This window comes from Streptomyces sp. NPDC127100 (genome assembly GCF_042724095.1).
GTDB lineage: Bacteria > Actinomycetota > Actinomycetes > Streptomycetales > Streptomycetaceae > Streptomyces.
Genome location: NZ_JBHXFL010000001.1, coordinates 389,467 through 446,919 on the forward strand (window position 1 = coordinate 389,467; position 57,453 = coordinate 446,919).

52 protein-coding genes and 2 tRNA genes (1 of these 54 only partly in view) are annotated in these 57,453 nt (G+C 69.4%); 27 read left to right on the plus strand and 27 right to left on the minus strand.

Annotated elements, in window-relative coordinates; translation table 11 throughout:
* Positions 1 to 173 precede the first annotated feature (173 nt).
* Positions 174 to 950, minus strand: a complete 777-nt coding sequence (locus ACFWJB_RS01865; RefSeq protein ID WP_385464823.1) for an isoprenyl transferase — start codon at positions 948 to 950, stop codon at positions 174 to 176.
* Between the two features lie 439 nt (positions 951 to 1,389).
* Positions 1,390 to 1,462: transfer RNA gene (locus ACFWJB_RS01870), tRNA-Ala, on the minus strand.
* A 179-nt stretch (positions 1,463 to 1,641) separates the two neighbouring features.
* Here ACFWJB_RS01870 and ACFWJB_RS01875 point away from each other — a divergent pair.
* Both ACFWJB_RS01875 and ACFWJB_RS01880 read left to right on the plus strand, forming a co-directional pair.
* The gene (locus ACFWJB_RS01875; protein ID WP_385464826.1) at positions 1,642 to 2,190 is read left to right on the plus strand and encodes a helix-turn-helix domain-containing protein; all 549 of its coding nucleotides are present in this window, start codon (positions 1,642 to 1,644) and stop codon (positions 2,188 to 2,190) included.
* A gap of 79 nt (positions 2,191 to 2,269) precedes the next feature.
* A complete protein-coding gene (locus tag ACFWJB_RS01880; RefSeq protein ID WP_385464829.1) occupies positions 2,270 to 3,721 on the plus strand; it encodes a protein kinase in 1,452 nt (483 codons plus the stop codon).
* A 16-nt stretch (positions 3,722 to 3,737) separates the two neighbouring features.
* On the opposite strand, the gene ACFWJB_RS01885 is transcribed toward ACFWJB_RS01880, so the two are convergent.
* Positions 3,738 to 5,057 (minus strand): hypothetical protein, encoded by a 1,320-nt coding sequence (locus tag ACFWJB_RS01885; protein WP_386919640.1) that lies wholly within the window; start codon positions 5,055 to 5,057, stop codon positions 3,738 to 3,740.
* Between the two features lie 145 nt (positions 5,058 to 5,202).
* Positions 5,203 to 5,331, minus strand: a complete 129-nt coding sequence (locus tag ACFWJB_RS01890) for a DLW-39 family protein (RefSeq protein ID WP_003999697.1) — start codon at positions 5,329 to 5,331, stop codon at positions 5,203 to 5,205.
* Between the two features lie 338 nt (positions 5,332 to 5,669).
* On the opposite strand from ACFWJB_RS01890, the gene ACFWJB_RS01895 reads away from it, so the two are divergent.
* A complete protein-coding gene (locus ACFWJB_RS01895; RefSeq protein ID WP_386919642.1) occupies positions 5,670 to 6,044 on the plus strand; it encodes a DUF6344 domain-containing protein in 375 nt (124 codons plus the stop codon).
* A 267-nt stretch (positions 6,045 to 6,311) separates the two neighbouring features.
* Positions 6,312 to 7,394 carry an FUSC family protein gene (locus tag ACFWJB_RS01900; RefSeq protein ID WP_386919644.1) on the plus strand — a complete coding sequence of 361 codons (1,083 nt, stop codon included), beginning with the start codon at positions 6,312 to 6,314 and terminating at the stop codon, positions 7,392 to 7,394.
* A 260-nt stretch (positions 7,395 to 7,654) separates the two neighbouring features.
* On the opposite strand, the gene ACFWJB_RS01905 is transcribed toward ACFWJB_RS01900, so the two are convergent.
* The 3 genes from ACFWJB_RS01905 to ACFWJB_RS01915 all read right to left on the minus strand — a co-directional run bounded on the left by ACFWJB_RS01905 (position 7,655) and on the right by ACFWJB_RS01915 (position 10,758).
* Positions 7,655 to 7,939: a hypothetical protein gene (locus tag ACFWJB_RS01905; protein ID WP_386919646.1), complete on the minus strand. Its 285-nt coding sequence runs from the start codon at positions 7,937 to 7,939 to the stop codon at positions 7,655 to 7,657.
* Between the two features lie 1,485 nt (positions 7,940 to 9,424).
* Positions 9,425 to 9,988 carry a GNAT family N-acetyltransferase gene (locus ACFWJB_RS01910; protein ID WP_386919648.1) on the minus strand — a complete coding sequence of 188 codons (564 nt, stop codon included), beginning with the start codon at positions 9,986 to 9,988 and terminating at the stop codon, positions 9,425 to 9,427.
* On the minus strand, positions 9,985 to 10,758 hold the full coding sequence (locus ACFWJB_RS01915; protein WP_386919650.1) for a GntR family transcriptional regulator: 774 nt from the start codon (positions 10,756 to 10,758) through the stop codon (positions 9,985 to 9,987). Before ACFWJB_RS01915 ends, ACFWJB_RS01910 begins: the two co-directional genes overlap by 4 nt.
* Before the next feature lie 158 nt (positions 10,759 to 10,916).
* Between ACFWJB_RS01915 and ACFWJB_RS01920 the strand changes: the two genes are divergently transcribed.
* The 11 genes from ACFWJB_RS01920 to ACFWJB_RS01970 all read left to right on the plus strand — a co-directional run bounded on the left by ACFWJB_RS01920 (position 10,917) and on the right by ACFWJB_RS01970 (position 17,594).
* Complete coding sequence (locus tag ACFWJB_RS01920) at positions 10,917 to 11,243, plus strand: hypothetical protein (protein WP_386919652.1); 327 nt, start codon at positions 10,917 to 10,919, stop codon at positions 11,241 to 11,243.
* Between the two features lie 2 nt (positions 11,244 to 11,245).
* Positions 11,246 to 12,586: an FtsK/SpoIIIE domain-containing protein gene (locus ACFWJB_RS01925; protein WP_386919654.1), complete on the plus strand. Its 1,341-nt coding sequence runs from the start codon at positions 11,246 to 11,248 to the stop codon at positions 12,584 to 12,586.
* A 72-nt stretch (positions 12,587 to 12,658) separates the two neighbouring features.
* Positions 12,659 to 13,321: a DUF2637 domain-containing protein gene (locus tag ACFWJB_RS01930; protein ID WP_386919656.1), complete on the plus strand. Its 663-nt coding sequence runs from the start codon at positions 12,659 to 12,661 to the stop codon at positions 13,319 to 13,321.
* Between the two features lie 19 nt (positions 13,322 to 13,340).
* The gene (locus ACFWJB_RS01935) at positions 13,341 to 13,529 is read left to right on the plus strand and encodes a mobile element transfer protein (protein ID WP_386919658.1); all 189 of its coding nucleotides are present in this window, start codon (positions 13,341 to 13,343) and stop codon (positions 13,527 to 13,529) included.
* A 12-nt stretch (positions 13,530 to 13,541) separates the two neighbouring features.
* Entirely contained in the window at positions 13,542 to 13,697 is a 156-nt protein-coding gene (locus ACFWJB_RS01940) for a hypothetical protein (protein ID WP_386919660.1), read from the plus strand.
* Positions 13,698 to 13,718: 21 nt separating this feature from the next.
* Positions 13,719 to 14,036: a SpdD-like protein gene (locus ACFWJB_RS01945; RefSeq protein WP_386919662.1), complete on the plus strand. Its 318-nt coding sequence runs from the start codon at positions 13,719 to 13,721 to the stop codon at positions 14,034 to 14,036.
* A 3-nt stretch (positions 14,037 to 14,039) separates the two neighbouring features.
* A complete protein-coding gene (locus ACFWJB_RS01950; RefSeq protein WP_386919664.1) occupies positions 14,040 to 14,585 on the plus strand; it encodes a GGDEF domain-containing protein in 546 nt (181 codons plus the stop codon).
* Between the two features lie 94 nt (positions 14,586 to 14,679).
* Positions 14,680 to 14,859, plus strand: coding sequence for a hypothetical protein (locus tag ACFWJB_RS01955; protein ID WP_386919666.1), 180 nt, complete (start codon positions 14,680 to 14,682; stop codon positions 14,857 to 14,859).
* Between the two features lie 4 nt (positions 14,860 to 14,863).
* Complete coding sequence (gene repSA, locus ACFWJB_RS01960) at positions 14,864 to 16,252, plus strand: replication initiator protein RepSA (RefSeq protein WP_386919668.1); 1,389 nt, start codon at positions 14,864 to 14,866, stop codon at positions 16,250 to 16,252.
* Entirely contained in the window at positions 16,249 to 16,437 is a 189-nt protein-coding gene (locus ACFWJB_RS01965; RefSeq protein ID WP_019527440.1) for a helix-turn-helix domain-containing protein, read from the plus strand. Before repSA ends, ACFWJB_RS01965 begins: the two co-directional genes overlap by 4 nt.
* Entirely contained in the window at positions 16,437 to 17,594 is a 1,158-nt protein-coding gene (locus ACFWJB_RS01970) for a tyrosine-type recombinase/integrase (protein WP_386919670.1), read from the plus strand. Before ACFWJB_RS01965 ends, ACFWJB_RS01970 begins: the two co-directional genes overlap by 1 nt.
* Positions 17,595 to 17,649: 55 nt before the next feature.
* Here the strand turns inward: ACFWJB_RS01970 and ACFWJB_RS01975 are convergent.
* The 9 genes from ACFWJB_RS01975 to dnaA form a co-directional block, all read right to left on the minus strand.
* Positions 17,650 to 17,726 (minus strand) — tRNA-Ile (locus ACFWJB_RS01975).
* 99 nt (positions 17,727 to 17,825) lie between these two features.
* Entirely contained in the window at positions 17,826 to 18,545 is a 720-nt protein-coding gene (locus ACFWJB_RS01980; RefSeq protein ID WP_385464841.1) for a DUF3566 domain-containing protein, read from the minus strand.
* Between the two features lie 18 nt (positions 18,546 to 18,563).
* Positions 18,564 to 21,158 (minus strand): DNA gyrase subunit A, encoded by a 2,595-nt coding sequence (gene gyrA / locus ACFWJB_RS01985; RefSeq protein ID WP_385464844.1) that lies wholly within the window; start codon positions 21,156 to 21,158, stop codon positions 18,564 to 18,566.
* A gap of 42 nt (positions 21,159 to 21,200) precedes the next feature.
* Positions 21,201 to 23,261, minus strand: coding sequence for a DNA topoisomerase (ATP-hydrolyzing) subunit B (gyrB, locus tag ACFWJB_RS01990; RefSeq protein ID WP_385464847.1), 2,061 nt, complete (start codon positions 23,259 to 23,261; stop codon positions 21,201 to 21,203).
* 425 nt (positions 23,262 to 23,686) lie between these two features.
* Positions 23,687 to 24,259, minus strand: a complete 573-nt coding sequence (locus ACFWJB_RS01995; RefSeq protein ID WP_385464851.1) for a DUF721 domain-containing protein — start codon at positions 24,257 to 24,259, stop codon at positions 23,687 to 23,689.
* A complete protein-coding gene (recF, locus tag ACFWJB_RS02000; RefSeq protein ID WP_385464854.1) occupies positions 24,256 to 25,377 on the minus strand; it encodes a DNA replication/repair protein RecF in 1,122 nt (373 codons plus the stop codon). The genes ACFWJB_RS01995 and recF overlap by 4 nt, the downstream gene beginning before the upstream one ends.
* 36 nt (positions 25,378 to 25,413) lie before the next feature.
* Positions 25,414 to 26,289, minus strand: a complete 876-nt coding sequence (gene gnd, locus ACFWJB_RS02005; protein WP_385464857.1) for a phosphogluconate dehydrogenase (NAD(+)-dependent, decarboxylating) — start codon at positions 26,287 to 26,289, stop codon at positions 25,414 to 25,416.
* A gap of 188 nt (positions 26,290 to 26,477) precedes the next feature.
* On the minus strand, positions 26,478 to 27,608 hold the full coding sequence (gene dnaN / locus ACFWJB_RS02010) for a DNA polymerase III subunit beta (RefSeq protein ID WP_385464860.1): 1,131 nt from the start codon (positions 27,606 to 27,608) through the stop codon (positions 26,478 to 26,480).
* Between the two features lie 1,100 nt (positions 27,609 to 28,708).
* The gene (gene dnaA, locus ACFWJB_RS02015; RefSeq protein WP_386919674.1) at positions 28,709 to 30,700 is read right to left on the minus strand and encodes a chromosomal replication initiator protein DnaA; all 1,992 of its coding nucleotides are present in this window, start codon (positions 30,698 to 30,700) and stop codon (positions 28,709 to 28,711) included.
* Positions 30,701 to 31,077: 377 nt separating this feature from the next.
* On the opposite strand from dnaA, the gene rpmH reads away from it, so the two are divergent.
* From rpmH to ACFWJB_RS02060, 9 genes are all read left to right on the plus strand, one after another.
* Positions 31,078 to 31,215 (plus strand): 50S ribosomal protein L34, encoded by a 138-nt coding sequence (rpmH, locus tag ACFWJB_RS02020; RefSeq protein WP_003956500.1) that lies wholly within the window; start codon positions 31,078 to 31,080, stop codon positions 31,213 to 31,215.
* 21 nt (positions 31,216 to 31,236) lie between these two features.
* Positions 31,237 to 31,608, plus strand: a complete 372-nt coding sequence (rnpA, locus tag ACFWJB_RS02025; protein WP_318213578.1) for a ribonuclease P protein component — start codon at positions 31,237 to 31,239, stop codon at positions 31,606 to 31,608.
* Positions 31,605 to 31,979, plus strand: a complete 375-nt coding sequence (gene yidD, locus ACFWJB_RS02030; protein ID WP_385464866.1) for a membrane protein insertion efficiency factor YidD — start codon at positions 31,605 to 31,607, stop codon at positions 31,977 to 31,979. The genes rnpA and yidD overlap by 4 nt, the downstream gene beginning before the upstream one ends.
* Positions 31,980 to 31,982: 3 nt before the next feature.
* On the plus strand, positions 31,983 to 33,260 hold the full coding sequence (yidC, locus tag ACFWJB_RS02035) for a membrane protein insertase YidC (protein ID WP_386919677.1): 1,278 nt from the start codon (positions 31,983 to 31,985) through the stop codon (positions 33,258 to 33,260).
* Positions 33,261 to 33,275: 15 nt separating this feature from the next.
* Positions 33,276 to 33,788, plus strand: a complete 513-nt coding sequence (locus ACFWJB_RS02040) for a protein jag (protein WP_385464872.1) — start codon at positions 33,276 to 33,278, stop codon at positions 33,786 to 33,788.
* Positions 33,789 to 33,914: 126 nt separating this feature from the next.
* Positions 33,915 to 34,634 carry a 16S rRNA (guanine(527)-N(7))-methyltransferase RsmG gene (gene rsmG / locus ACFWJB_RS02045; protein ID WP_189230177.1) on the plus strand — a complete coding sequence of 240 codons (720 nt, stop codon included), beginning with the start codon at positions 33,915 to 33,917 and terminating at the stop codon, positions 34,632 to 34,634.
* A gap of 318 nt (positions 34,635 to 34,952) precedes the next feature.
* The gene (locus tag ACFWJB_RS02050) at positions 34,953 to 36,026 is read left to right on the plus strand and encodes a ParA family protein (protein WP_385464879.1); all 1,074 of its coding nucleotides are present in this window, start codon (positions 34,953 to 34,955) and stop codon (positions 36,024 to 36,026) included.
* Entirely contained in the window at positions 36,023 to 37,123 is a 1,101-nt protein-coding gene (locus tag ACFWJB_RS02055) for a ParB/RepB/Spo0J family partition protein (RefSeq protein WP_385464882.1), read from the plus strand. The genes ACFWJB_RS02050 and ACFWJB_RS02055 overlap by 4 nt, the downstream gene beginning before the upstream one ends.
* A gap of 326 nt (positions 37,124 to 37,449) precedes the next feature.
* A complete protein-coding gene (locus ACFWJB_RS02060; protein WP_385464885.1) occupies positions 37,450 to 38,067 on the plus strand; it encodes a GNAT family N-acetyltransferase in 618 nt (205 codons plus the stop codon).
* Positions 38,068 to 38,142: 75 nt separating this feature from the next.
* Here the strand turns inward: ACFWJB_RS02060 and trxA are convergent, their stop codons facing one another.
* The 7 genes from trxA to ACFWJB_RS02095 form a co-directional block, all read right to left on the minus strand.
* A complete protein-coding gene (gene trxA, locus ACFWJB_RS02065; RefSeq protein ID WP_063482508.1) occupies positions 38,143 to 38,475 on the minus strand; it encodes a thioredoxin in 333 nt (110 codons plus the stop codon).
* Positions 38,476 to 38,516: 41 nt separating this feature from the next.
* Positions 38,517 to 39,485 (minus strand): thioredoxin-disulfide reductase, encoded by a 969-nt coding sequence (gene trxB / locus ACFWJB_RS02070; protein ID WP_385459289.1) that lies wholly within the window; start codon positions 39,483 to 39,485, stop codon positions 38,517 to 38,519.
* A gap of 139 nt (positions 39,486 to 39,624) precedes the next feature.
* Complete coding sequence (locus ACFWJB_RS02075; RefSeq protein ID WP_386919681.1) at positions 39,625 to 40,530, minus strand: anti-sigma factor family protein; 906 nt, start codon at positions 40,528 to 40,530, stop codon at positions 39,625 to 39,627.
* Positions 40,527 to 41,252 (minus strand): RNA polymerase sigma factor SigM, encoded by a 726-nt coding sequence (gene sigM, locus ACFWJB_RS02080; protein WP_386919683.1) that lies wholly within the window; start codon positions 41,250 to 41,252, stop codon positions 40,527 to 40,529. Before sigM ends, ACFWJB_RS02075 begins: the two co-directional genes overlap by 4 nt.
* Positions 41,253 to 41,280: 28 nt before the next feature.
* Entirely contained in the window at positions 41,281 to 42,978 is a 1,698-nt protein-coding gene (locus tag ACFWJB_RS02085; RefSeq protein ID WP_386919685.1) for a protein kinase family protein, read from the minus strand.
* A 140-nt stretch (positions 42,979 to 43,118) separates the two neighbouring features.
* Positions 43,119 to 45,518 (minus strand): murein biosynthesis integral membrane protein MurJ, encoded by a 2,400-nt coding sequence (gene murJ / locus ACFWJB_RS02090; protein WP_386919687.1) that lies wholly within the window; start codon positions 45,516 to 45,518, stop codon positions 43,119 to 43,121.
* Between the two features lie 44 nt (positions 45,519 to 45,562).
* Positions 45,563 to 47,971 (minus strand): DUF6049 family protein, encoded by a 2,409-nt coding sequence (locus ACFWJB_RS02095; protein ID WP_386919689.1) that lies wholly within the window; start codon positions 47,969 to 47,971, stop codon positions 45,563 to 45,565.
* A gap of 228 nt (positions 47,972 to 48,199) precedes the next feature.
* Between ACFWJB_RS02095 and ACFWJB_RS02100 the strand changes: the two genes are divergently transcribed.
* Entirely contained in the window at positions 48,200 to 49,645 is a 1,446-nt protein-coding gene (locus ACFWJB_RS02100) for a CCA tRNA nucleotidyltransferase (RefSeq protein WP_385459277.1), read from the plus strand.
* A 105-nt stretch (positions 49,646 to 49,750) separates the two neighbouring features.
* Here the strand turns inward: ACFWJB_RS02100 and ACFWJB_RS02105 are convergent, their stop codons facing one another.
* The 4 genes from ACFWJB_RS02105 to ACFWJB_RS02120 all read right to left on the minus strand — a co-directional run bounded on the left by ACFWJB_RS02105 (position 49,751) and on the right by ACFWJB_RS02120 (position 53,541).
* Positions 49,751 to 50,275 (minus strand): hypothetical protein, encoded by a 525-nt coding sequence (locus tag ACFWJB_RS02105; RefSeq protein ID WP_385459275.1) that lies wholly within the window; start codon positions 50,273 to 50,275, stop codon positions 49,751 to 49,753.
* 121 nt (positions 50,276 to 50,396) lie between these two features.
* Positions 50,397 to 51,659 carry an MFS transporter gene (locus ACFWJB_RS02110; protein WP_386919692.1) on the minus strand — a complete coding sequence of 421 codons (1,263 nt, stop codon included), beginning with the start codon at positions 51,657 to 51,659 and terminating at the stop codon, positions 50,397 to 50,399.
* A 77-nt stretch (positions 51,660 to 51,736) separates the two neighbouring features.
* A complete protein-coding gene (locus ACFWJB_RS02115) occupies positions 51,737 to 52,819 on the minus strand; it encodes an inositol-3-phosphate synthase (protein ID WP_386919694.1) in 1,083 nt (360 codons plus the stop codon).
* A 44-nt stretch (positions 52,820 to 52,863) separates the two neighbouring features.
* A complete protein-coding gene (locus tag ACFWJB_RS02120; protein ID WP_385459269.1) occupies positions 52,864 to 53,541 on the minus strand; it encodes a PadR family transcriptional regulator in 678 nt (225 codons plus the stop codon).
* 352 nt (positions 53,542 to 53,893) lie between these two features.
* Between ACFWJB_RS02120 and ACFWJB_RS02125 the strand changes: the two genes are divergently transcribed.
* Complete coding sequence (locus ACFWJB_RS02125; RefSeq protein ID WP_386919697.1) at positions 53,894 to 56,578, plus strand: transglycosylase domain-containing protein; 2,685 nt, start codon at positions 53,894 to 53,896, stop codon at positions 56,576 to 56,578.
* 121 nt (positions 56,579 to 56,699) lie between these two features.
* Positions 56,700 to 57,453, plus strand: the start of a protein-coding gene (locus ACFWJB_RS02130; RefSeq protein WP_386919699.1) for a glycosyltransferase family 87 protein. The gene runs 755 nt beyond the window's last position; the window shows 754 of its 1,509 coding nt (coding positions 1-754); the start codon lies at positions 56,700 to 56,702; its stop codon lies beyond the right edge, outside the window.

The window sequence follows — 57,453 nt, forward strand, 5'->3', positions numbered from 1 at the left end:
CGGGTTGGTCTGTGGCGGCGGTGGGCGCGGCGGTGCGGTGCTGTGGCGGTGGGTGGGGGGGTTGTTCGATAGGTTGGGGCTGGGGGGGGTGGGGTGGGTCTTCCGGGTCTCCCGCCCCGCGGCGATGTTTCACGTGGAACAGCCCGCCGGTGTCCCGGGGCTCCGTCGTCTCCTCAGCGGCCGTAGCGGCGTTCGCGCAGGGAGTAGGAGCGCAGGGCGCGCAGGAAGTCGATCTCGCGGAAGTCCGGCCAGAAGCACTCGCAGAAGTACACCTCGGCGTAGGCGGACTGCCACAGCAGGAATCCGGACAGCCGCTGCTCTCCGGAGGTGCGGATGATGAGGTCGGACTCGGAGCGCGCCTTGGAGTACAGGTGCTTGGAGATGTGCTCCATGGTGAACGTGTCGATGAACTCGTCGATGTCGCCTCCCGCGGAGGCGTGCTCCGTGAGGGCGGACCGCACGGCGTCGACGATCTCCCGGCGGCCTCCGTAGCCGACGGCGACGTCGACCTTCGTTCCGCCCTTGCGGCCCTGGGTGGCGGCGGTCGCGGTCTTCAGACGGTTCGCGGACTCGGCCGGCAGCAGGTCGAGGGCACCGACGACCTCGACGGGCCAGGGGTTGCCCGGGGCGGCCAGGCGCTCCACGACCTCGGCGATGATGTCGATCAGCGGGTTGAGCTGGTCCTCGGGGCGGTGCAGGTTGTCGTCGGACAACATGAAGAGGGTCACGTGCTCGATCTGCGCGGAGTCGCACCAGCGCAGGAAGTCCAGCACCTTCGCGCCGCCGGCCCGGTAGCCCTCGCGGGGGTCCTCGATGCCCGATTCCTTGGCCCATCGGCGGTTGCCGTCCAGCATGATGCCGATGTGCTGGGGGCGTGGGCGACCCTCCAGCTCTCTGAGCAGCCGCTTCATGTACAGCGCATCGAGAGCGGCTCGTACCTTGGCCCGCATGCTCTACCCCTTTCACCTCGTCGGCAGCGACCGGACGGCTCCGGCGGCGGTGCGCCGCTTGGCACCGCCCCGCAGGGGTGTGGCGCTGGTGCCCTCTGGGGTGACGATATCAAGAGCAGACAGCGCGACTCCGGTGCTGAGCGGTGGCCTCGCGCACACCCGTTCCCACCCGGTGACGGGAGGCCGGTGGCCTCTGTCACACCGTCAACTACCCCCGATCCGCCCGCCGTTGGTGATCGTTTACGCAAGGGGGAAGCAGAGGGACGCAGGCGGGCGCGGTGGGCGAACCCGTCGGCGGGAGCGGTCACCCGGCGCGGGGGCCGCGACCGTCCGCGCTGGACGCCGTCCGCCGGCCCGTTGCGCCACGGTGCGTGACGACAGCGACGCGAAGAGCCCGCCCGGCCTGGTGTTCACGCAGGTCGGACGGGCTCTCGAGGTGTGGAGCCTAGGGGAGTCGAACCCCTGACATCTGCCATGCAAAGACAGCGCTCTACCAACTGAGCTAAGGCCCCGGAGGAGACGTCCGGCCGGAGGATCTTCTTACCGGCGGGCGCCGCAGACAAGAGTACCGGGTCGCCCCCCGTATCTCACAAATGATTGGGGGTCCCGATGAACAACCACGCTCCGTAAGATGCTCGGCGTGGTTCGCTGAAGCGAACTGCGGTTTTTGGGGAAGCGATGGGGAGACGCAATGGACGCCGCACAGCAGGAAGCCACCGCGAGAGCGCGGGAACTGCAGCGGAACTGGTACGGGGAGCCGCTGGGGGCGCTCTTCCGCAGGCTCATCGACGATCTTGGCCTCAACCAGGCTCGTCTGGCGGGGGTGCTGGGGCTGTCCGCGCCGATGCTGTCGCAGCTGATGAGCGGGCAGCGGGCGAAGATCGGTAATCCCGCGGTGGTGCAGCGGGTGCAGCTGCTCCAGGACCTGGCGGGGCAGGTCGCGGACGGCAGTGTGAGCGCGGCCGAGGCCACCGAGCGCATGGACGAGATCAAGAAGTCGCAGGGGGGCTCGGTGCTCAGCAACACCACGCAGACGACGAGCAGTTCGGGAGCGCCCACGGTCAAGCGCGTGGTCCGTGAGATCCAGTCGCTGCTGCGTTCGGTGGCGGCCGCCGGCGACATAATCGACGCCGCGGACGCCCTCTCCCCGTCCCACCCGGAGTTGGCGGAGTTCCTGCGGGTGTACGGCGCCGGCCGCACCTCCGACGCCGTGGCGCACTACCAGTCCCACCAGAACTGACCCCCGGGGTCCGGCCGTCGAAGCGCTCGCCGGCCGGCCTTGCGGGGAGTGGCGCGAGGGGGAGGAGCGGCACACAGCCATGGGTGAGGTCTTCGCCGGCCGGTACGAGCTGGTCGATCCGATCGGCCGTGGAGGGGTGGGTGCCGTCTGGCGTGCCTGGGACCACCGCCGCCGGCGCTATGTGGCCGCCAAGGTGCTGCAGCAGAGGGACGCCCACTCGCTGCTGCGCTTCGTGCGTGAGCAGGCGCTGCGGATCGACCATCCCCATGTGCTCGCCCCGGCCAGCTGGGCCGCCGACGACGACCAGGTCCTGTTCACCATGGACCTGGTCACGGGCGGTTCACTCGTCCATCTGGTCGGGGACTACGGCCCGCTGCCGCCCGGTTTCGTCTGCGTCTTGCTGGACCAGCTCCTGTCGGGCCTGGCGGCGGTGCACGCGGAGGACGTCGTGCACCGGGACGTCAAGCCCGCCAACGTGCTGCTCGAGGCCACCGGCACGGGGCGGCCCCGGCTCCGGCTGTCGGACTTCGGCATCGCGATGCGGCTGGGCGAGCCCCGGCTGACGGAGACCAACCTCGTGGTGGGGACGCCCGGTTACCTCGCGCCGGAGCAGATGATGGGCGCGGAACCGGACTTCGCCGCCGACCTGTTCGCCGTCGGACTGGTCGCCCTGTACCTGCTGGAGGGCGCGAAGCCCGACGCCAGGACGCTCGTGCGGTACTTCGCGGAGCACGGGACGCCGCCGGCTCCGCAGGGCATCCCCGAACCGTTGTGGCAGGTCGTGGCCACGCTGGTGCAGCCGGATCCCGAGGCGAGGTTCCGCACGGCCACGGGGGCGCGCAAGGCGCTGGCCGCGGCCGCTGAGCTGCTGCCGGAGCCGGGGCCCGACGACGAGCTGATCGAGATCTTCGACCAGATAGGGCCGCTGCCGGCGGGCTTCGGCCCCGGGGGCCCGCTCGAGCGGGCCAAGGGACTGGACGACGCACCGACGGATCCGCGGCGGCCCTCCGCACCGGGGCGGGCGGCGGACAGTGCGCCAGGGCCGTCGGCGCCGGCGCCACCGCCCTCACCCGCCTCCGCCCCCACACCGGCTCCCGAACCCGTACGGCCGTCCGTGATGTCGGACACCGGGAGCTTCCCCCTGCCACCCCCGCAGGCCACCGGCACGTCCACCCCCGTGTCCGGCCCCCCTGGGCCGCCCGCCCACGCACCGGCCCCTCCGCCGGTCCATCCGCAGGACCCCGGCTTCCCCGGCCCACGGCACCAGCCCCCGTACGCGTATCCGCACGCCCCAGGGCCCTCCGCACCGCAGCCGTGGCAGGGTGCCGACGTGCCCACCGCCGCGTACACCGCCCAGGCCACCCGGGCCCCGCGGGCACCGCACGCTCCCCCGCCCGCTCCGGCGTCCCCCCAGCACCGCGCGGCGCGGCGTCGCCGCCGGCCCGGTCCCCCGGCCCGCGTGGCGGTTCCGCTGCTGCTGCTCGCGCTGGCCTGTTACGCCGTGGGCTTCTGGGCCCTGACCCGCATCTGAGGCCCGCCGGGCCGCGTCACGTGGCCCGGCGCCGGGCCACCGCCGTCCACACGCCGAGGCCCGCCAGCAGGACGCTGCCGCCGCCGATCCCGCCGACGGCGAGCACCGTCATGGCGGCGTCGTCCTCCCCGGCCGCTCCGCCCGCAGGCGCCGCCTGCCGCTCCAGGGCCGAGAGCTCGAAGAGGCCGTCGGGCACGGACTTCCCCGCGTACTCCGGCCCGGTCTGCGCCGTCCCCCCGAGCCGCAGGCGCAGGACCAGCGGGAACGGCCCCTCTCCGAAGGTGTCGGCCACCTGGGCCGCGAGATGCACCACGAGGTAGTAGTCGCCGGCGAACCGCATCCCGGTGACCCGTTCCCCGGTGGCGTACCGGTTGGCGTACGCCACCGGCGGCGCGGGAGCGAGAGCGGCCGTGACGCCGCGGCCGGTGTACCCCTTGGCGGCGTCGACGACCTCGCCGCGCACGGGGTTGTGCAGGGCCAGACGCAGCGCGCCGGTCGTGTAGCCCGATCCGCTGTCGGTGCCGCCGAGTTCGGCGGCCGCGTACAGCTGCCGGCCCCAGTCGACGGGCACCTTGTAGAAGAGGGTCTGCCCGGGCCGGATGTCGTCGCTCCAGGCCCCCTGGCCGACGGTGGTGGCCTCGGCGAAGCCGCCGCCGCCCCGGCGGTGTGCGGGCTCGCCCGTGAGAGGTCCGGGCGAGGCGGAGTCCCACGCCTCGGGTGCCCGCGTCGCGCCGGTGCGGGCCGGGGGCGGTTCGCTGACGACGGTGAGCTCCAGGTCCCAGGGGTCCGGCGGGGAGTCCTGCGGCCGGGACCGCTCGACGGTGACGTAGTAGGTCCCGGCGTCCTGGCATCGCTTCCCGCCGGCGGAGACCGCGCGTACGCCCCAGGCCGTGACCGGGCGGGGGCTGCGGGCGGCGCCGAAACTCGCGCTGTCGGACGAGCAGGTGCCCCCGTCGGCGTCCTCCACGGACAGCCGGACGCCGTCGACGGCGGTGAGCTCGTCGCCCTCGCCCGGGACGGCGGTGGCGGAGACGTACGTGTCCGAGGCCCCGTCGAGCTCGACGCGGTAGTGGAGCGTGCCGGTCCGCGGCAGGGGGCCCCGGTACGTCCTGCCGGGTTCGAGGGAGGGGGCGTTCGCCGCGCCGCTCGCGCCCTCGATCCACTGGGCGTCCCGGGCGAACGCGTAGCCGCCCGGCGGGTCGGCCGCCAGGGCCGCCCCGCCCGGCAGGACGGAGACGGTGGCCAGCACCACGGTCACGGCGGCCAGACGCACCGGCACCGGCGGGCGGCCACGTCCTGACCGGACTCGCCGGCGAGCCGTACACCACCGCACCATCAGTCGCCACCCCTCGCGCTCGCCGTCGCACGGACCGAGGCCCATCCTGCCGCGCGCCCGGTGGTCCCCGCGCCCCCTCCGGACAACACAAAACCCCGACCGTGATGACGGCCGGGGTCTGCTCAGGACCGGATGTCGGTCGGACTCACGAACCCGTGGGCACGGAGTCGGTCGCCTCCGTCCACAGATCCTGCTCGGCGCGATCCGCCTGGATCTGGCGGTACACGAGGAGCCCGCCGATGGCGGCCAGTGCGACCAGGAGAAGCTTCTTCACCGCGCTACCTCGTCTTTCCTTGACGTAGGGGACCTCTGGCGCCCGACTATACACACCGGCCGATACCGATCGGTGATCTGAGTCGGCCCTCAACTGCCCGTCCGCGGAACGCAATAGATACGGACCGAGTCGTTCCGATCGGAGGGTGATCACATCTCCACGGACGGTGACTTTTGCCCGTCCTCCTCCCGCCTCCGCACCTTTTCGTCCCCCTTGCGGCCATCCGGGTGGTGTTCATCTGAACATCGCGGCGCCACGGTCGCGGGTCCACCACTTCGCGGCCCACATACACATCATGAGGAAAGTACGCAAATCGCCCGACCCGAAAGTGAGGGGCCATGGACCGGAACAAGGCCATGAAGCTGTGGACCGCCATCGTCACCGCCTTCCTGGCGCTGTGCACGGCGCTCGGATTCGTCACGACCACCGCCGCGGCGGCCGTACCGCACACCGAGACGCACAGCAACACCGAGACGGCGCCCGAGCCGGCGGAGCCGGCGGCGGCGGCAGTCTGGTCCTGGTCCCGGGCAGGCGCCCTGCCCCCCACGATGAAACAGCGCATCCACGCCGAGGCCCACGGCAAGGCCCCCAGCTGCCGGCACCGTCCCCTCACCGACGCCGCTTCGACCGTCACGACCCTGCCGGCCGCCGCCGCCCCGTGCGACACCGCCACCTCACCGGCCGAGCAGCACACCGTCCCGCTGCAGCGCTGAGCGGCCCGGCGCACCGCGCCCCCGCCATCCGACCCTGACGTCACGGCGTATTGCGTACAGCACCGCACGCGAGAAACGGCCCGGCAGCTCCGACGGAGCAGCCGGGCCGTCGCCGTACGCCGGAACCTTCCCGGCGCACGGCGGGTCGCGCCCCGGTGACCTCGACAGAACCAGAGAATCCTCCACCAACGGGACATTTCGAGGACGGGGGCAGTCGTGGCCACGGAGAGCGGACGCGCAGGAGAGCCCGTTGGCCGGGGAAGGGTCATGACCTGGCTGTCGAAGGTGTTCGAGCTCAACCCTGCCGGGCTGAACTGGCCGCGAGCGGTGGCGTTCCTGGACGCCGCCCTGGTGCCGATGTTCGTCTTCTGGGCGATCGGGCACGAGGTCTACCTGCTCAGCGCGCTGTTCGGCCTGCTGTTCGCGGCTCTGGCCGACCCCGGAGGCGGCTACGGCCACCGCGCGCTCCATGTCGCCGTCTTCGCGCTGGCCGGCGCCGGGGTGACCGCGCTGGCCTTCGGCATCGGCTCGGACGCCTGGGGCCGGCTGGTCCTCGTGTCCTTCGTGGTCACGCTGGCGGCCGGACTGACGGCCGCGTTCGGGGTGCGCAGATTCGTCGATGCCCTGCTTCTCAACATCTGGTTCATCGTCGGCGTCGGTTTCGAGGCCGGCATCCACGATGAGGCTCGCATCACCAGTTACGTCTGGGCTCAGGTGCTCTCCTGGACCGGAGGAGCGGCCCTGTGGATCACGGCGGCGTTCCTCGGGTGGCTCATCCGGGGGCGTAGGGACCGGGACCAGCCCTTCTCGGAGCTGCCGGGCGACACGTCCAGGAGGAAGCTGACCGGCCCGCTGGTGCTGTTCGCGCTGATCCGCGCCGTGGTCATCGCCGGAACCGTCGCGCTGGCGTTCGGACTGGACCTGTCGTACGGCTACTGGATCCCGATCGCTGCCATGATCGCGTTGAAACCGAGCCTGGAGCAGGCCGCGCTGGCCGGCGCGCAGCGCCTCATCGGCGCCCTGATCGGCGCCGGCACGGCCGCGTTGCTGCTGTGGGTGCCCGCGAGTGAACACGGACTCAGACTGTTCGCGGTGCGTCGCGGACTCGAAGTGGTGGCTCTCGTCCTCCTCATGCACGGAGCCGGGATCCGCTTCTGGAACTACGCCCTCTACAGTGCGGCCATCGCCGCCGGCGTACTCATCCTGGTGGACCTGGCACAGCCCTCCGACGAATCGGCCGAGGGCTACCGGGTGCTGTGGACACTGTGCGGCGTGGGAATCAGCCTGATCGTCATGCTGCTCGCGGGACTGCTCACCAAGCGCACCGGAACACCACCACGATCAGCCTGAGACCGCGCCACGGCCCAGCTGCGGAGATGCAGCAAGACCCCCGGACCAGTGGTCCGGGGGTCTTTACGCTGGTGGGGCTAACAGGATTTGAACCTGTGGCCTCATCCTTATCAGGTCGATCGCGGGACCAGTCTCGCCGAGGAAGCCCTCTGAAGTGGGCTGGTGCCCTGACCGCAGGTGCCCGTCCTAAGTCGGATTCGGTCGTCGCTGTTGGTGTCAGACGTTGATGTCAGACATCGGTGGGCACCTTGACATGGAGGTCAGGCCGTACCGCGCAAAGCACCCGCCGTCCTTCCTGGCCGGTCTCGGCTCATGAGCTGCAAAGCCACACCTTCGACGGCTCGGACGATGATCAGCACGATCACCGTTACGACCAGCCAGGTCGCTTGGCGCAGGACACCAGTAAGAGTGTCACCGTTGATCACACAGCCTGCGATCAAGGCGCCAAGAACTACTAGATTGCGAGCGCGAGTGCCCTGTGGAACAGTCCACGGGGTAAGCGCACCGAGAACGGTGTTGCGTACGTCGAGGGCCAATCCGGCCATGTGCCGTCTCCTTGGTCTCTCCTGGGGCACCCGTCTCTCGCCAAAGATGCTCGGGTGCCTCAGCTCTTATGTGATCCGCCGCGAGGCAGGGTCCGTCCCTCCAACGCGATCTCTGCGGACACACGCGCCGGCCAACTGCACCGCTCAGGAACGCGGTTACGCCGATCGGCCTGTTGATAGTGGCACGGTCGTCACCGCGCACCAATCTGGTTATCCACAGGCACTGCGCACAACTCTCCGTCTTCTGGGGACACTTGACGCTGCGCTGTGGACGACCCACGGGATGAGCCTGTGTGTAACCATCTGCCGTTGGGCTCAGTAGGGGGATGACCAGCGATTTCTTCCATCCCCATCCTGTGAGGAAGAAAAAGTTGGCAGCCTCACCAAGATCGCCTCATCCAATCGACGCGCTACATCACATCCCACCCACCAGTAAGCTGCAAAGTTGCATTGCATCCCTTACTTGTGGACGGGAAGGAGGCTACGGCTCAAGCAGGTGCCGGGAGCGATTCATGTACCAGTCATGAGAAACCCCCGAGTCCACGCGGGCATGAGCCTTCGCTGCCGCCACCAGATGGCTCCCACGATGGTGACGATGAGCAACCATCGGCCGTTGTCAGTGGCCTGTGGAACAGTGCTTGGAGTGCCGCTGCTGCTGTTTGGCAACGGCACACTGAGGGTCGGAACGGACACGGACTCTCCTGACTCTCTGGGGCGCACCCGCCTCTCGCCAGATGCCGAGGTGCGCCCCACGTCTTGCCTGGGCTCCTCGTTTCTACGGCACGCCACTGACAAATAAGAGAGCCAAGTCCGTTTTCGACGGCCTCAACTGACATCAGCCCAGACGATGTTTCACGTGAAACATCGCCGCCACTTGCGGCGCTCCCAGCCTCCTGACGTGGGCAAACAGCTCCTTGCCCCGGATCCCCATCTCAGCAGCTCAGGGATTGCCCACGACCCGGTCGTACGTGACGCCGATGTTCTCCGTGTCGAACTCGCTCTCATCCAGGACGCCCATCGTCACTTCGTCCGCTCCACCTACGCCACTAACTACCCCAGCTCCCATCCCGTCCGCCGTCGACCCACACACCGTGGAGCGGGCGTGGTCCATGGCGTCCAGGTGGAGCGCGCCACTGTACGAACGACCTGGACGCCATGGGCCGCGTCTGCTCGGCTTCGCCTGGGTCGACGGTGGACGGGATGGGAGCTCCCCGCGCACGCCCCAACGGACCCGCGGTCAGCGACGGCGGCCCTCTCCATCCCGGTGCCGGCCGATCCCCCGCCGGAGGCATCGTCTTGACCGCAGGCCGCGCCCCGCGGTGCTCGACTCATGGCCGCCGGCCCTATCCATATGTGGGCGCGCGTCGGCGCAGCGCGGGCGGAGCGGGCCGAAGGCAGGAGCGTCGCCCGGAGCGGAGCCGGGAAGCGCGCCCGGCGGAGCGGAGCGCAGCCGGGGCTTGATGAGGTAGAGAAACCTGTAACAGCTCAGGTCCGCAGCGGTTCAGGGATCGGCGTTTCGTCGGTGAGGCCGTGTTCGGCAAGCCGGGTAGGGCGTTGGGCAAGCCAGCCAGAGACTCGCGGTCCACCGTTTACGGCGTTGCCTTCGAGGACGGTCCGCACGTGCTGGAACCCTTCGTCCAGGTAGTACCGCTGCAGGCGCTCGTTGGTGGTCCACGCGTCGAGTCGTAGCCACTTTGCGCCAGCGCGGTACGCGCGATCACCAGCCCAGTCGAGAAGCCTGCTTCCAAGCTCGCGTCCGGCATACTCCCGCGAGACCGTCAGCTTGTTGACGAACATCGAAGGTTCCTCAAGCTCCTCGGCGCTCCACAACCCCTCCTCCGCCTCGGACGTGAGCGTGATGGTGCCGGCGGTACGCCCCCCATCCCTCAGCATGAAGACTGTCCCGGCCTCGATGGTCGCCAAGAGGCGATCAGCCGGGTAGGGCCTGCTCCACTGGTCGCTGCCAAGCTTGCTGATCCACTCCGCAGCCTCCATTCGGAAGTTGAGCAGCTGGTCAAGGTCGATGGAGGTAGCGCTGGTGATTCTCACTTGACGTCGTTCTCATTCCGGGCGGACAGGTCGCCGATCTCGTAGTTCATTCGGTTGAGGTCGCCGCGGAAAGTTGTCACCGTGCATCGGATGGGGCGCTCGGTCGTGTAGCCGGTACGTGTCCATAGCAGCACAGGGACGCCAGGGCCGATCTCCAAGAGACGGGCTTCCTCCGGAGTCGGCATCCGGGTAGAGATCTCGTCCGCGTAGCCCACCTGCTCGATGCCTCGGCCTGCCAGATAGCGGGTGGTGCCCTCGTCGATGTCGCCTGGTTCAGCGAGACGGGGTGCCTCCTGGATCAGCCAATCTGGGTAGTGCGTCGCCTGCGTCGACCACGGCACGTCATCCACGAAGCGGTGGCAGAACCGCAGTACGGAACGGGACCCAGCCTCTACCTTCAGACGCTCGGCAATGTAGTCAGGCGTGGGCGTCATTTCTACCCGGAACGTCTGGTGCGGTCGGCGGCCGGCGTTCGTCACGTCGGTTGAGTAGGCGTCGCCGTTCTGCGGGAAGGTCAGATTCTCGAAGCGTGAGGCGTTCAGCTCGAAGACCTCGTGCTTCCGGACCTCGTAGCCCAGCCCTTGGCTAGAGGTGATGAGTCCCTGGCTGACCAGCAAGCTCAGCCCTGACCGGACGGTGTTCCGGGAAGCTTCGAACCGGGTGGCCAGTTCCGCCTCGGACGGTAGCCGGTCCCCAGGGGCGTACGTGCCGTTGTCGATCTCACGACGCAGCGCGTCGGCCACCTGCTGGTACTTCGGCTGCTTGCTCATGCTCCCATCATGACGCACTCGCTCAACTTGTTGGTACATGTTCGCGCGAAGTGCTTGACGCCTCACTTTCAGTGGGTCAATCTCTAGGCATCAGCTTGTACCAACAAGTTGAGCAAGAGGTCCAAGGGGCCTAACTCTGACCTGCTCTGGAGTGAGCTATGCCGTCGTTCAAGATCGACCTTCAGACCGCTGTGGTGTTCGTGGCCACGGCCCCGGAGCCGAAGGTGAAGAACTTCCACACCGGCGAGCGAGCCCTGAACCAGGAGGGTCTGCCCATGTCGGTCGTGGGGCTGCTGGTTTCGGACGAGGGGGAGGGCAACCTCCTCAAGGTCTCGATCCCGGAGACCGGTCTCCCGGAGGGCCTGGCGCCGGGCATGCCGGTGCGGGTCGTGGGCCTGAAGGCCAAGGACTGGGAGAACGTGATCAAGGGCGAGAAGCGTTCGGGTATCGCGTTCAGCGCGGTCGCGATCACCCCGGCGGCTTGATCATGGCTGACCTGACGGTGTGGCTGGAGGCCACGGGAGCGTTAGCGGGCGCCGGCGGTGTCGGCTTCGCGAAGGCGCGGGCCCCGCGGGTGTACTGGTCGCTGGTGGGCATGCCGCTCGCCTGGGGCCGGTTCGCTCTCTCGTACCGGTCGACCATGGACGTGTGTGGGCTGACGGTTCAGCCGTCTGGCCTGCGGGCGTTCATGACCCGCAACGTCGCTCGTCGCGAGGTGCAGCCGGTACCGCCGAGGATCCGCCGGGTTCGGCCCACGTCGACCGGGCTGCGGGTCACGCTGCGGCTTCCGGCCGGCCTGGAACCCGCCGACGTGATCGCCTCCTCCGAGCGGCTGCGGCACGCCTGGGGTGTGCACTCCGTGACCGTGGTGGAGACCAAGCCCGGGTTCGTGGAACTGCGCATGACCGGCTATGACGTGCTGCGCCGGGTGAGGATGCCACGCAAGGCCGCCCCGCACGACCTGGTAGTGCCGGTGGCGCTGAGGGAGGACGGGACCGCGTTCGAGCGGGACTATCGCAAAGCCCCGATGGCGCTGACGCTCGGGGCGAATCACTCGGGCAAGTCGATGTATCAGCGCAACCTGATCAGGGGCCTGGCTCAGTTGCCGGTGGCGCTGGTCGGCATCGACTGCAAGCGCGGGGTCGAGCAGTCCGCGTTCGCCTCTCGGCTGTCGGCGCTGGTCACCAACCCCGACGATGCCGCATCCCTCCTGGCGGTCCTCGTGGCGGAGATGGAAGACCGCTTCGACCTGCTCAGCCTGCACGGCGTCTCCGACGTGTGGGAGCTGCCCGAACCTTTGCGGCCGGTGCCGGTCGTCGTCCTGGTGGACGAGGTGGCGGAACTGTTCCTGATCTCGGCGAAGAAGGACGAGGAACGCCGCGAGCGGATCGTCACCGCCCTGATCCGCCTGGCGCAGATGGCCCGCGCGATCGGGATCTACCTGGAGATCTGCGGGCAGCGGTTCGGCTCCGAGCTGGGCAAGGGCGCCACCATGCTCCGTGCCCAGCTCACCGGCCGCGTCGTGCACCGCGTCAACGACAAGCAGACCGCAGAAATGGGCCTGGCCGACGTGGCCCCGGACGCCGTACCGGCCGCCGGCCTGATCCCGATGGAACGCCCCGGCACCGCGGTCGCCGTCGACTCGACGGGCGGCTGGTCGAAGATCCGCACCCCGCACACGACGCGTGCGGACGTGGTCGACACCTGTCGGGAATTCGCCCACCTGGTCCCGGACTTCCCCGCCCTCGACCCGTTCCGGCCCCTCGTGCCCACCGAGGCGCCGGCGGACGGTCCTTCGCTGGTCAAGCCCCGCCCGGTCACCGACTGACCGCCGGGACCGGGCGGCCGGACCCTGCTCCCCGCCCGTCCCGGCCCAATCCCCCTCGAAGGGAGGTGCCCCATGTCCCGCTCGATCCGCGTCGACGCCGTGCTGGTCCAAGCCGTCATCGCCGGCGCCCTGTCCTTCGCCCACCTGCACGACCTGGCTGAAGCAGCCGGACAGTCCGGCTGGAAAGCCTGGGCCTACCCGGTCTCCGTCGACCTGCTCCTGGTCGCCGCCTGGCGCCGACTGCGCACGGCCCGCCGGGACCGCTCGGCCTGGACCTGGTTCGTCATCGCCCTGTTCGCGTCGCTCGGCGCCAACATCGCGACCGCCGGACTCCTCGACCTGGCCCACGTGCCCGACTGGCTGCGCATCCTCGTCGCCGGATGGCCCGCCCTGGCCTTCCTCGGCGGAACCCTCCTCGTGCACACCCCCACCGACAAACCCGCCCCGGCAGACCCTGTGGACGACGAACCGATCGTGTCGGAAGCCGACGTGAACCGCATCGACACTCCCGTGCCCGTCCCGGATCCTGCTGCGCCCGAGCTGACACCGGCACCGCCACAGCCCGCGCCCACCGCGCCGGCGGTACCGGCCGCGCTGCTGGACCACGCTCGGAAGATCGCCGACGCCCACAAGGCGTCTACCGGCGCCCCGATGCCTGCCGACGTTCTCTCGACCCGGCTCGGCCTGCCCGCTCCGATGACCGACGCCATCGCCGCCCAACTCCAGCTCACCTGACCAGGAAGGAGAACCACCCATGACCGCCTACCGCCGCTTCCGCGACCGCATTCGGATCGGGCCCGTGCAGGTCGGCACCTACTACGACGGCCGCGGCCGGGAGATGCACACCGCCGCCTGCACCGCCCCGCGCTGCGGCTTCTCCGCCGACTACCACAACCGCTCCGCCGCCGAACTCGCCGCCCGCACCCACCGCTGCAAGGCCTGACGGGAGATCGCCATGGACGTACCGCTCTGGCTCGCCCTGCTCGTCGTCGGCTTCCTCGGCGTCAAGCTCATCCGCCCGCCCTGGTGGCTCGTGGCCGTGCTCCTCCTCGGCGGCTACCTCCTCGCCGACAGCCTCCTGTCCCCGGTCATCGGCACCGCCGTCAAGTAACCCGCGAAAGGAGATCCGCCCATGTTCCGCCCCAAGCTCCCGACCATGCCGCAGCCCACGGGCCTGGTCACCCCGCCCACCGTGGTGGAACCGACCAGCATCACGCCGGGCACCCCGGCATCGCCGCCGGCCACCCTCGCCCCGGCCTCGACCCGGCCCACGATCCAGCTCACGCCCGGCACAACGCTCGCCCTCGTCGGCGGCGGCACCGCCGTCGTCCTGGTCGTCGGCGCGGTCCTGGTCTCCATGCTCCTGGCCGTGGCCGTCACCGGGGTCTCCGTCGCCCTGGTCGCCGTCGTCCTGCGCCTGCTCGTCAACGACATGCACAAGGGACGGTGAGCCGTGGAGACCGTGATCGCCGCCGCCTTACCGGCCCTCGGCTGGGCCCTTCACGGCAGTCTCCTCCTGCGCCGTCTGGCCACCGCCCGCCGTGACCCGCTGACCGGCCTGCACACCCGTGCCGGATTCACCACCCGCGCCGAACACCTGCTCGGCAAGCACCCGGCCGCGCTCGTCGCCCTGATCGACCTGGACGACTTCAAGGCCATCAACGACACACACGGCCATGCCGCCGGTGACGCCGTCCTCACTGCGACCGCCCGTCGGCTGCGTGACTGGTGCGGCAGCAACGGCATCGCTGCCCGCCTTGGCGGAGACGAGTTCGCCGCCATCGTCACCGACCCCGTCCGCACCCCCGGAACGACCGCGCTGCAAGCAGCCCTCGGCCGGCCGGTCGCCTTCGACGGCCGCCTTCTGCCGGTCTCCGCCTCGGTCGGCCTCTGCCACCGCGCCGACCTGCCGGTTCCGGCCCTCACCGACGCACTGTCCGCAGCTGACGCCGGGATGTACGCGGCCAAGGGCCACGGAAGGCGCAACGTCCACAACTGAACGGCCCCCGGAGCGGCCTCGGTCGCCAAACTTCCGCCGCTCCGGGCGCCTGCACCCCATCCAGATCCAACGGACCCGAAAGGGAAGGCTCATCATGCCCCAGCACGTCCAGAACACGCGCGTTTGCCGCGACTGCGACGGCTTCGCCACCGCCGCCATCACCACCGGCACCCGGAACGACGACGGCACCCGCGCCACCCTCCGCATCGCCTGCCTGAGCTGCAAGGGCACCGGCCACACCACCCCTGCCGCCCTGAACCGCGTCGGGAGGTGACCACGTGACCGACACCGCCACCATGGCGGGCCTGGACCCGGCCACCCTCGCCGACGTGCTGAGGCTGGCCGGGTCCACCGGCTTCGACCGCATCCAAGACCAGATCCGCCGCACCGGCGGCTGCTCCGACCCCATCCACCTGCGAGGCTCCACCGTCACCCGCGACGCCACCACGGGGCAGGTCCTGCACTCTTACTCGACCGACACCGAACCCGGCGGACGGCTCCGCCTAGCCTGCGGCAACCGCCGGGCCTCCCGCTGTCCGTCCTGTGCCTGGACGTACGCCGGAGACACCTACCACCTGATCCGCGCCGGCCTCGTCGGTGACCCGGCCAAGGGCACCCCGGACACCATTCGGGACCACCCGCGGGTGTTCGCCACCCTCACCGCCCCCTCGTTCGGCCCGGTCCACAACCGGCCCGGCAACCGACCCTGCCGCTGCGGCACCCACCACGGCGAAGATGTCCCCGAGCTGGGCACCCCGATCGACCCCGACAGATACGACTACACGGGCGCGGTGCTGTGGAACAACCACGCCTCCGAGCTGTGGCGCTACTTCACGATCTACCTGCGCCGCGAGATCGCCAAGCGCGCCGGGCTCACGCAGAAGGACGCGAAGGAGCAGTCCCGGGTTTCCTTCGGCAAGGTCGCCGAGTACCAGAAGCGCGGCGCCGTCCACTTCCACGCCGTGATCCGCTTCGACGGACCCGACGGGCCCGACGACCCACCGCCGGCCTGGGCCACCCTCGACCTGCTCACCGACGCCATCCATGCCGCCGCCGCCCGCGTCGCTGTCGACGTACCGCCTGCGGGAGACCAGCCCGCCCGCACTCTGCGCTGGGGCACACAGCTCGACGTACGCCCCATCCGGGCCTTCGGTGACGGCGAGGACATCACCGAACAGGCCGTTGCCTCCTACGTCGCCAAGTACGCCACCAAAGCCGCCGAGACCACTGGCACCGTAGACCGCCGCATCGGCAACAAAGAGGCCCTGGCCCTCCTCGGCGTCGCCGACCACCCGGCCCGGCTCATCGCGGCCTGCCTGGACCTCCACGCGCTCTACCCCGACCGCAAGCTCCGCGACTGGGCCCACATGCTCGGCTTCCGCGGCCACTTCTCCACCAAATCCCGCCGCTACTCCACCACCCTCGGCGCCCTCCGCCAGACCCGCGCCGACTACCGCGCCGCCCAACAACGCGCCGCCCTCGGCCTACCCGACCCCGACGAGGAAGCAACCACGCTCACCCTCGCCCACTGGACCTACGCCGGCCATGGCCACACCCCAGGCGAATCCTGGCTCGCCGCCAACATCCGCCGCGACATCCAGCACAACCGCGAGATTGCCCGCGAGGAACTACCCGCCCTGCTCGACCTGGAAGGAGCCGCAACATGACCACCGCCGCCCCCGAACTCCTGACCGTGCCCGAGGTCATGGCGCGGCTGAAGGTGGGCCGGACCAAGGTCTACGACTTGATCCGCACCCACCGGCTCGTATCGATCAAGGTCGACGGATGCCGCCGCATCCCGGACCACGCGGTGCGTGACTTCATCGCCGGCCAGATCGGGGAGGCTGCCTGATGGCGAAGCGTCGACCCAACGGCGGCGGCACGATCACAAAGCGGTCCGATGGCCGGTACCACGGTGCCGCCTACGTGACCGACACGGACGGCAACCGGGTCCGTAAGTACGTGTACGGCCGGACGTGGGATGAAGCGAACGAGAAGCTGGGCAAGCTTCAGGACCAAGAGCGCAACGGCGTCCCTGTGCCGTCTCGGTCCTGGACACTCGGGGACTGGCTGGCCTACTGGCTGGAGCACATCGTCGCTCCGGAGCGTGAGCACAACACGTACGTGAAGTACGAGTCCAAGGTGCGGCTGTACCTGCTGCCTCATCTCGGCAGGAAACCGCTGGTCAAGCTCACCCCTGCACAGATTCGGGCGTTCATGGCCACGCTGACCCGGGAGAAGGTCGGCGCCTCGGCCCGCTTCGAGGTCCTGCGCGTCCTCCGTAATGCTCTCAACCGGGCCATGCGTGAGGAGCTGGTCACGCGGAACGTCGCGCTGCTGGTCGACATGCCCAAGGTCAGCAAGGACAGGGGCACGGCGTGGAACGCTCGGGAAGCCATCGCATTCCTGCGCTCGGTCCGCGCCCACCGGCTATACGCGGCCTGTGTTCTCGTCCTGGTCCTCGGGCTCCGCCGCAGCGAGGTGCTCGGGCTGCGCTGGCAGGACATCGACTTCGAGGCCGGCCACTTCACCCCGGTCAAGCAGGTCCAGCGCGTCAAGGGCGCCGGCCTGGTCCTCAAGGACCTCAAAACGGAGTCCTCACAGGCCGTGCTCCCGCTCCCCGAGTTCTGTGCCCGCGCCCTGGAAGAACGGCGAGAGCTGCAAGAGCTGGAACGGAAGATCGCCGGTGAGCACTGGTCGCAGGAGCCGGACCATGACTTGATCTTCTCCGCCGACCACGGCGGCATGATCGACCCGGTGGGCTTCTCCCGCACCTTCGATCGGCTCGTCAAGCGGGCCGGCGTCCGCCGCATCACGGTCCGCCTCGCTCGCCACACATGCGGGACCCTGCTCGCGTTCCTGAAGGTGCATCCCAAGGTCGCTCAGGCGATCCTCCGGCATAGCCAGATCAGCATGACCATGGACGTCTACACGCACGTTGTCGGCGACAGTGAGCGGGAAGCGGTGGGCATGCTCGCCGAACTTCTGGAAGATCCACTCATCGGCTGATGTCAGCCGTGGATGTCAAAGACCCCCAGTCGCTATCGACTGGGGGTCTTTACGCTGGTGGGGCTAACAGGATTTGAACCTGTGGCCTCATCCTTATCAGGGATGCGCTCTAACCAACTGAGCTATAGCCCCGCCGCGCTCTGCGGTGTGTGTCCCGCGCGCTGACTCCTGAAGATTAGCGCACGAGGTGGGCAGTCCCAAAATCGGTTGTCGCCGGACCGCCCGCGCGGATCACTCGTCCTCGGCGAGCGTCAGCTCCACGCCGCCGACGAAGCCGGCGGACAGGTTGTAGATGAACGCGCCGAGCGTGGCGAGAGCCGTCGCGAGGACGACGTCGATCACCGCGATGATCGTCGTGAACATCAGCACGTTGGGCAGCGACAGGAAGGACTGCAGGTCGAAGCCGTTGGACTCGTTCGAGCCGGTGGCCTCGGAGATCGTGCCGCCGACCGTCGAGAAGACGCCCATGGCGTCCATGACCATCCACAGCACGGCGGAGGCCACGATCGTGCAGACGCCGAGCGCGATGGAGAGCAGGAAGCTCACCTTCATCACCGACCACGGGTCGGCCTTGGCCACGCGCAGCCGTGCCTTGCGGACGCGGGGCGTGGTGCGTGCACCGGTGCGCGGGCGGCGCGACGCGGCCGCGGACGGGTTGCCGCCCTGGGTCTGGTAGGCCTGCGGCGGGTGGTACGGCCCGCCGGCCTGCTGGGGCTGCCGTTCCCCGGGCAGCGGCGAGGCCGCCTGCCGGGCCTGCGAGCCTCTGGTGTCCGTCACAGTTCCCCCCTGGGATCCATGAGTGTCAGACGCGTGCGAGCCGGTCGCGCCGTCGTCGATCTTGCGCAGCTGAGTCGTGTGCGGATCCGTCGCACGCGCGGCGGAGCCACGGCCGCCGTCCGTCTCCGCACCCCTGGGGGTACTGGCCGATCCGGCGCCCGTGGCTCCGCTCACGATGACTCTCTCCTCGTGCTACTCGGCCGAGGGCGCCTCACCCTCGTCCGTGCCGGTGGTCGCGACACCCTCGGCGGTCTCGTCGACGACGACATCGCCGTCGACCTCCTCCGCCTCGCGTCCCGCCTCGGCGTTGCGCGCGATCCCCACGACGGCATCGCGCTTGCCCAGATTGATCAGTTGGACGCCCATGGTGTCACGGCCCGTCTCCCTGACTCCGCTGACTCGCGTACGAATCACACCGCCCGAGAGTGTGATGGCGAGGATCTCGTCGTTCTCCTCGACCACCAGCGCACCCACGAGCGACCCACGGTCCTCGACGATCTTGGCAGCCTTGATGCCGAGACCGCCGCGGCCCTGGACGCGGTACTCGTCGACGGAGGTCCGCTTCGCGTAACCGCCGTCGGTGGCAGTGAACACGAACGTACCGGCTCGAACAACATTCATCGAGAGCAGCTCGTCCCCTTCGCGGAAACTCATGCCCTTGACGCCCGAGGTGGCACGGCCCATCGGACGCAACGTGTCGTCGGAGGCGGTGAACCGGATCGACTGCGCCTTCTTGCTGACCAGGAGCAGATCGTCCTCGGCCGAGACGAGTTCGGCGCCGATCAGTTCGTCGTCGCTGCCGTCCTCCTGCTGGCGCAGGTTGATGGCGATGACACCACCGGCGCGCGGCGAGTCGTAGTCCTTCAGCGGCGTCTTCTTCACCAGGCCTGCCTTGGTGGCCAGGACCAGGTAGGGCACCGCCTCGTAGTCGCGGATCGCGCGGATCTGGGCGATGGTCTCGTCCGGCTGGAAGGCCAGCAGGTTGGCCACGTGCTGGCCACGCGCGTCGCGGCCGGCGTCCGGCAGCTCGTAGGCCTTGACCCGGTAGACCCGGCCCTTGTTGGTGAAGAACAGCAGCCAGTGGTGGGTGGTGGACACGAAGAAGTGGTTGACGATGTCGTCTTCCTTGAGCTTCGTGCCGCGCACGCCCTTGCCGCCGCGCTTCTGGGCCCGGTAGTCGTCGGTCTTGGTGCGCTTGATGTAGCCGCCGCGGGTGACCGTGACGACGATGTCCTCCTCGGCGATCAGGTCCTCGATGGACATGTCGCCCTCGTACGGGATCAGCTTGGTCTTGCGGTCGTCGCCGTACTTCTCGACGAGCGCGGCCAGCTCCGCACTGACGATCCCCCGCTGGCGGACCGGCGAGGCGAGGATCTCGTTGTACTCGCTGATCTTCGCCTGGAGTTCGTCGTGCTCCTGGACGATCTTCTGCCGCTCCAGGGCGGCCAGTCGCCGCAGCTGCATCTCGAGGATGGCGTTGGCCTGGATCTCGTCGATCTCCAGGAGGTCCATCAGGCCCCCGCGCGCGATCTCGACGGTGTCGCTGCGCCGGATCAGGGCGATGACCTCGTCGATGGCGTCCAGGGCCTTGAGCAGACCGCGCAGGATGTGCGCGCGCTCCTCCGCCTTGCGCAGGCGGAACTTCGTGCGCCGGACGATGACCTCGATCTGGTGGTTCACCCAGTGCCGGATGAACGCGTCCAGGGAGAGGGTGCGCGGCACCCCGTCGACCAGCGCCAGCATGTTGGCGCCGAAGTTCGTCTGGAGGTCGGTGTGCTTGTAGAGGTTGTTCAGCACGACCTTGGCGACCGCGTCCCGCTTGAGCACGATGACCAGGCGCTGGCCGGTGCGGGAGCTCGTCTCGTCGCGGACGTCCGCGATGCCGCCGATCTTGCCGTCCTTCACCAGGTCGGCGATCTTCTGCGCGAGGTTGTCGGGGTTGGTCTGGTACGGCAGCTCCGTGACCACCAGGCACTGGCGGTTCTGGATCTCCTCGACCTCGACGACCGCGCGCATGGTGATCGAGCCGCGCCCGGTGCGGTAGGCCTCCTCGATGCCCTTGCGGCCCACCACCAGGGCGCCGGTCGGGAAGTCGGGGCCCTTGATGCGCTCGATCAGCGCGTCCAGCAGCTCCTCGTGGGAGGCCTCGTAGTTCTCCAGGTACCACTGGGCGCCGGCCGCGACCTCGCGCAGGTTGTGCGGCGGGATGTTGGTCGCCATGCCGACCGCGATACCGGCCGAACCGTTGATCAGCAGGTTCGGGAACCGGGCGGGCAGGACGGTCGGCTCCTGGGAGCGGCCGTCGTAGTTGTCCGTGAAGTCGACGGTCTCCTCGTCGATGTCGCGGACCATCTCCATCGACAGCGGCGCCATCTTGCACTCGGTGTACCGCATGGCCGCCGCCGGGTCGTTGCCCGGCGAGCCGAAGTTGCCGTTGGAGTCGACGAGCGGCATCCGCATCGACCACGGCTGGGCGAGGCGCACCAGGGCGTCGTAGATGGAGCTGTCGCCGTGGGGGTGGTAGTTGCCCATGACGTCGCCGACGACGCGGGCGCACTTGTAGAAGCCGCGCTCGGGGCGGTAGCCGCCGTCGTACATGGCGTACAGCACCCGGCGGTGCACGGGCTTGAGGCCGTCACGGACGTCGGGCAGCGCACGCGAGACGATGACGGACATCGCGTAGTCGAGGTACGAGCGCTGCATCTCCGTCTCGAGCCCGACGGGCTCGACACGCATCGCCAGGGCGTCGCCCTCGGGCGTCGTCACAGGGGTGTTCTCGTCGGTCATTGCTGGTGAAGGTCCTTCCTGGTGCGGTCAGCTGAGACCGACTCAGATGTCGAGGAAGCGGACGTCCTTGGCGTTGCGCTGGATGAACGCGCGCCGGGCCTCGACGTCCTCGCCCATCAGCACCGAGAACAGGTCGTCGGCCTGCGCGGCGTCGTCGAGCGTGACCTGGCCGAGCACGCGGTGCTCCTGGTCCATGGTGGTGATGCGCAGTTCCTCGGCGTTCATCTCACCGAGACCCTTGAAGCGCTGCACGGAGTCCTCGCGGATGCGCTTGCCGGCCTGGCGGCCCATCTCGATCAGCGCGTCGCGCTCGCGGTCCGAGTACGCGTACTCGAAGTCGTCGCGGCCCCACTTGATCTTGTAGAGCGGCGGACGCGACAGGTACACGTGACCGGCCTCGACCAGCGGCCGCATGAAACGGAACAGGAAGGTCAGCAGCAGGGTGTTGATGTGCTGGCCGTCGACGTCGGCGTCCGCCATCAGGATGATCTTGTGATAGCGGAGCTTCTCGATGTCGAAGTCCTCGTGCACGCCCGTGCCGAACGCGGAGATCATCGCCTGGATCTCCTGGTTCTGCAGGATCCGGTCGATGCGCGCCTTCTCCACGTTGAGGATCTTGCCGCGGATCGGGAGGATCGCCTGGTACTGCGGGTTCCGGCCGGACTTGGCCGAACCGCCGGCGGAGTCGCCCTCGACGATGAAGATCTCGCACTTGGTCGGGTCGTTCGACTGGCAGTCGGACAGCTTGCCCGGCAGGGACGCCGACTCGAGCAGGCCCTTGCGGCGGGTCAGGTCACGCGCCTTGCGGGCCGCCACCCGCGCGGTGGCCGCCTGGATGCCCTTGCGGATGATGTCCGCGGCCTCGTTCGGATTGCGGTCGAGCCAGTCGGTCAGGTGCTCGTAGACGACCTTCTGCACGAAGGTCTTCACCTCGGTGTTGCCCAGCTTCGTCTTGGTCTGGCCCTCGAACTGGGGCTCGCTGAGCTTGACCGAGATGATCGCGGTCAGACCCTCGCGGATGTCGTCACCCGTGAGGTTGTCGTCCTTGTCGCGCAGCAGCTTCTTGTCGCGCGCGTACTTGTTGATCAGCGAGGTGAGCGCCGCCCGGAAGCCCTCCTCGTGCGTGCCGCCCTCGTGCGTGTGGATGATGTTGGCGAAGGAGTACACGCCCTCGGTGTAGCCGCCGTTCCACTGCATCGCGACCTCGAGGGACAGGCTCTTGTCCTTGTCCTCGGCCTCGAGGTCGATCACGGTGGGGTGCACCAGCTCTCCCTTGCGGGAGTTGAGGTACTTCACGAAGTCGACGATGCCGCCCTCGTAGTGGTACGAGACGCTCTTGACCTCGTGCTTCTCGTCCTCGCCCGCCTCGTCCGCGCCGGCGGTGGCCTTCGCCGACTCGCGCTCGTCAGTGAGGTTGATCTTCAGGCCCTTGTTGAGGAAGGCCATCTCCTGGAAGCGCCGGGAGAGCGTCTCGAAGGAGTACTCGGTGGTCTCGAAGATGTCGCCGTCGGCCCAGAAGGTGACCGACGTGCCGGTCTCCTCGATGGCCTCGTGCCGGGCCAGCGGTGCCGTGGGGACGCCCAGCTTGTAGTCCTGGGTCCAGCGGTAGCCGTCGGTCCTGACCTCCACGGACACCTTCGTGGAGAGGGCGTTGACGACGGAGACACCCACGCCGTGCAGACCGCCGGAGACCGCGTAACCGCCGCCGCCGAACTTGCCGCCCGCGTGCAGAACGGTCAGCACGACCTCGACGGCGGGCTTGCCCTCGGAGGGGACGATGCCCACCGGGATGCCACGGCCGTTGTCGACGACCCGGACACCGCCGTCGGCGAGGATCGTCACGTCGATGGTGTCCGCGTACCCGGCCAGCGCCTCGTCGACGGAGTTGTCCACGACCTCCTGCACCAGGTGGTGCAGGCCGCGCTCACCGGTCGAGCCGATGTACATACCGGGTCGCTTGCGGACCGCGTCCAGACCCTCGAGGACGGTGATGGCACTGGCGTCGTACGAGGCATGAGCCTCTGCGCTGACGGTGCTCACCGCGTCGTTCACGCCGGTGTCGGTGGACGGGTTGTTCTCGTTGGGGTTGCCGGAATCGGCCACGAAGCGCCCTTTCTGGCACAGCACGAGCCGGGCTCGTCGGCGGGTTGCCGGAGCGGCTGCGGCATGTTGCGTTGGTAAGCCTTGATCAGCGTTGCTCAGCTTGTCCCGGACGGTCCCCACGTTCGGGGCGGGATTGTCTTCCATTCTACCGGTAGCACTGACACTGATGGGGGTTTGCCGGTGCCTGAGTTCGCATGTGCCGCCCTGAACGAGCCTCTCCCGACTCCCGATATACGGAAGGGGGCCTCAAGAGGCTCACGGCGGCACTCAGCGCTTCGAGGCGTCAACCCTTGGCTACTTGGGAGTCAGATCGGGATTCGCAACCCTGTGCGGGGGTACGACGAGCCGGGCGCCGACGGCCCGCACCGGCCCTCGACGCCCGAAAATGTGAGGTACCTCACCAACCCGCAGTGCGGGCGGGCGAGTCACCCGTAGGTGTCCCCGGGCCCCTTGCTGCCCGGCGCGCGCAGCGGTCCGTACCGCCGGGCGGAACCGCCAGGACCTCCCGGACCGTGCACCTTGATCACCCGGACCGAGCCGTGCCCGAGGTCCTCGTTGAGCCGGGCGACCAGCGTCGGGGCGAGCAGCCGCAGATTCGTCGCCCAGGCCGTCGAGTCGCACCGCACGACCAGTACCCGCTCGTCCTCGTCGTACCGCTCGGGCACGCAGTGCTTGGCCACGTCCTCGCCCACGATCTGCGGCCAGCGGCCCATCACACCGCCCACGGCGGCCGGCGTCTCCCAGCCGCGCTCCGTGATCAGCCGGTTGATCGCCGACCCCAGCGCCATCGGGTCGCGACCGTCGGCGCGCGCACCGGAACGCAGCCCCCCGCGCCGCGCCTGCCGCTTCTGCTGCGCCGCGTCCCCCCGCGCGCGTGCCGCCTCCCGCGCCGCCCTCAGCGCCACCCGTGCCAGGTCCACCCCGGACGGCTCGGGAGCCCTGCCGCCCTTGCCCTGGTCGTCCCCGGCGTTCCCGGGGGCCGGCCCGTCGGTGCTCATACGCGCTCCACCGTCCCCTCCGCCACGGCGAACCGCGCCCCCGCCAGCACGTGCGGCACGTCGTCGTCCACGGCGGCGGTCACCAGCACCTGCTCACCGGGCGCCACGAGTTCGGCCAGCCGCTCCCGGCGGCGCGCGTCCAGCTCGGCGAAGACGTCGTCGAGCACCAGCACCGGCTCGTTGCCCTCGGCGCGCAGCAGGTCGAACGACGCCAGGCGCAACGCCAGCGCGTACGACCAGGACTCGCCGTGGGAGGCGTATCCCTTGGCGGGCAGCTGACCGAGCTTCAGCAGCAGGTCGTCCCGGTGCGGGCCGACCAGGGTGACACCCCGCTCGATCTCCTGTTTGCGGGCCTCGGCCAGCGCTGCCGTCAGCTGCTCGTAGAGGTCCTCGCGCGTGTGCGCCTCGCCGGGCGCCGACGGCTTGTACTCCAGCGCGACGGGACCACCGCCGGGAGCGAGCTGCTCGTACGCCTTGTCGGCCAGCGGCTGCACCGCGGCGATCAGGTCCAGACGCTGCGCCAGCAGTTCGGCGCCCGCTCGCGCCAGGTGCTGGTCCCAGACGTCGAGCGTGGACAGGTCCATCGTGCGGCCACCGTGCCGCCGGGCGAGCGCGGCCGACTTCAGCAGGGTGTTGCGCTGCTTGAGGACCCGGTCGTAGTCCGAGCGCACCCCGGCCATGCGCGGGGAGCGGGCGGTGATCAGCTCGTCGAGGAACCGGCGCCGCTCACCGGGGTCGCCCTTGACCAGGGCGAGGTCCTCGGGCGCGAACAGCACGGTCCGCACGATGCCCAGCACGTCACGCGGCCTGACCTGCGACGACCTGTTGATCCGGGCACGGTTGGCCTTGCCCGGGTTCAGCTCCAGCTCGATCAGCTGCTGCCGCTCGCCCTGCCGCACCTGCGCCCGGACCACCGCCCGGTCGGCGCCCATGCGCACCAGGGGGGCGTCCGAGGAGACCCGGTGACTGCCGAGGGTGGCCAGATAGCCGACCGCCTCGACGAGATTGGTCTTCCCCTGCCCGTTGGGGCCGACGAAGGCGGTGACGCCCGGGTCCAGCGGGACCTCGACCCGGGCATAGGAACGGAAGTCGGCCAGCGACAGATGCGTGACGTGCATGGTCGTTCGCCGACCTCCCCAACCTTCGGGTGTTGCCTACTTCTTTTCCACCGCGTGACCACCGAACTGGTTGCGCAGCGCGGCGATCATCTTCATCTGCGGCGAGTCGTCCTGCCGGGACGCGAACCGCGCGAACAGCGACGCCGTGATCGCCGGCAGCGGCACCGCGTTGTCGATCGCGGCCTCCACAGTCCAGCGTCCCTCACCGGAGTCCTGTGCGTAACCGCGCAGCTCGTCCAGGTGCTCGTCGTCGTCGAGCGCGTTGACGGCCAGGTCCAGCAGCCAGGAGCGGATGACCGTGCCCTCCTGCCAGGAGCGGAAGACCTCGCGGACGTTGTCCACGGAGTCGACCTTCTCCAGCAGCTCCCAGCCCTCGGCGTAGGCCTGCATCATCGCGTACTCGATGCCGTTGTGGACCATCTTCGCGAAGTGGCCCGCGCCCACCTTGCCGGCGTGCACGGCGCCGAAGTCGCCCTCCGGCTTGAGGGCGTCGAAGACCGGCTGCACCTTGGCGACGTTCTCCGCGTCGCCGCCGTACATCAGCGCGTAGCCGTTCTCCAGGCCCCAGACGCCGCCGGAGACACCGCAGTCCACGAAGCCGATGCCCTTGGCGGCCAGCTCCTCGGCGTGCTTCTCGTCGTCCGTCCAGCGGGAGTTCCCGCCGTCCACGACGACGTCGCCGGGCTCCAGCAGCTCTCCCAGCCGGTCGACGGTGGCCTGGGTGGGCTCACCGGCCGGGACCATCACCCAGACCACGCGGGGGGCGCTGAGCTTGCCCACAAGCCCTTCCAGGCTGTGGACGTCCGCGAGATCCGGATTGCGGTCGTATCCGACGACGGTGTGGCCCGCGCGGCGGATCCGCTCGCGCATGTTGCCGCCCATCTTGCCGAGGCCGACGAGACCGAGCTCCATCAGTTGCGTTCCTTAGGTCTGCGAGGTGGCGTGGCGGCACGCCCGCACCCGGCGGATGCGTGCCGCGGCACTTTCGTACCCGCGTACGAGCCTAAACCCGCAGCCCCGTGCACAGCTGTGGGCATACGCGCTCATGCGTACGCCCCCACCTGGGCCTTTGTCCTCAGCCTGTGGACGACCGGGCGGCGTCAGCCGCTCAGCCGCACCGGCATGATCAGGTACTTGTAGGCCTCGTCCGCCTCGGCGTCCAGCGCGGGCCTGCCGCTGAGCAGCGCCGGCTTCGTGGACGTCGTGAAGGACAGCTGGGCCACCGGCGAGTCGATCGCGCTCAGGCCGTCCAGCAGGAACGTCGGGTTGAAGGCGATCGAGATGTCGTCGCCCTCCAGCTGGGCGTCCACCCTTTCCACAGCCTGTGCGTCGTCGCTGGAACCGGCCTCGAGGATGAGCACGCCCTGCTCGAAGCTGAGCCGCACCGGGGTGTTGCGCTCGGCGACCAGGGCCACGCGCTTGACGGCCTCCACGAAGGGGGCGGTCTCGATCACGGCGACGCTGTTGAACTCCGTCGGGAAGAGCGTCTTGTACTTCGGGAGGTCGCCCTCCAGCAGGCGGGTCGTCGTCCGGCGGCCCGCGCCCTCGAAACCGATCAGGCCCTCGCCCGCGCCCGACCCGGACAGCGCCAGGATCACCTGGTCGCCGCTGGTCAGCGCCTTGGCGGTGTCCAGGAGCGTCTTGGCGGGCACCAGGGCGACCGCGGAGGTCTCCGGGTCCTCCGGCTTCCACAGGAACTCGCGGACCGCGAAGCGGTAGCGGTCGGTGGACGCCAGCGTCACCGTGTCGCCCTCGATCTCGATGCGCACACCGGTGAGGACGGGCAGCGTGTCGTCGCGGCCGGCGGCGATGGCGACCTGCTGCACGGCCGCCGAGAAGACCTCTCCGGGGACGGTGCCCGTGGCGTTCGGCATCTGCGGCAGGGCCGGGTACTCCTCCACCGGCAGGGTGTGGAGGGTGAAGCGCGAGGACCCGCACACCACCGTCGCCCGTACACCGTCTGTGGAAATCTCCACCGGCCGGTTGGGCAGGGCACGGGAGATGTCGGCGAGCAGCCGCCCGGAGACGAGGACCGTGCCCTCCTCCTCGACCTCCGCCTCCACCGACACGCGTGCGGAGACCTCGTAGTCGAAGCTGGACAGGCTGAGCTGTCCCTCCTCGGCCTTCAGCAGCAGGCCCGCGAGGACCGGCGCCGGCGGACGGGCCGGGAGGCTGCGAGCCGCCCAGGCCACTGCCTCCGCGAGTACGTCGCGTTCCACCCGGATCTTCACTGTTGCCGCCTCCTGCTGTTGCCGGCGCTTCTCGCCCTGCTTCGCCTTCGTCGTCTGACCCGGTGTCGCCGGCCCCGGTGAGGGGCAGAACACCGGGGACCAGTCTGACGCACCGCACTGACAGTAGGTGCCCTTCGGGGTCAAGTCGTGCCGAGGGGCGGTCGGGCTCGAGAGCTCGAGTTGTGCACAGGTCCCGCTTCGAAACGATTCCCGCTCTCTCTCTAGTCGGGAGTAGTAGTAGGGCCTGTGGATACCGTGGATAACCTCGTTTGCCCAGGTCAGCGCAGGAATTTTGTCCACGGGGCCTGTGGGCGGAGCCGGTGGACAACTGGGCGTCTCTGTGGAGAACAGAAAGTTCTGCACACGCCGTGCACAGGGAGGAGCGACTTCTCCCCAGCGCCGTCCCCAGGTTTACCCACCTTTCCCACAGCCCAATCCAGGCCCTCGGTGTGACGCCTTTCACTCGAGGCGGTGACGAGCCGCTCCGGGTTGCCGAACAGTGGACAGGCATGTGGAGAAGCCGGTGATCGCTGGGGACAACCGGCTCCAGCCTGTGGGCCGCCGGTGGACAACTTGACGCACGGGCTGGGGGACTTTTCGTTGTCCACAGCCTGTGGAGATCTTTTGTCCACGGATCCACAAGGTGCTGACCTGCCCTGATCATTCCTCAACAGCCAAGCCTGTGGACAGGATCGGGACAACTTCCCGGTCCCCAAGCTGTGGAGGGGAAAAAGTCGCCGAATCTGTGGAGAGAGGCCGTAACCCGGCAGGTATTCGAACAGCGAGGGCCGGGAGCGGGGTCGGCACGATCGGTGCAGCGGCGGGTCCGGGAGCCTTCCGAGCCGCGTCCGAAGCCTTCAGGGCCACCTCGGGAAGCCCCCGCGGCCGGCTCCGGAGCCTCCCGGAGCCGCGTCCAGAGCTCCCGGGGGCATGCCTGGGGCTGCTCGAGGCCGTATCCGGCAGCAGGCCCGTGCCTGCGCGGCCGCGCGGCACGGCCGCATCCGGCAGCCCCGCGCCGCGGCCCCGCAGGTACGGGAAAGGCGCCCCCGGAACTCTCCAGGGGCGCCTTCAGGACACCGGTCGGCCCGTGCGGGCGGCCGTCAGCCGTTCTTGATGCGGTTGGTCAGCTCCGTCACCTGGTTGTAGATGGAGCGCCTCTCGGCCATCAGATTGCGGATCTTGCGATCGGCGTGCATGACCGTGGTGTGGTCGCGGCCGCCGAACAGCGCGCCGATCTTCGGCAGCGAGAGGTCCGTCAGCTCGCGGCAGAGGTACATGGCGATCTGGCGGGCCGTCACCAGTGCGCGGCCGCGGGAGGTGCCGCACAGGTCCTCGACGGTGAGGCCGAAGTAGTCGGCGGTGGCACCCATGATGGCCGTGGACGTGATCTCGGGAGCCGAGTCCTCGCCGCCGGGGATCAGGTCCTTGAGGACGATCTCCGTCAGGCCCAGGTCGACCGGCTGCCGGTTGAGCGACGCGAACGCGGTGACGCGGATCAGCGCGCCCTCCAGCTCGCGGATGTTGCGCGAGATGCGGGAGGCGATGAACTCCAGTACCTCCGGCGGGGCGTTGAGCTGCTCCTGTACCGCCTTCTTGCGCAGGATCGCGATGCGCGTCTCGAGCTCGGGCGGCTGGACGTCGGTGGTCAGGCCCCACTCGAAGCGGTTCCGCAGCCGGTCCTCGAGCGTCACCAGCTGCCGGGGCGGCCGGTCGGAGGACAGCACGATCTGCTTGTTGGCGTTGTGGAGGGTGTTGAAGGTGTGGAAGAACTCCTCCTGCGTCGACTCCTTGTCCGCCAGGAACTGGATGTCGTCCACGAGCAGGATGTCCATCTCGCGGTAGCGCTTGCGGAAGCTGTCGCCCTTGCCGTCGCGGATGGAGTTGATGAACTCGTTGGTGAACTCCTCCGAGCTCACGTACCGCACGCGCGTGCCGGGGTAGAGGCTGCGCGCGTAGTGCCCGATCGCGTGCAGCAGGTGGGTCTTCCCGAGGCCCGACTCCCCGTAGATGAAGAGGGGGTTGTACGCCTTGGCGGGCGCCTCGGCGACGGCGACGGCCGCCGCGTGGGCGAAGCGGTTGGAGGCGCCGATGACGAAGGTGTCGAAGAGGTACTTCGGGTTCAGGCGCGCGGTGGGCTCGCCGGGACCGGTCGCCGGCGCCGGCTGTGCGGCCAGCGGGCCGGGAGCGCCGGTGGCGGGTCCGGGACCCACCGGACCACCGCGGTGGACGTGGCCGGAACCCGGCGGCGGCTCGGGGAGATCACGCCGGGTGCCGCGCTGGTCGTAGTCGCCGCGGGGCTGGTCGTAGTCCGGGCGCTGGGCGTCGTACGGGGGGCGCTCGGACGGCTGCGGCCGGCGGTCCTGGGGGCGTCGGTCCTGCGGGTACGCGTCCTGGGGGTACGGCTCCTGGCCGTAGGAGTCCTGGGAGTAGGAGTCCTGCGCGTAGCCGTCCTGCTGGGGTGAGGAGTGGGAGGAGTAGCCGTCCTGGGGCGGGCCGTACGGGTCCTGCGGCGGCGAGGCGTACGGGTCCCGCTCCGGGAAGCCGAGTCGCTGCTGCTGCCAGCCGTAGTCGTCCTGCTGGGACGGGCGGGGCCAGGAGCCGGGCTCGGGGCGCTGGTACTCCTGCGGGTAGGCGGGGCGGGCGCTGGGGAGCGGGTCGGCGCGGTGGCGGCCGTACCCCTCGTAGTCGTCACGGTTGTGGTTCCCCTGGCCGCTCTGGCCCGCACCGCTGCCTCCCGGGCCGGGCGACGGGAGCTCGGGCTCCTCGTAGCGCGGCTGCGGGCGGGCGGGCGGCGCCGGCGGGGCCGGGGGCTCGCCCGCGGTCTCGTCGACGGTGATCGCGATGCGGATGGGGCGCCCGCACTCCCGGCTCAGCGTCTCGCTGACGACGGGGGCGAGACGTCCCTCGAGCACGCCCTTCGCGAACTCGTTGGGTACGGCGAGGAGGGCGGTGTCGGCGACCAGCGCCAGGGGCTGGCAGCGGCGGATCCAGTGCTCGTCCTTCGATTCGACGCCTTGCCCGCGGCCTTCTCCGAGCAGCTGCTCCAGTACGCGTGGCCACACTGCGGCAAGATCGGCAGGTACGTCAGCCACAGGGCACGCTCTCTCACGAGTCCCTCGAAGGTGTGATTCGGGGACGGGTCGGGATGAAACTCGGGTGGGGCAGGGATAAGGGAACGAATCGGAGTTCAGTCACGGTAGTCAGCGCGACCGGTAGGGTTCAAGTCGTTGTCCCCAGCCTGTGGACAAGTGTGCCTCGGTCACCTCTGGTTTGACCGAATGGCGCAGTCTCACGTACCGTAACCAGGTCGAGTTGTCGATGGCTGCTGCCGCCTGCCTCCGATGGGCACAGGTCACGTCCAAGGTGATCGAAAAAGCGGTGCACTCGGGCGTGACGAGAGCTACTCGTGGGCGCACGGTGACAGCCAGGACGGCACCCCGCCAACCCCGAATCTTTCTGGAGCCCCCGAGTGAGCAAGCGCACCTTCCAGCCGAACAACCGTCGTCGCGCGAAGACCCACGGCTTCCGGCTGCGTATGCGCACCCGTGCCGGCCGCGCGATCCTCGCGTCCCGCCGCAGCAAGGGTCGCGCCCGTCTGTCCGCCTGATCCCGGTCAGGTCATGACATCGTGCTGCCCACCGAGAACCGGCTGAGGCGGCGCGAGGACTTCGCGACCGCGGTACGACGGGGCCGCCGGGCCGGCCGCCCGGCTCTCGTCGTCCACCTTCGAAGCGGTGCCACGGACCCGCACGCGCCTGGGGAGAGCGCTCCCCCGACACGTGCGGGTTTCGTCGTGAGCAAAGCCGTCGGTGGCGCGGTGGTGCGCAACAAGGTGAAGCGCAGGCTTCGCCATCTGATGCGCGACCGGGTCGACCTGTTCCCCCCCGGTAGCCTGGTAGTCGTACGAGCGCTGCCCGGTGCGGGTGACGCCGACCATGCACAGCTGGCCCGAGACCTGGACGCCGCCCTGAAGCGGCTACTGGGAGGGGGTGCGCGATGAAGTACCCGCTGCTGGCTCTGATCAAGCTGTACCAGTGGACGATCAGTCCACTGCTCGGGCCGGTCTGCAAGTACTACCCGTCGTGTTCCCACTACGGCTACACGGCCATCGACCGGCACGGTGCCATCAAGGGAACGGCACTCACCGCCTGGCGCATCCTGCGGTGCAATCCGTGGTCGCTGGGCGGGGTGGACCATGTTCCGCCGCGCAAGCGCCCGCGGTGGCACGAAATGCTGCGTGACGCCTGGCGTGCACGCAGGGGCGGGCCCTCCGCCGCCGAACCGGCCACCGAGGGACAGGCTTCTCCCACGAGTCCGTCCAGTCCCTCGGGCCCGGCCGCAGAGACCCAGTCCCATGCCCAAGGAGCATGATTAGTGGACACGATTGCCAGCCTCTTCAGCTTCATCACGACACCTGTCTCCTGGGTCATCGTCCAGTTCCACAGCGTGTACGGCGCCATCTTCGGCCCTGACACCGGGTGGGCCTGGGGCCTGTCCATCGTGTCCCTGGTGATTCTGATCCGCATCTGCCTGATCCCGCTCTTCGTGAAGCAGATCAAGTCGACGCGCGCGATGCAGACGCTCCAGCCGGAGATGAAGAAGATCCAGGAGCGCTACAAGAACGACAAGCAGCGCCAGTCCGAAGAGATGATGAAGCTGTACAAGGAGACGGGTACCAACCCGCTCTCCTCGTGCCTTCCCATCCTGGCGCAGTCCCCGTTCTTCTTCGCCCTGTACCACGTGCTCAACGGCATCGCGACGGGCGACACCATCGGGGTGATCAACGAACGCCTGCTGGAGAGCGCTCAGAAGGCCCACATCTTCGGTGCCCCGCTCGCGGCGAAGTTCACGGACGGCTCGTCCAAGGTGGAAGCCCTCGGGTCGACCATCACCGACGTCCGCGTCGTCACCGCCATCATGATCGTCCTGATGTCGGCGTCGCAGTTCTTCACCCAGCGCCAGCTGATGACCAAGAACGTCGACACGACGGTGAAGACGCCGTTCATGCAGCAGCAGAAGATGCTGATGTACGTCTTCCCGGTCATGTTCGCCGTCTTCGGCATCAACTTCCCGGTCGGTGTCCTCGTCTACTGGCTGACCACCAACGTGTGGACCATGGGCCAGCAGATGTACGTCATCCGCAACAACCCGACCCCGGGTTCCAAGGCTCAGGCCGCCTACCTGGAGCGCCTGCACAAGCACGTCACCGAGCACGGCAGGACGCGTGGCCGAGGCGAGAAGGCCATCGTGAAGGCGATCGTGGCCAAGGGCCGGGACCGCAACGAGTTCGAGCGCAAGTTCATCAACGGTCTGAACAAGGCGGGTCTCGCGGCCCAGCCCGACGGCACCGTACTGAAGAGCGACGCCGCCGTCGCCGCACAGACCGAGGACGGCACTCCCGTCACCACGGGCACGCCCAAGCGTCAGCAGCCCAAGCGGCAGAGCAAGTCCCAGCGGCAGTCCGCGAAGGTGGCCGGCGAGGCCGAGCCCAAGACCTCGCTCACCAAGTCCGACGAGCCGGAGGACCCCAAGCCGGGCACCCAGCCCGCCGCCAAGAAGTCCGCTCAGAAGCCCGGCGGCGGTGGCCGCAGCAAGGCCCAGTCCGGACAGCGCAAGGGCCCGCAGCGGCCCAAGTCCCCGTCGAAGAAGTAAGAAGGAGTCCATCCCGTGACGGAAGGCACCACCTCCGCCGCTGCCGAGGGTGCAGACACCCTGACTCGCCTCGAGCAGGAGGGCGAGATCGCCGCGGACTACCTGGAGGGTCTGCTCGACATCGCCGACCTGGACGGCGACATCGACATGGACGTCGAGGCCGACCGTGCCTCTGTCTCGATCATCAGCGACTCGAACAGCCGCGATCTGCAGAAGCTGGTCGGCCGGGACGGTGAGGTGCTGGAGGCTCTGCAGGAGCTCACGCGCCTGGCCGTGCACCGGGAGACCGGGGACCGCAGCCGGCTGATGCTCGACATCGCGGGTTACCGGGCCAAGAAGCGCACCGAGCTCTCCGAGCTGGGGGCGAAGGCCGCGGCAGAGGCCAAGAGCACCGGCGAGGCCGTGCGGCTGCAGCCGATGACCCCGTTCGAGCGCAAGGTCGTGCACGACGCGGTCAAGGCCGCGGGACAGCGCAGCGAGTCCGAGGGCGAGGAGCCGCAGCGCTTCGTCGTCGTGCTTCCCGCCTGATCGGTTCCCACGGTTTCCGGCCCCGTCTGTTGCGCAGGCGGGGCCGAATTTTGTCAGCCTGATAGTTCTGGTGGTTCTGGCATCGGCGCCCGGCGCGCCGATGCGGTACGGAAGGACGGTCCCCCCGTGACGGAGGCAGCGGAGCTTCCCCCTGTGCCCGAGCAGGCGCGTGAGGTGTTCGGTGATCGCTATGCGGACGCGGTCCGCTACGCCGAGCTGCTCGCCGAGGCGGGAGTGCAGCGGGGCCTGATCGGTCCCCGAGAGGTCCCGCGCCTGTGGGAGCGGCACCTGCTGAACTGTGCGGTGCTCTCGGAGGTCGTACCCGAGGGGGTGACGGTGTGCGACGTCGGCTCGGGTGCCGGCCTGCCCGGGATCCCGCTGGCGCTCGTCCGGGACGACCTCAAGATCACGCTCCTGGAGCCGCTGCTGCGGCGCACCAACTTCCTGACCGAGGTGGTGGAGCTGCTGGGCCTGGACCATGTGACAGTCGTGCGTGGCCGGGCGGAGGAGGTCATGGGCAAGGTCCCACCGGTACACGTCGTGACGGCCCGAGCCGTCGCGCCCCTGGACCGGCTGGCCACCTGGGGTATCCCGCTGCTGCGCCCGTACGGCGAGATGCTCGCCCTCAAGGGCGATACGGCCGAGGAGGAGCTCAAGGCCGCGGCCACGGCTCTGAGCAAGCTGGGGGCGGTGGAGACGTCGATCCTGCACGTGGGGGAAGGCGTCGTGGATCCCCAGTCCACCGTGGTGCGCGTCGAGGTCGGGGAGAGCCCCGGAGGCGTGCGCTTCGCCGCCAAGCGGGCCAAGGCGGCCCGGACGGGACGGGCACGCCGACGGCGCGGCTGATCAAGCGGTAACGCCGGGTCGTCCTGACGGTCCGGCGTACTCCACACAAGCCTCCCGCTCTACGTATGCCGGAGTGTCGCGGCAGTTCACCCTCGGGTGCTGTGCATCGTGTTTCACGTGAAACGTCGCTCACTGCTGCACGGCATCATCAGTCGTGGTCGCGCCGCGGCCGAACCCCGCGATCAGAGGCCCCTCGGGTCTCTGGCGGAGGAACCGGACTCTCCCGAGGCTTCGGCCCCCCTGCGGGGCACGGAGTTGTCCACAGAGGTGGATTTCTCCACAGAACGCCAGGCCTCACTGGTTCACGACCCCGAAGGCATGGGAGGCTCTGTTCATTGCGAGCCTGAAGTCGAGGAGAGTGAATCCTTGCGGTCCGACGCCAACATCGCGGGACCGATGACCGATCCGGTCCCCGGTCCCCGCACCGAGTCGACGGGGGCGGATGTTTCACGTGAAACACCGCCTCCGATGGACGACACTCCGATCGGTCGAGCTGCCCAGTTGGCGGTGGAGGCTCTGGGCCGGGCCGGCGAAGGCCTGCCACGGCCCGAGAAGACCCGCGTGATCGTGGTCGCCAACCAGAAGGGCGGCGTCGGCAAGACGACGACGACCGTCAATCTCGCCGCGTCGCTGGCGCTGCACGGAGCCCGCGTCCTGGTCGTCGACCTCGACCCGCAGGGCAACGCGTCCACTGCACTGGGGATCGACCACCACGCCGACGTTCCGTCCATCTACGACGTACTGGTCGAGAGCCGACCGCTCTCCGAAGTCGTCCAGCCGGTTCCCGACGTCGAGGGTCTCTTCTGCGCCCCCGCCACCATCGACCTCGCCGGCGCGGAGATCGAGCTGGTCTCCCTGGTGGCACGGGAGAGCCGGCTGGAGCGCGCGATCCAGGCGTACGAGCAGCCGCTGGACTACATCCTCATCGACTGTCCGCCCTCCCTCGGTCTGCTGACGGTCAACGCACTCGTCGCGGGCCAGGAGGTACTGATCCCGATCCAGTGCGAGTACTACGCGCTGGAAGGACTGGGCCAGCTGCTGCGCAACGTCGATCTGGTGCGGGGGCATCTCAACCCCACCCTGCATGTCTCGACGATCCTGCTCACCATGTACGACGGCCGTACGCGGCTGGCGTCACAGGTCGCGGACGAGGTGCGCAGTCACTTCGGCGAAGAGGTCCTGCGGACGAGCATCCCTCGCTCGGTCCGTATCTCGGAGGCCCCGAGTTACGGGCAGACGGTGCTGACCTACGATCCAGGATCGAGCGGTGCCCTCTCCTACCTGGAGGCGGCACGCGAGATCGCGCTGAGGGGTGTGGGGGTCAACTACGACCCGACTCAGGCACACGCCGGCGCACAGAACGATCCGAGCATGGTGGAGGGGATCCAGTGAGTGAGCGACGAAGGGGGTTGGGCCGTGGTCTCGGTGCACTGATTCCCGCAGCCCCGACCGAGAAGTCGGTGGCCTCGGCAGCCCTGGGGAATGCGACGTCCGCTTCCCCCTCGGCGGTGCCCGCGCTGCCCAACGACCGGGGAGTGGCGGCTGCGAAGGTGGCCGCACTGTCCTCTGTTTCACGTGAAACAGAGGACTCGGCGCCGTCGGCCGCAGCGGGCATGCCCGCGCCTCCCCTGGGGGCTCACTTCGCGGAAGTGCCTCTGGACTCGATCACTCCGAACCCGCGGCAGCCTCGCAAGGTTTTCGACGAGGACGCCCTCGCCGAGCTGGTCACCTCCATCAAGGAGGTCGGTCTCCTTCAGCCGGTCGTGGTCCGGCAGACGAGCCCCGGGCGCTACGAGCTCATCATGGGTGAGCGTCGTCTCCGGGCCAGCCGTGAAGCGGGCCTGGAAGCCATCCCGGCGATCGTGCGCGCCACGGAGGACGAGCAGCTCCTGCTGGACGCGCTGCTGGAGAACCTGCACCGCGCCCAGCTGAACCCGCTGGAAGAGGCCTTCGCCTACGACCAGCTGCTCAAGGACTTCAACTGCACGCACGACCAGCTGGCGGACCGCATCGGGCGGTCCCGTCCGCAGGTGTCCAACACCTTGCGCCTGCTGAAGCTGTCCCCGAAGGTGCAGAACCGTGTGGCCGCAGGAGTGCTCTCGGCGGGGCACGCTCGCGCGCTGATCTCCGTCGAGGACTCCGAGGAGCAGGAACGGCTGGCTCACCGGATCGTGGCCGAGGGCCTCTCGGTGCGGGCGGTCGAGGAGATCGTGACCCTGATGGGCTCCCGGCCGCAGAAGCCGCAGCGGGCCAAGGGGCCGCGAGCCGGTGCTCTCGTCTCCCCGGCACTGTCCGACCTGGCGACCCGGCTCTCCGACCGCTTCGAGACGCGGGTGAAGGTCGACCTCGGCCAGAAGAAGGGGAAGATCACCGTGGAGTTCGCCTCCATGGAAGACCTCGAACGGATTCTGGGCAGCCTCGCTCCCGGCGAGGGACCCGTGCTGCAGAAGGGCCTCGTGGCCGGTGAGGCCGAGGAGTCCGAGTCCTGACTCCGGCAGGTGGATCATCTGACGGTGATCCGGTTGACTAGGGGCGGGCTGTGTCCGGTGCATACCGGAACACGGCCCGCCCTTTGCCTTCTGCCGGTGCCCACTCCCTCGCATCGTGGATACGATGCGTTCGAGACGGCGCAGTCACCCGGCAGTACCTCTGAGAGGCAGGCAGGGGCCATGCGAATGATGAGCCGCATCGGACTGGTGAGCGCGGGACTGGGGCTGGGCGCGGTCGGTGGATTCATCGGCAGCCTCCTCAGGGAACGGAGTGCTCTCACAGCCGCCCGTGACGCGACGGGCGAGGAAAGCGAGGAACAGCCTTCATGGGGCGTCGGCTCGTACCGCTCACGCTGGACAACCTTCAGGACCTTCCCCAGCGCTGTCGCTCGTGCGTCTTCTGGGAGCTGGACCCCGTCAGCGGCGAGGCCGCGGTAACGGCGGGGACGTCCGCCACGGAGAAGGAAGCCTGGATCTCGGCCGTCCTGCTGGACTGGGGGTCCTGCGGTCGGGTGGTCTACGTCGACGACGTACCGGTGGGCTTCATGCTGTACGCCCCTCCTGCCTATGTGCCGCGCTCGACGGCGTTTCCCACCAGTCCCGTCTCTCCGGACGCGGTGCAGCTGATGACGGCCTTCGTGATGCCGGGCTACCAGGGTCAGGGGCTGGGACGAGTGATGGTGCAGACGGTCGCCAAGGACCTGCTGCGGCGGGGCTTCAAGGCGATCGAGGCCTTCGGGGACGCCCGCTGGAAGGAACCAGCCTGTGTGCTGCCGGCGGATCACCTGCTGGCTGTGGGCTTCAAGACGGTCCGGCCGCATCCGTACCATCCGCGGCTGAGGCTGGAGCTGCGGTCCACGCTCTCGTGGAAGGAAGACGTGGAGATGGCACTGGACCGTCTGCTCGGGGCCGTCCAGAAGGAGCCGGCGCTACGGCCGCTGTGAGGGTGGCCCACCAGAGGGCTCAACACGAATGGGCCGGCCCAGACGGGCCGGCCCATTCGTGTTTCACGTGAAACATCAGTCGGCGATGAAGTCCTCGAGGTCGCGAACGATCGCGGCCTTGGGCTTGGCGCCGACGATGGTCTTGGCGACCTCGCCACCCTGGTAGACATTCAGCGTCGGGATGGACATGACGCCGTACTTGGCGGCCGTACCCGGGTTCTCGTCGATGTTCAGCTTGACGATCTCGATCTTGTCGCCGTACTCGGCGGCGATCGCCTCGAGGGACGGTGCGATCTGGCGGCACGGTCCGCACCAGGCGGCCCAGAAGTCCACCAGGACGGGCTTGTCGCTCTTGAGGACGTCCTGCTCGAAGGAGTCGTCTGTCACTTGCTTCAGGGTGCCGGCCACGGCGGGCTCCTTAACTGGTTGGTGCGGGAGGCGGATGGGGGTCAGACAGTGGTCTTCTCGGGCTCGGCCTTGTCCTCGTCGGTGAGCGCGGCGAGGAAGCGCTCGGCGTCGAGGGCGGCGGAGCAGCCGGTGCCGGCGGCGGTGATCGCCTGCCGGTAGGTGTGGTCGACCACGTCACCGGCACCGAAGACGCCGGTCAGGTTGGTGCGGGTCGAGGGGGCTTCGACCTTCAGGTAGCCCTCCGAGTCCAGGTCGAGCTGGCCCTTGAAGAGCTCGGTGCGCGGGTCGTGGCCGATGGCGATGAACAGGCCGGTCACCGCCAGGTCCGAGAGCTCACCGGTCTTGATGTTGCGCAGCTTCAGTCCCGAGAGCTTCTGGTCGCCCTGGACCTCGGCGACCTCGCTGTCCCAGACGAACGTGATCTTCGGGTCGGCGAAGGCACGCTCCTGCATCGCCTTGGAGGCGCGCAGGGTGTCGCGGCGGTGGACGATCGTCACGGACTTGGCGAACCGGGAGAGGAACGTGGCCTCCTCCATGGCGGTGTCACCGCCGCCGATCACGGCGATGTCCTGGTCCTTGAAGAAGAAGCCGTCGCAGGTCGCGCACCAGGAGACGCCACGGCCGGACAGGGCGTCCTCGTTCGGAAGGCCGAGCTTGCGGTGCTGGGACCCGGTGGTGACGATGACGGCCTTCGCCCGGTGGACCGTGCCCGCGGTGTCGGTGACCGTCTTGATCTCACCGGTGAGGTCCACGGCGACGACATCGTCCGGCACCAGCTCGGCGCCGAAGCGCTCGGCCTGGGCGCGCATGTTGTCCATGAGCTCGGGGCCCATGATGCCGTCCTGGAAGCCCGGGAAGTTCTCCACCTCGGTGGTGTTCATCAGCGCGCCGCCCGCGGTGACGGCGCCCTCGAACACCAGCGGCTTCAGCGACGCGCGCGCGGTGTAGAGCGCCGCCGTGTAGCCGGCGGGCCCGGAGCCGATGATGATCACGTTTCGGACGTCGCTCACGGCTTGATTCCTCGTCTCTGGACTGCGTCTTCGATGCCGGGTAGAGCTTCTGTCGGTGCTCTCACCCCACCCAACGGATCCTAAGGGGCGTGCATTCCCGCTGTGTCCGGGCACACGGCGGGCGAGGGGGGCGGGTGCCTCAGGGACGTGCGTAGGAGTGCTGGAGAAGCACGGTGGCCTTGCCGACGGCGGGCTGGGCCACGCAGGCCGAGTCGACGATGTAGGCGGTGACCCGGCTGTCGTTGAGGGCGTCGGGCAGCACCACGAGCAGGGCTTCCTTGCCCTTGTAGACGCCCTCTTCCGTGGCGAGCGCCGCCTCGTCGCGGCCGATGGCCCTCTGGACGCACTCGGGAACGACAACGGTCGGCTGGGTGAAGACGTGGTTCTCCGTCTCGGACTCCGTGCCGAAGCTGCGCGGCGTACGCGAGCCGCTCCGCGGGCTCTGTCCGTCGGCGATGAGGCCGGCGACCTGCTTCTGCAGCTTCGCCTCGGCGAAGGTGTCCACGGGGGCGGTCTGCTGCCCCTGGGCCGTGTCCTCGGACGGGCTGCCTCCCGTGACCGACGACACGATCACGGAGCCGATCCCCAGGGCGGCCGCCGCGGCCACGGCCCCCAGGACGGCGATCCTGCGCCGTCCGTACCGCCTGCGGTCCTTGCGACCCGGGCCGGTGGTGGCGGTCCGGGCGCGCCCGGAGGGGCGGTTCGCCGCCGACGTTTCACGTGAAACCTGCGCGCGGTCCGGGACGGGGCTCTCGCCTTCAGCGGCTGTCGACGTCGCCGGAGCGGCCGGACTCAGCAGTGCCTCGGCGGCGAGGGCGGCGTCTATGCGGGCCGCCACGTCATCGGGCATCCGCTGCGGCCCCGACAGCGTGCCGAGCAGACCCTGGATCTCCTCCAGCGACGCGTACACGTCCGCGCAGGATTCGCAGGTCTCCAGGTGCCGTCGTACGTCCGTGGTCCGCGAGGGCGGGAGGATGCCTTCGGCGAGGTCGGAGATCTCCGCGACGTCCGGATGCCCGGCCGTCTCTGTCGTCGACGACGTCACGCTCGTCCACCTCCGCCCTTCACTGCGGCTGAATCGCTCTGGCCTGCTTCCGGTGGGCCCGTCCGGTGCGGTCCCGCTGCGGGTGGGACGGATGCGCCCCGCGTCCGGTTCCGCTCGGAGCCGGGCTTCTCGTCGCCACCGTTGCCCTCCGGGCGCAGGTGGGTGAGCAGCGGCAGAAGTCTGGCTCTGCCACGGGCGCACCGGCTCTTGATGGTGCCGACCGGTACGTCGAGGATCCGTGCGGCCTCGGCCACGGGATAGCCCTGCATGTCGACGAGGACGAGAGCCGCCCGCTGATCGGCCGGCAGAGTGCCCAGGGCTTCGACGAGCTGGCGGTGCAGGTCGTTGCGCTCGGCGGGGGCCGACGCGGACTCGTGCGGCTCCAGCAGCTGCTCCAGGCGTTCGGCGTCGTCGACCGGGGCGGTCTTGCGGGAGGCGGCCTTGCGGGCACGGTCCAGGCAGGCGTTCACCGTGATCCTGTGCAGCCACGTCGTGACGGCCGCCTGCCCCCGGAAGGTGTGCGCGGCCCGGTAGGCGGAGACGAGCGCGTCCTGGACTGCGTCAGCGGCCTCCTCGCGGTCCCCCAGGGTGCGCAGGGCGACTGCCCAGAGCCGGTCCCGGTGACGGCGGACGAGCTCACCGAAGGCGTCGGGATCACCTTCCACATGCCGGGCGAGGAGGTCCTGATCGGTCACGCCCTCGCCACTCGTGGCGTCGGCCATCCAACACCTCTCCTCGCGGCAGATGCCGTCAGCTGGTCACCTTGACGTCCGCCAGTCGGCCGCGCCACTCCCCGGTGTCCGCCTGCCTCGGCAGATCGGTGAGCCACACCAGCAGGTACCGGCTCTGGAAAGCCTTGTCGGGCTTGAGCTCCACCGTCGTTCCGGAGCCCTCGGCGACCTTGTCGTAGGCGTCGAACGACGCCGGTTCCGCGGTGGCGTCCGCGCCCGCGCTGCGCAGTTCGACGGACGTACTGCCGACGAAGGTGACAGTCACCTTTCCGACCTGCTGGACCTTGCCGAGATCCACGATGACGCCCACCCCCGACTTGAGGCGGCCGAAGTCGGAACTGAGGTAGTAGTCCGTCTGCCAGTACGTCGAAGGGCTGCCGTCGTAGACCTTCTCTATCTCGGACGGCTTCTCGGACTGGTCACCGAAGGGGTCGAAGTCCCGGGCACCGCTGATGGCGACCGGCTTGCCGGACACCGGGATCTTCGGGCTCTTGTCGTCGGTGTCCGTGGTCTGGGTCCGGTTCTGGTCGTCGGCCTTGCCACCACGCTCCATGAGCGCGTCCGCCAGCTGCCAGCTGCCGAGGCCCAGTGCGGCGATCAGCAGGGCGGAGACGGTCCACTTCAGCGCCTTGCCGGTGCGGCTCTGCAGCGGGGGCGGCGGGGTCGGCACCGGCTGGGTGATGCCGGGGTGCGGTGCCGGACGGCCGTAGGTGCCCTGCTGGTACGAGGTGTGCTGATACGCGGGCGGCGCGGTGAACGCCGGCTCCGGCGGGCGGATGCGGGGCATCTCGCCGATCGCCTTGACCAGCTCCTCCGGCGTGGTGCACGGGGACTCGTGGCGCGAGGCGGTGGCGCCCTCGTTGACGAGCGCCCGCATGGCGAGCTCGGAGAGGCCGCGGTGGACACCGGCGCGTACCTGGTCCGGCGGGATCAGGCCGATGTCCTTGGGCAGGCCCGCCATGCCGTGGGCGTCGCTCTCGTACGGCCAGCGCTGGGTGAGCGTGGCGTACAGCAGGGCGCCGATGGCCTCGGTGTCGGTGCGCTGCGGCGTGTCGGAGCTGATGCCCCGCAGTGCGGCGCTGACGGCCAGTCCACGAATCCGCCACTGGCCCGTCGAGGTGCGCAGCACCGCGTTGGGGTTCAGGCGCAGATGGGCGAGGCCCTCGCGGTGGGCGGCTGCCATCGCGGACGCCACCTGACTGACCATCTGGTAGGCGTCGTACGCGTCGAGCGGTCCGGCGGCGAGGAGCGCGGTCAGTTCGGTCGCGTCGGGGAGCCATTCGTGGACGACGTAGACGAGGTCGTTGTCCTCCACGGCGTCCAGCACCTGGACGAAACGCGGATCACCGAGAAGGGCGGCGGAGCGCGCGGCGGCCAGCACGGAACGGGCCCGTGCGTGGTCCGCCGGCAGGACGTGGACCCCGACCGCGCGGCGGAGCTTCTCGTCGACGGCGCGCCAGCTGCTGAAGCCGTCCAGACGGGTGACGCACTCCTCGAGGCGGTAGCGTCTGGCCAGCTTGTGCCCGCTGTGCAGTTCGGGAGGCGAGGCCTTGCCGGACTCCTCGCTCTTGGGGCTTCCCTGAGCCTCGTCGCTGTCCGTGTCCCGCTCCCGGTTGTTGGCCACCCCGTCGGCCGTGGACTGGTCCGCCTGTGCGGTCAGCGGCTTCTCACCGCTGTTGTCTGCCACGTCGACGGCAGCTGTGCTCCGTTCCGCCACCGTCGTTCCTGCCTCCCCATTCGATGCACGCCGACCGACTTCCGATGCGCGCAGCCCGACGCCGAACCCAATTGTGCCCACAGTCCGCCGCTATGCACGACACACGGGGACGGACGATGGTTGTGCGCCTACCCCCGGTCTCAGCGTCCCAGGCGTCCGCGCACCATACCGACCAGTGAGTTGACTTCCTCGATCCGCATCCGGCGTGCGGCGACGAAGAAGACACCGAAGAGGACCGCCGCGCCGGCCAGCAGGGCGGCCAGCGATCCGACGACACCCTGGCCGAGCGCGTGGCCGATGCCGTAACAGGCGGCACCGCTGAGCAGGGCGGCCGGGACGGACGCGATGCACAGCCGGGCGTACGTCCGCAGCACCCGGGTGCCGTCCAGGTCCCCGCCGAGCCGCTTGCGCAGCCTGCGCCAGGCGACGCCGACGCCGATCGCGTACGCCATGCCGTAGGCGGCGGCCATGCCGACCACGGCCCAGCGGGCGGGCATCAGGAAGTAACACAGGGCGGACGCCGCAGCGTTGACCGCGGCCACGATGACCGTGTTGTAGAAGGGCGTCCGGGTGTCCTCGTAGGCGTAGAAGGCACGCAGGACGACGTACTGCACGGAGTAGGGGATGAGGCCGAGACCGAAGGCCATCAGCATGTAGCCCATGTTGGTGGCTTCGCTGGTGCCCGAGGAGCCGAACATGAGCGTGCACATCGGGATGCCGAGCGAGACGAAGCCGAAGGACACCGGCACGATGGCGACGGCCGTCGTGCGCAGACCCTGGGAGATGTCGTCGCGGACCGCGCCGCCGTCGTCCTCGGACGCCGAGCGGGAGATCCGCGGCAGCAGGGCGGCCATCAGGGACACCGTGATGATGGCCTGGGGCAGGCCCCAGATGAGCTGTGCGTTGGCGTAGGCGGCGAAGCCGGTGCCGTCCACGGGGGACGCCGTGCCCGCGGCCGTGGAGAGCTGGATGACGATCATGGCGCCCGCCTGGTTGGCGAGGACGAACAGGACCGTCCACTTGGCGAGGGTGACCGCCTTGCCGAGTCCGTGGCCCCGCCAGTCGAAGCGCAGCCGCAGCCGGAAGCCCGTCTCGCGCAGATACGGGATCATCGCCAGGGACTGGACGACGAGGCCCAGCAGCACGCCGATGCCGAGCAGACGCTGGCCCTCCGGCGGGATGCTGGTGACCTTCATCCCGGAGGTCTCCGCGGTTCCGTACACCCAGATGAACATCCCCAGGGTGACGATGATGACGATGTTGTTCAGGACCGGGGTCCACATCATCGCGCCGAACCGGCCGCGGGCGTTGAGGATCTGCCCCATCACCACGTGCAGACCCATGAAGAAGATCGAGGGCAGGAAGTAGCGGACGAAGGTGATGCCCACCTCGTTCGCCGCCGGGTTGCTGGCGACGGGGTTGGACAGCACCCGGATCAGGAGGGGCGCGGCGAAGACCGTGATCGCGGTGAGCACGCCGAGCGCCACCATGACCAGCGTCAGCAGGCGGTTGGCGAAGGCCTCGCCGCCGTCGTCGTCGTCCTTCATGGCCCGCACCAGCTGCGGCACGAAGACGGAGTTGAGGCCGCCGCCGACGGTCAGGATGTAGATCATGGTCGGCAGCTGGTAGGCGACCTGGAAGGTGTCGCCGAGCAGGCCCACGCCGAGTGCCGAGACGATCAGGGCGGAGCGGATGAACCCGGTCAGCCGGGACACCATCGTGCCCGCCGCCATCACGGCGCTGGACTTCAGCAGACCGCCCGCACGGCCGCCCTTCCTGGGGGCGGAGGCCGGCGTGGCGGCGGACTCGGTCTCCGGTACGGGCGCCTCGGCCGCTTCCGGAGCGGCAGCCGCCGCGTACTGGCCCGGCGCGGGAGCCGCGTACGGCCCGGGGGCCGCAGCGCCGGCCCCGTACTGGCCCGGAGCCGGAGCACCGTACTGGCCGGGAGCCGGGGTGTTCGCGTAGGGGCCGGGGCCCTGGGGGCCGCCGTACTGGTCCGGTCCCGCGCCGTACTGGCCCGGGCCGGGCGCCGGGGAGGCAACCGGCGCCTGGTCGTCGTAGGACGGGTGGCCGCCCCCCTGCTGCTGGTCCCGGAACAGGTGGGCGAAGGCGTCGGGCTCGTGACGCTGCTCGCCGGCCTGGGTGACCAGGTCGTCCACGCCGACGAACTGGGTCGTGCGCGGGTCGTCGCCGTACGGCAGGTACTGCGTGGGGCCCTCCGGCTCGGGTGCCGGGGTCTGGGCCCAGACGCGTGGGTCGGGGGCGTACGGCGACTGGGCGGGCGGGCCGTACAAGGGCTGCTGCGGAGGGTATGTGCCCGGGGGCGGCGGCGGGTGTGCCGCGCGGTCGTAGAGCGCCTCGGAGACCGGGTCCTGGGCGGCCAGGTCCTGCGCCCGGTAGGGATCCTGGTCGTAGGCGTCCTGGAGGTACATGTCCGCGGGCGGCTGCTGCGGCGTCCGGCCGTGGTCGGGCACGGGGCCCTCGGGGTGGCCCGAGCCGTCCACGGCCCCACCGCGGTCACCGTCGTACGGCGCGTTCATGGTTACCCCACCTCATCGTCCCGGGCCGACCGGCCACGACATCCTCAACGGTCCACTCTCTCACCCGTGCCGGAAGGGTCGGCGTTTTCCGCTGCGGTGTCCGGTGCCGGGTCACTCGGCTGCTCGGGGCCGCCTGTCCGGGAGCGCGCCCCGGACTCCGTGGCACGCGCCTCCGGGCCGCCGGAGTTCTCGGGGGCATCGGGGTCCTCGGGATCGTCCTCGTCGCTCCCGGCTTCCTGGCCCTCGCCGTTGTCGCCCTTGCCGGCCGCACGGGCGGCAGCCCGCTTGCGCTGCGTGTACATCCGGAAACCGGCGAGCACGAGGAGCAGGACGCCGCCGCCGATGACCAGCATCACCGTGGCCGTGATCTCGGTGACCTTCACGTCGAAGGTGACGGCTTGGCCGTACGGCCGCCCGTCCGTCGTGTACAGCTGGGCGATCACCGTGGCCCGGCCGTTGGCGTTGGCGGACGTGGTGAACTTCACCGACTGGCTGTGGCCTCCGGAGACGGAGACCGGCCGCTCCTGGTAGGCCGCGCCGTCGATCTCGAGGCGCGTCGGGTTCGTCGAGGTGAGCCGCAGCACCAGGGGGCCGACGTCCTGCACCAGGTTGTTCTGCACCGTCACGGGGATCGTGGCGCTGCGGCCCGACAGCTTCGTCTCCGACTTGTCGATCAGTCTGACCCGCCCGGTCAGCCCGTCGAGGTACGCCCTCACGCCGGCGCGGAACGACCCGGCCTCGGCGGCCCGGCCCCGCCAGGACGCGGACATCTCCCGGTTCAGGGCCCGTCCGAAGGGCGTCACCACCCGGGACGGGTCCGACAGCACGACCTTGAAGTTGTCGAGCTTGTCCTGGGTCTGCGCGATCTGCGTGAACGCCGACCGCGGCAGCTCCCTCTTGCGCAGGGCGGAGGGGTACGAGGAGGTGCCCGGCACCTTGGTGGTGGCGTCGGGGTCGGGCTTGGCCGTGGCGGCCTCCGACAGCTTCTGGAACTGCGACCAGGTGCCGTCCTGGAGTGCTCTCAGCGCCTCGGCCATCGCGCGGGCCTGGCTGCCGGAGGGCGTGCGCTGCGGGGCGACGACGATGCTGCGCTGCTTGCCGGTCTGGAGCCCCAGCGCCAGGCTCTGGGCGAGGAACCGCTGCACCGCGAGGGTGGACGAGGACGCCTTCGTGAGGTCGCCCTCGAAAGCCGTGGACAGCCGGGCGTCCGCGACGACGGCGGTGATCCCGCCGCCGATGGGGCGGGCGGCCGAGGGGGTGTACGGCAGGCCGTTGGTCTCCTGGAGGCTGTCGCTGCGGGCGATCACCTTGTCGGCGCCCGCCGAGGTGGCGACCTTGACGATCGACCGGTCGACCGCGCCCTCCACGGGCCAGGCGAAGTCCTTGCTCGGTTTCACGTGGAGGATCGGCGTGACCGTGTTGTCGACGACGTCCGTGGCTTCCTTCAGCTGGCTCAGTGACCCGGCGATGTTCGTGCCGTTGTGGGCCAGCGAGGCGAGGTCGGGATCGGCGAAGGGCAGTGCGACGACCTCCTTGTCGGCCACCGCGTCCTGGAGGTCTGCGAGCCACTGCTTGGCGACCGCCTGATCGGTGCCGCGGACGGTGTCGTCCCCGTTGCGGACCCGGTAGCTGCCCGTCATCGCGTCGACGGAGGCGAGCAGGTCGGGGTCGACCACCCAGGTGACGTCGAGGTCCTTGCCCAGCGTGACCATCTGGTTCAGGCGGCCTCCGGGAGAGATCTCCTCGGCCAGGTCGTCGTTCAGGAAGACGGGCGTCTGTTCCTCGTTGGGACCCGTCTCGGCCGCCATGTGGGTGCGCGAGACGAGGGGCCAGAGATACGTCGTCTTCGTCTTCTGGCCGGTCGCGTCGGGCTTCCAGGGCAGGAAGGTGCGCTGGATGCCGAGGAGCTGCTCCCACGGCTGGGCCGAGGTCTGCCCGGAGAGCGAGACGGCGAATTCGTAGACGCCGTCCTCGCCGAGGTCCAGGTCGTCGACCGGGACGGAGATGTTGAAGTGCTCCGCGACGCCGGGGGCGAGCTCGGCGAACTTCGTCGTGTACTTGTCGTCGATCTCCGGAGGGACGGATCCCGAGAGATCGGTGCCGTCCTTGGCGATCGTGTCGACGGACGAGCGGGTGTTGATCTCGGGTCCCACCCGCAGTCCGACATGGGCCTTGGTGACCGGCTGCTTGCCGTGGTTGGTCACGGTGCCGGACACGGTCACCGTGTCCCCGTCGGTCGGGGCGGACGGGGTGAGCGAGTCGACGGCGACGGCCACCGATCCGGAGTCCGAATCGGCCCGGGCCGTCTCCTGTCCGTCGGCGTACGCGGAGCCGGCGGGCAGCTGGAGCACGCCGGCCAGCAGGGGCGCGCCGGCGAGCAGTGCCGCGGTGCGCCGGAGCCACCGGCGGGCAGGTGAGGGACTGGTCCCCTGGAAGTCTGCCGCCTCGGCCACGCGCTCGCCCGTCCCTCGTCGTGTCAGTGGTCGTCGGAATGTGCGTCCCCGCATGGTAACGATGCGCGCCGAGGGGAAGTGCCGCGGAGTACGCCACAAGATCGGCCGCGACACGGGCTGCCCCCGTATGTACCTCTATAGATGAGGGGTGAGCCGGCAAAGGGCGTGTCCGGGGGCACGGACGAGGGAGGCGACCTCGTCCGCCGAGGCCACGTACCCTGTCCTGTTGTGCCGAACGCCAACGAAGTCAACCCCAGTGCCATGAGTCAGGCGCAGCCTCGCGCGGTGAGCGAACCGTTGCGGGTGGCGCCTGTCGCCGACGACCTCGCCCGCCGCTTCCAGGAGGCCGGGTTCTCTCTCGCCCTGGTCGGCGGCTCGGTCCGGGACGCGTTGCTCGGCCGCCTCGGCAACGACCTGGACTTCACGACCGATGCCCGGCCGCAGGACGTCCTGAAGATCGTGCGGCCGTGGGCGGACGCCGTCTGGGAGGTCGGCATCGCGTTCGGCACGGTCGGAGCGCAGAAGGACGGCTTCCAGATCGAGGTCACCACCTACCGCTCGGAGGCGTACGACCGTACGTCGCGCAAGCCGGAGGTGTCGTACGGCGACTCCATCGAGGAGGATCTCGTCCGGCGGGACTTCACCGTGAACGCCATGGCCGTGGCGCTCCCGGAGAAGAAGTTCATCGACCCGCACGGCGGGCTCGCCGACCTCGCGGCCCGTGTGCTGCGGACTCCCGGCACTCCCGAGGAGTCGTTCTCGGACGACCCGCTCCGGATGATGCGGGCCGCGCGCTTCGCGGCCCAGCTCGACTTCACGGTGGCCCCCGAGGTCGTCACGGCCATGACGGACATGGCCGGGCGGATCGAGATCGTCTCCGCCGAGCGGGTGCGGGACGAGCTGAACAAGCTCGTCCTCTCCGCTCATCCCCGCCAGGGACTGACCCTGCTCGTGGACACCGGCATCGCCGAGCATGTCCTGCCCGAGCTGCCCGCCCTGCGTCTGGAGAGGGACGAGCACCACCGGCACAAGGACGTCTACGACCACACGCTCATCGTCCTGGAGCAGGCGATGGCCCTGGAGACAGAGGGCCCCGACCTGGTTCTCCGTCTGGCCGCCCTGCTGCACGACATCGGCAAGCCGCGTACGCGCCGGTTCGAGACGGACGGCCGGGTCTCGTTCCACCACCACGAAGTGGTGGGGGCCAAGATGACGAAGAAGCGTATGACCGCGCTCAAGTACTCCAACGACCTGGTGAGGGACGTCTCACGCCTGGTCGAGCTGCACCTGCGCTTCCACGGTTACGGCACGGGCGAGTGGACGGACTCGGCGGTCCGCCGCTATGTCCGGGACGCCGGCCCGCTGCTCGACCGCCTTCACAAGCTGACCCGCTCGGACTGCACGACCCGCAACAAGCGCAAGGCTGCCGCGCTCTCGCGGGCGTACGACGGGCTGGAGGAGCGGATCGCGAAGCTCCAGGAGCAGGAGGAGCTGGACGCCATCCGTCCGGACCTGGACGGCAACCAGGTCATGGAGATCCTGGGTGTCCGGCCGGGGCCGGTCGTCGGTCAGGCGTACAAGTACCTGCTGGAGCTTCGCCTGGAGAACGGGCCCATGGGGCACGAGGCCGCGGTGGCGGCTCTCAAGAAGTGGTGGGCCGACCAGGAAGGCTGAGCGCGGGCCCGCGTCATGTTTCACGTGAAACGTGACGCGAGCAGACGAAGGGGGCGGTGTTTCACGTGAAACACCGCCCCCTTCGTCGCGGACGACGTGGCTGCCCTACTTCTTGTAGTCCTTCAGGCAGAGCAGGAAGTCCTTGCCGTCACCGCTCTCGGTGTAGACGTACTGGAAGTCCTTGGCCGCGGCCTCGCACTTGCTCTGCGCCATCGTGTCGGTGAGGAACGAGCCCTCGATCTTGGCCAGCACCTCGTACTGGGCCTTCGAGTCCGCGCAGTCGACGACCTCGAGGTCCGGGTCGTTGTCGTCGGTGCTGCCGCGGTGCATGCAGTCACCGACGGCCGCCGTGTTGGCGTCGTCGCGGCTGGCTATGTAACCGCCGACGGCCACGCCGATGACGATCACCGCGATGACGATGTTCTTGATGGTCTTGAAGCTGACCTTGCGCTGGGCCGGCTGCGGCGGGACCGGCGCGTACGGTGCACCCTGCTGGGGGAAGCCGGGCTGACCGGGCTGCTGCGGGAAGCCCGGCTGTCCCTGCGCGTAGGGGTTCTGGCCCTGGGGTTGCTGCGGGGCCTGCGGCTGTCCCTGCGCGAACGGGTTGCCTTGGGGCGGCGGAGTGGTCATTGGGGGTCCCCCTAAACATGGGTGCATGACGCGAACTTGGCGCGAGTAAGACGCACGTAAGTTACCGGGCCGCGCTGACAACTCCGTAGTCCGGTGGAGCTCTGTGGCATTGATGTGACACTTACTGGGCGTCAAAACGGGCCATAGTCACCGCAACTGCTCCGTAGACAGCGGCGACGGTGACGACCAGTTGCACCGATCGCCCGTCAGGCGGCAGCATCAGCGCGGCCACCGCGGCGGCACCGACGAAGGCGACGTTGAACAGCACGTCGTAAACGGAGAAGATCCGGCCACGGAAGGCGTCGTCGACCGATGACTGCACGATCGTGTCGGTCGCGATCTTCGAACCCTGGGTCGTCAGCCCCAGGACGAACGCCGCGGCGAGCAGGGGCGCGGTGGCGAACGGCAGCCCGAGAGCCGGGACCAGCACCGCGGCGGCCCCCGCGCACACGGCCATCCAGCGGCCGGTGCCGAGTCGCCCGGCCGCCCAGGGTGTGATCACCGCCGCGGCGAAGAACCCGGTGCCGGAGACTCCCAAAACCAGTCCCAGCAGCGCGAGGCCCTCGTCCGTGTCCGACGTGAGGGCGTACCGGCACAGCATCAGCAGGAAGACGAGCAGGGCGCCGTAGCAGAACCGCATCAGGGCCATGGCGACGAGCGACCAGGCCGCCCGCCGGCGTGTGGGCGCGAGGAGGTGGTGCACGGCGGCCGCCAGGTCCCGGGCCGTGCCGGCGAGCGCGGACGCCAGCCGGGGGTGCACCAGTGCACGGTCGGGACCCAGCAGCTCCACCGCCATCCGCAGCGACGCGAGCGCGCCGCACAGGTACAGGGCGGCGCCGAGCAGCACCACGGCGGCGTCGGAGTCGGCGACCACGAGGCGCACGACGAAGGCGAGACCGCCGCCGGCCGTCGCCGCCAGGGTGCCCGCGGTCGGGGAGAGGGAGTTCGCGATCACCAGGCGCTCGGCGTCGACCACGCGCGGCAGCGCCGCGGACAGGCCCGCGAGGACGAAGCGGTTGACGGCGGTGACGCACAGGGCGGAGACGTAGAAGAGCCAGTCCGGGACGGAGGCGACCATCAGCACCGCGGTCGCCGAGGCGAGCAGGGCGCGCAGCAGGTTGCCGTACAGAAAGACCTGGCGGCGGCGCCAACGGTCCAGGAGTACCCCGGCGAAGGGGCCCACCAGGGAGTACGGGAGCAGCAGGACGGCCATCGCGGAGGCGATCGCGGCGGCCGAGGTCTGCTTCTCCGGCGAGAAGACGACGTAGGTGGCGAGCGCGACCTGGTAGACGCCGTCGGCGCCCTGGGAGAGCAGACGTACGGCGAGCAGGCGCCGGAACCCCTTCAGACGCAGCAGGACGCGCAGGTCACGGACGACGGCCATGGGGCACAGCCTCACATACGCGAAGGTCCCCGGGTCGTGCGACCCAGGGACCTTCAGCGGACTTCAGTCGGGCGCGGTCAGCGCTCGACCTCGCCCTTGATGAACTTCTCGACGTTCTCGCGGGCCTGGTCGTCGAAGTACTGGACCGGCGGGGACTTCATGAAGTAGCTCGACGCCGACAGGATCGGGCCGCCGATGCCGCGGTCCTTGGCGATCTTCGCGGCGCGCAGGGCGTCGATGATGACACCGGCCGAGTTCGGGGAGTCCCAGACCTCGAGCTTGTACTCCAGGTTCAGCGGGACGTCGCCGAACGCGCGGCCCTCGAGGCGCACGTAGGCCCACTTGCGGTCGTCCAGCCAGGCCACGTAGTCGGACGGACCGATGTGGACGTTCTTCTCGCCGAGGTCCCGGTCAGGGATCTGGGAGGTGACGGCCTGCGTCTTGGAGATCTTCTTGGACTCGAGGCGGTCGCGCTCGAGCATGTTCTTGAAGTCCATGTTGCCGCCGACGTTCAGCTGCATCGTGCGGTCCAGGACGACGCCCCGGTCCTCGAACAGCTTCGCCATGACGCGGTGCGTGATGGTGGCGCCGACCTGCGACTTGATGTCGTCACCGACGATCGGCACGCCGGCCTCGGTGAACTTGTCCGCCCACTCCTTGGTGCCGGCGATGAAGACCGGGAGGGCGTTGACGAAGGCGACCTTCGCGTCGATGGCGCACTGGGCGTAGTACTTCGCCGCGTCCTCGGAGCCGACGGGCAGGTAGCAGACGAGGACGTCGACCTGCTTGTCCTTGAGGATCTGGACGACGTCGACCGGGGCCTCGGCGGACTCCTCGATGGTCTCCCGGTAGTACTTGCCGAGACCGTCGAGCGTGTGACCGCGCTGGACCTGGACGCCGCTGTTCGGGACGTCGCAGATCTTGATGGTGTTGTTCTCGGAGGCGCCGATGGCGTCCGCGAGGTCCAGGCCGACCTTCTTGGCGTCCACGTCGAAGGCGGCGACGAACTCGATGTCACGGACGTGGTAGGCGCCGAACTGGACGTGCATCAGGCCCGGGACCTTGGACGCCGGGTCGGCGTCCTTGTAGTACTCGACGCCCTGCACCAGCGATGCGGCGCAGTTGCCCACGCCGACGATGGCTACGCGAACCGAACCCATTCCGGTTGCTCCCTGTGTGTACGAGTGAGGCCCTGACTGGGCGCTCACGTGGCGGTGTCGCCGGGCGTATCCGGCCGGGGGTCGTCCCCGGACCGGGGCAGGCCGCCCGTCGCTCCAGATGTCGTGTCCTGTTGAGCGGTCCCCTCGGCGGCGGGACCCCGCAGGTCCCGCCCCGCCCGCTCGCTCTCGATGAGCTCGTTCAGCCAGCGCACTTCGCGCTCCACGGACTCCATTCCGTGGCGCTGGAGCTCAAGCGTGTAGTCGTCGAGGCGCTCCCGGGTGCGGGCCAGGGAGGCCCGCATCTTCTCCAGGCGCTCCTCCAGCCGACTGCGCCGCCCCTCGAGCACGCGCATGCGCACGTCGCGCGACGTCTGCCCGAAGAACGCGAAGCGAGCGGCGAAGGTCTCGTCCTCGTACGCGTCGGGGCCGGTCTGCGAGAGGAGCTGCTCGAAGTGGTCCTTACCGTCGGCCGTCAGCCGGTAGACGATCTTGGCGCGACGCCCGGTGAGGGAGGCGGCGGCCTCGCCGATGTTCCCCGGTTCCTCGATCAACCAGCCGTTCGCGACCAGCGTCTTGAGGCAGGGGTACAGCGTCCCGTAGCTGAAGGCCCGGAACACACCCAGTGACGTGTTGAGCCGCTTGCGCAGCTCGTAGCCGTGCATCGGGGATTCGCGGAGCAGGCCGAGTACGGCGAACTCGAGGATGCCGGAACGCCGGCTCATCGTCGCCTCCTCTCGTCCTTATGCCGCGCTGATGTATCGGCTCGATACATCACGACGATAGAACGACCTTCCGCATGCGACAAGAGGTGTACTGGTGAACGGGATCACATCGGTGATTCATCGTGAGCAAGTTGCCTGATTTGAGGTGAACTTCGGAGCTCGGGGGTTTTGGCGGTGCGTAGTCTGTGCGCCATGCAGACTGCCGGGAACCGTGTGACGCGTGGGGGCGTCCTCGTCCCCGGTGCAGTACGGGTGAATGCGGTAGGGGCCGCATCCGTACTTCGGGGGGACCGGAAACCAGCCGCCTTTTCCAGGCGCGCAAAGGTGCGCCTGCCCGAGGAGTAGTCGTTCGATGAGCGAGCACCGTCGCAAACCGCCGCAGCCGCAGGGAGGCGGACGTGCCGCGGCCCGACGCGGTCAGTCCGGCTCGTCCTCCGGCCGCCGCGCGGCACCGCGAGGCGCCACAGGGTCTCCGTCCGGCTCGTACGGTCCGGAGGACGAGGAGCGTCCCTACGGGGGCCGTGCCGAGGCCCGGCGCGCGGCACAACGGAACGGAGGCGGTCGCCGCAGGGCGGCCGAGCCGGCCCGCGGCGGTCGGCGGGCCGGTGGCGCCGCGAGTGGTCCTGGACGAGGCCGGGTGACCGCTTCGGGCAAGAAGCGGCTGATCGACTACCCGCGGGGCGACCGGGACGGATGGCAGCGCTGGGTGCCGTCCTGGAAGCTCGTATCGGGTCTCTGCATCGCGTTCTTCGGCGGCCTGGTGGCCGCCGCGGGCATCGCGTACGCCATGGTCGGCATCCCCGACGTCGCCAAGACGGCGAAGGCGCAGAACAACGTGTACTACTGGGCCAACGGCGAGGTGATGGTCGCCACCGGTGGTGAGCGCAACCGCCAGGTGATCAAGCTCTCCCAGATCCCCAAGGCGATGCAGAACGCCGTCATCTCCCAGGAGAACAAGACGTTCTACTCCGACAGCGGCATCGACCCCAAGGGCATCGCCCGTGCCGTGTTCAACATGGCCCGGGGCGGCGAGACGCAGGGTGGATCGACCATCACCCAGCAGTACGTCAAGAACGCGATGCTGGAGGACCAGTCGCAGACGGTGTCCCGGAAGGTCAGGGAGATCCTGGTCTCGGTCAAGGTGGGTGCCGAGGTCGACAAGGACGAGATCCTCGAGGGCTACCTGAACTCCGCCTACTACGGCCGCGGGGCCTATGGCATCCAGGCCGCGGCGCGGGCGTACTTCAACAAGGACGCCGTCGACCTGAGTCCCGGCGAGTGCGCTCTGCTGTCGGCCGTCCTCAAGGGCGCCACCTACTACGACCCCGCGGGTGCCACGTCGATCGACCCGGCCGCCACCCCCGCGGCCAACAGGAAGCGCGCGTTCACGCAGATGCAGGACACCCTCGACAAGATGGTCGAGTACGGGCACCTGGCACAGGCGGAGCGCGCCAAGTACACCGAGCTCCCGACGGTGCAGAACCCGCGGTCGAACACCCAGCTGGGCGGCCAGATCGGCTACCTCGTCGACCTCGCCAGGGCGTCCCTGATCAAGGAAGGCGTCGCGACGCGGGACCAGCTGGACCAGGGCGGGTACGAGATCCACACGACCTTCGACAAGAAGAAGGTCCAGGACCTCGAAGCCGCGGTCACGAAGGTCTACAAGGCGAACATCAAGCCCGAGAAGCGTCCCAAGACCGACACCCACGTGCAGTTCGGCGGGGCGTCCGTGAACCCGGGGACGGGTGCCATCGAAGCCATCTACGGCGGCGCCGACGCGACCAAGCACTTCACCAACAACGCCGACGTGACCGGTGCGCAGGTCGGTTCGACGTTCAAGCCGTTCGTGCTCGCGGCGGCGATGAAGTGGGGCGTACGCGATCCCGACGGCCCCGAGGACCAGCCCCAGGACGAGCGCACGGTCGTCTCCCCGAAGAGCCTTTACAGCGGCCAGAACGACCTCAAGATCAAGAACTACGACGGGACGATCTGGACGAACGAGAAGGGCGAGCAGTGGCGCCAGGAGAACGACGGCAAGGACTCGCTCGGTGATCCGCCGGACTACAAGATCGACCTGCGCGAGGCCATGCGGGAGTCGGTGAACTCCGCCTATGTGCAGCTCGGAATGGACGTCGGTCTGGACAAGGTGAAGGAGGCCGCGGTCAGCGCCGGCCTCCTGGAGGACAGTCTGACGGGCACCAATTACCCGTCGTTCTCCATCGGTGTCTCGGACCCCAGCGCGATCCGCATGGCGGGTTCCTACGCCACCTTCGCGGCCAGCGGGAAGCAGCGTGCTCCCTTCTCCGTCACGAAGGTGGTGCGGGAGGGCGAGCAGATCTACTCGCACGAAGACAAGGCGAAGGTCGAGCAGGCCTTCACCGCGAAGGTCGCGGACAACGTCACCGACGTCCTGAAGACCGTCGTCGAGGACGGCACGGGTTCCAACGCCCAATTGCCGGGCCGTGAGGTGGCGGGCAAGACCGGTACCACGGACGGCAACAAGTCGGCCTGGTTCGTCGGGTACACCCCGCAGCTGTCGACCGCGATCAGCATGTTCCGCTACCCGGACGACGAGTCCATCAAGAACCGCACGTTCCTGGAGATGTACGGAACGGGCGACCAGGACAAGATCCACGGTGCGTCGTTCCCGTCGGAGATCTGGCACGACTACATGGAGCAGGCCCTGAAGGGCCAGCCTGCGAAGAAGTTCCCGACTCCGGAACCCATCGGTGAGGTCATCAACGCCACTCCGCCGCCGAGCCCGTCTCCGACGCCCTCCAAGACGGAGAAGCCGAGCCCGTCACCGAGCCCGACGCCGAGCCAGACTCCGACCAGTCCGTCGCCCACGCCGACTGACACCTGTGGCGTCTTCGACTGGCAGTGCGAGAACGGGGACAACAACGGCAACAAGAACGGCGGCAATGACACCGCCGGCGGGGACGGAAGTCCGTCGCCCTCGCCCTCGACGAGTGCGACGGAGGGCGACCCCGGCAACAATGGGCCCGGTGGTGGCACCATCTGGGGTTCCAGCGGATAGCCGCCTGTATGCCCGGTGTGCGTGTTTCACGTGAAACACCCGCTTGTTTCACGTGAAACAGGGGCCGCCGCACCCGTCGGGGTGCGGCGGCCCCGCCGTTTTCCCAGGCGCGTACGGCAGGATGTGCCCCATGCCCAGTGCAGAATCGACGCCACCGAGCGTGCACGAACCGGATCGGGTGCCGCCGAGCAGGGAGGACGCGGTCGCCGCGGCAGGCAGTGAGCTGATCGGCGGCCCTCTCGGCCGGCGTGCCCTGCTCGGGACGTCCTGGTGGACCCCGGTGCGCGTGATCGCGCTCGTGGCGATCGGCATGTTCGCCCTCGGCCTGGTCCAGAAGGCGCCCTGCTACAACGGCGCCTGGTTCTTCGGTGCCAGCTCCCAATACACGCATGCCTGCTACTCGGACATCCCGCACCTCTACCAGGGCCGTGGGTTCGTCGACGGGCTCGTGCCCTACTTCGACAAGCTCCCCGGCGACATGGAGTACCTCGAGTACCCGGTGCTGACCGGCTTGTTCATGGAAGTGGCGTCCTGGCTCACCCCGGGCAGCGGCTCCGTCCAGGACCAGGAACAGTGGTACTGGATGGTCAACGCCGGGATGCTCATGGTGTGCGCGGCCGTCATCGCCGTCTGCGTCACCCGCATGCACACCAGGCGCCCCTGGGACGGCCTGCTGGTCGCGCTGGCGCCCGCTCTCGCGCTCACCGCGACCGTCAACTGGGACCTGCTGGCCGTCGCCCTGACGACCGCCGCGATCCTGATGTGGTCGCGGGGGCGTGCCGTGGCCTTCGGTGTGCTGCTGGGCCTGGCCACGGCCGCCAAGCTCTACCCCTTCCTCATCCTCGGTCCGTTGCTGGTGCTCTGCTGGCGTGCGG

Coding starts and splice junctions, on each gene's coding strand:
- ACFWJB_RS01865 (WP_385464823.1), bottom strand. CDS start 950: ATGCGGGCCAAGGTACGAGCCGCTCTCGATGCGCTGTACATGAAGCGG.
- ACFWJB_RS01875 (WP_385464826.1), top strand. CDS start 1,642: ATGGACGCCGCACAGCAGGAAGCCACCGCGAGAGCGCGGGAACTGCAG.
- ACFWJB_RS01880 (WP_385464829.1), top strand. CDS start 2,270: ATGGGTGAGGTCTTCGCCGGCCGGTACGAGCTGGTCGATCCGATCGGC.
- ACFWJB_RS01885 (WP_386919640.1), bottom strand. CDS start 5,057: ATGGTGCGGTGGTGTACGGCTCGCCGGCGAGTCCGGTCAGGACGTGGC.
- ACFWJB_RS01895 (WP_386919642.1), top strand. CDS start 5,670: ATGGACCGGAACAAGGCCATGAAGCTGTGGACCGCCATCGTCACCGCC.
- ACFWJB_RS01900 (WP_386919644.1), top strand. CDS start 6,312: ATGACCTGGCTGTCGAAGGTGTTCGAGCTCAACCCTGCCGGGCTGAAC.
- ACFWJB_RS01905 (WP_386919646.1), bottom strand. CDS start 7,939: ATGGCCGGATTGGCCCTCGACGTACGCAACACCGTTCTCGGTGCGCTT.
- ACFWJB_RS01915 (WP_386919650.1), bottom strand. CDS start 10,758: ATGAGCAAGCAGCCGAAGTACCAGCAGGTGGCCGACGCGCTGCGTCGT.
- ACFWJB_RS01920 (WP_386919652.1), top strand. CDS start 10,917: ATGCCGTCGTTCAAGATCGACCTTCAGACCGCTGTGGTGTTCGTGGCC.
- ACFWJB_RS01925 (WP_386919654.1), top strand. CDS start 11,246: ATGGCTGACCTGACGGTGTGGCTGGAGGCCACGGGAGCGTTAGCGGGC.
- ACFWJB_RS01930 (WP_386919656.1), top strand. CDS start 12,659: ATGTCCCGCTCGATCCGCGTCGACGCCGTGCTGGTCCAAGCCGTCATC.
- ACFWJB_RS01935 (WP_386919658.1), top strand. CDS start 13,341: ATGACCGCCTACCGCCGCTTCCGCGACCGCATTCGGATCGGGCCCGTG.
- ACFWJB_RS01940 (WP_386919660.1), top strand. CDS start 13,542: ATGGACGTACCGCTCTGGCTCGCCCTGCTCGTCGTCGGCTTCCTCGGC.
- ACFWJB_RS01945 (WP_386919662.1), top strand. CDS start 13,719: ATGTTCCGCCCCAAGCTCCCGACCATGCCGCAGCCCACGGGCCTGGTC.
- ACFWJB_RS01955 (WP_386919666.1), top strand. CDS start 14,680: ATGCCCCAGCACGTCCAGAACACGCGCGTTTGCCGCGACTGCGACGGC.
- ACFWJB_RS01965 (WP_019527440.1), top strand. CDS start 16,249: ATGACCACCGCCGCCCCCGAACTCCTGACCGTGCCCGAGGTCATGGCG.
- ACFWJB_RS01970 (WP_386919670.1), top strand. CDS start 16,437: ATGGCGAAGCGTCGACCCAACGGCGGCGGCACGATCACAAAGCGGTCC.
- gyrA (WP_385464844.1), bottom strand. CDS start 21,158: ATGACCGACGAGAACACCCCTGTGACGACGCCCGAGGGCGACGCCCTG.
- ACFWJB_RS01995 (WP_385464851.1), bottom strand. CDS start 24,259: ATGAGCACCGACGGGCCGGCCCCCGGGAACGCCGGGGACGACCAGGGC.
- recF (WP_385464854.1), bottom strand. CDS start 25,377: ATGCACGTCACGCATCTGTCGCTGGCCGACTTCCGTTCCTATGCCCGG.
- gnd (WP_385464857.1), bottom strand. CDS start 26,289: ATGGAGCTCGGTCTCGTCGGCCTCGGCAAGATGGGCGGCAACATGCGC.
- yidD (WP_385464866.1), top strand. CDS start 31,605: ATGAAGTACCCGCTGCTGGCTCTGATCAAGCTGTACCAGTGGACGATC.
- ACFWJB_RS02050 (WP_385464879.1), top strand. CDS start 34,953: ATGGGAGGCTCTGTTCATTGCGAGCCTGAAGTCGAGGAGAGTGAATCC.
- ACFWJB_RS02060 (WP_385464885.1), top strand. CDS start 37,450: ATGGGGCGTCGGCTCGTACCGCTCACGCTGGACAACCTTCAGGACCTT.
- sigM (WP_386919683.1), bottom strand. CDS start 41,252: ATGGCCGACGCCACGAGTGGCGAGGGCGTGACCGATCAGGACCTCCTC.
- murJ (WP_386919687.1), bottom strand. CDS start 45,518: ATGAACGCGCCGTACGACGGTGACCGCGGTGGGGCCGTGGACGGCTCG.
- ACFWJB_RS02105 (WP_385459275.1), bottom strand. CDS start 50,275: ATGACCACTCCGCCGCCCCAAGGCAACCCGTTCGCGCAGGGACAGCCG.
- ACFWJB_RS02110 (WP_386919692.1), bottom strand. CDS start 51,659: ATGGCCGTCGTCCGTGACCTGCGCGTCCTGCTGCGTCTGAAGGGGTTC.
- ACFWJB_RS02115 (WP_386919694.1), bottom strand. CDS start 52,819: ATGGGTTCGGTTCGCGTAGCCATCGTCGGCGTGGGCAACTGCGCCGCA.
- ACFWJB_RS02120 (WP_385459269.1), bottom strand. CDS start 53,541: ATGAGCCGGCGTTCCGGCATCCTCGAGTTCGCCGTACTCGGCCTGCTC.
- ACFWJB_RS02125 (WP_386919697.1), top strand. CDS start 53,894: ATGAGCGAGCACCGTCGCAAACCGCCGCAGCCGCAGGGAGGCGGACGT.